Annotated in this window: 53 protein-coding genes (2 of these 53 only partly in view); 26 read left to right on the top strand and 27 right to left on the bottom strand. The window is 67.5% G+C overall.

The window, feature by feature from the left end; genetic code table 11:
* From yidC to JK358_RS02350, 7 genes are all read left to right on the top strand, one after another.
* Window positions 1–117: the end of a membrane protein insertase YidC gene (gene yidC, locus JK358_RS02380; protein WP_201942928.1), read on the top strand. Its footprint begins 951 nt before the window's first position; 117 of the gene's 1068 nt are visible here — the last part of the coding sequence; its start codon lies beyond the left edge, outside the window; the stop codon is at window positions 115–117.
* Window positions 118–177: 60 nt separating this feature from the next.
* Window positions 178–729 carry a Jag family protein gene (locus JK358_RS02375; RefSeq protein WP_232850582.1) on the top strand — a complete coding sequence of 184 codons (552 nt, stop codon included), beginning with the start codon at window positions 178–180 and terminating at the stop codon, window positions 727–729.
* Between the two features lie 140 nt (window positions 730–869).
* Window positions 870–1577 (top strand): 16S rRNA (guanine(527)-N(7))-methyltransferase RsmG, encoded by a 708-nt coding sequence (gene rsmG, locus JK358_RS02370; RefSeq protein ID WP_201942925.1) that lies wholly within the window; start codon window positions 870–872, stop codon window positions 1575–1577.
* Window positions 1578–1686: 109 nt separating this feature from the next.
* Window positions 1687–2112 carry an Ig-like domain repeat protein gene (locus tag JK358_RS02365; RefSeq protein WP_201942921.1) on the top strand — a complete coding sequence of 142 codons (426 nt, stop codon included), beginning with the start codon at window positions 1687–1689 and terminating at the stop codon, window positions 2110–2112.
* Window positions 2113–2482: 370 nt separating this feature from the next.
* Window positions 2483–3451, top strand: a complete 969-nt coding sequence (locus tag JK358_RS02360) for a ParA family protein (protein WP_232850698.1) — start codon at window positions 2483–2485, stop codon at window positions 3449–3451.
* Window positions 3452–3516: 65 nt separating this feature from the next.
* The gene (locus JK358_RS02355) at window positions 3517–4542 is read left to right on the top strand and encodes a ParB/RepB/Spo0J family partition protein (protein ID WP_201942917.1); all 1026 of its coding nucleotides are present in this window, start codon (window positions 3517–3519) and stop codon (window positions 4540–4542) included.
* Window positions 4543–4747: 205 nt separating this feature from the next.
* On the top strand, window positions 4748–5482 hold the full coding sequence (locus tag JK358_RS02350; RefSeq protein WP_201942914.1) for a GNAT family N-acetyltransferase: 735 nt from the start codon (window positions 4748–4750) through the stop codon (window positions 5480–5482).
* Between the two features lie 61 nt (window positions 5483–5543).
* Here JK358_RS02350 and JK358_RS02345 read toward each other — a convergent pair whose 3' ends face one another.
* The 8 genes from JK358_RS02345 to JK358_RS02310 all read right to left on the bottom strand — a co-directional run bounded on the left by JK358_RS02345 (window position 5544) and on the right by JK358_RS02310 (window position 17690).
* A complete protein-coding gene (locus JK358_RS02345) occupies window positions 5544–6737 on the bottom strand; it encodes an N-acetylmuramoyl-L-alanine amidase (protein WP_201942911.1) in 1194 nt (397 codons plus the stop codon).
* Between the two features lie 142 nt (window positions 6738–6879).
* Window positions 6880–7224 carry a thioredoxin gene (gene trxA, locus JK358_RS02340; RefSeq protein ID WP_201942908.1) on the bottom strand — a complete coding sequence of 115 codons (345 nt, stop codon included), beginning with the start codon at window positions 7222–7224 and terminating at the stop codon, window positions 6880–6882.
* Between the two features lie 14 nt (window positions 7225–7238).
* Window positions 7239–8219 (bottom strand): thioredoxin-disulfide reductase, encoded by a 981-nt coding sequence (gene trxB, locus JK358_RS02335; RefSeq protein WP_201942905.1) that lies wholly within the window; start codon window positions 8217–8219, stop codon window positions 7239–7241.
* 111 nt (window positions 8220–8330) lie between these two features.
* Entirely contained in the window at window positions 8331–9338 is a 1008-nt protein-coding gene (locus JK358_RS39820) for an RsmA family anti-sigma factor (RefSeq protein WP_201942901.1), read from the bottom strand.
* A gap of 47 nt (window positions 9339–9385) precedes the next feature.
* Complete coding sequence (gene sigM / locus JK358_RS02325; RefSeq protein ID WP_232850696.1) at window positions 9386–9904, bottom strand: RNA polymerase sigma factor SigM; 519 nt, start codon at window positions 9902–9904, stop codon at window positions 9386–9388.
* A gap of 270 nt (window positions 9905–10174) precedes the next feature.
* The gene (murJ, locus tag JK358_RS02320) at window positions 10175–14284 is read right to left on the bottom strand and encodes a murein biosynthesis integral membrane protein MurJ (protein ID WP_372440607.1); all 4110 of its coding nucleotides are present in this window, start codon (window positions 14282–14284) and stop codon (window positions 10175–10177) included.
* A gap of 302 nt (window positions 14285–14586) precedes the next feature.
* Window positions 14587–17088: a DUF6049 family protein gene (locus JK358_RS02315; RefSeq protein WP_307817240.1), complete on the bottom strand. Its 2502-nt coding sequence runs from the start codon at window positions 17086–17088 to the stop codon at window positions 14587–14589.
* Window positions 17089–17123: 35 nt separating this feature from the next.
* The gene (locus JK358_RS02310) at window positions 17124–17690 is read right to left on the bottom strand and encodes an NUDIX hydrolase (protein ID WP_201942897.1); all 567 of its coding nucleotides are present in this window, start codon (window positions 17688–17690) and stop codon (window positions 17124–17126) included.
* 106 nt (window positions 17691–17796) lie between these two features.
* Here JK358_RS02310 and JK358_RS02305 point away from each other — a divergent pair, with 106 nt between their 5' ends.
* Window positions 17797–19254 (top strand): CCA tRNA nucleotidyltransferase, encoded by a 1458-nt coding sequence (locus JK358_RS02305; protein ID WP_307817239.1) that lies wholly within the window; start codon window positions 17797–17799, stop codon window positions 19252–19254.
* Window positions 19255–19258: 4 nt separating this feature from the next.
* Here JK358_RS02305 and JK358_RS02300 read toward each other — a convergent pair whose 3' ends face one another.
* Window positions 19259–20086 carry a hypothetical protein gene (locus JK358_RS02300; protein ID WP_201942894.1) on the bottom strand — a complete coding sequence of 276 codons (828 nt, stop codon included), beginning with the start codon at window positions 20084–20086 and terminating at the stop codon, window positions 19259–19261.
* A 138-nt stretch (window positions 20087–20224) separates the two neighbouring features.
* Here JK358_RS02300 and JK358_RS02295 point away from each other — a divergent pair, with 138 nt between their 5' ends.
* From JK358_RS02295 to JK358_RS02285, 3 genes are all read left to right on the top strand, one after another.
* Complete coding sequence (locus tag JK358_RS02295) at window positions 20225–20977, top strand: LamB/YcsF family protein (protein WP_201942891.1); 753 nt, start codon at window positions 20225–20227, stop codon at window positions 20975–20977.
* A gap of 10 nt (window positions 20978–20987) precedes the next feature.
* Window positions 20988–21719, top strand: coding sequence for a 5-oxoprolinase subunit B family protein (locus JK358_RS02290; protein ID WP_232850581.1), 732 nt, complete (start codon window positions 20988–20990; stop codon window positions 21717–21719).
* 64 nt (window positions 21720–21783) lie between these two features.
* Window positions 21784–22650, top strand: a complete 867-nt coding sequence (locus JK358_RS02285; RefSeq protein ID WP_201942885.1) for a 5-oxoprolinase subunit C family protein — start codon at window positions 21784–21786, stop codon at window positions 22648–22650.
* A gap of 21 nt (window positions 22651–22671) precedes the next feature.
* On the opposite strand, the gene JK358_RS02280 is transcribed toward JK358_RS02285, so the two are convergent.
* From JK358_RS02280 to JK358_RS02265, 4 genes are all read right to left on the bottom strand, one after another.
* Window positions 22672–24213: a DUF4185 domain-containing protein gene (locus JK358_RS02280; RefSeq protein WP_201942882.1), complete on the bottom strand. Its 1542-nt coding sequence runs from the start codon at window positions 24211–24213 to the stop codon at window positions 22672–22674.
* A 51-nt stretch (window positions 24214–24264) separates the two neighbouring features.
* Window positions 24265–25830 carry a glycoside hydrolase family 183 protein gene (locus JK358_RS02275; protein WP_307817237.1) on the bottom strand — a complete coding sequence of 522 codons (1566 nt, stop codon included), beginning with the start codon at window positions 25828–25830 and terminating at the stop codon, window positions 24265–24267.
* Window positions 25831–26081: 251 nt separating this feature from the next.
* Window positions 26082–27440 (bottom strand): MFS transporter, encoded by a 1359-nt coding sequence (locus JK358_RS02270; RefSeq protein WP_372440584.1) that lies wholly within the window; start codon window positions 27438–27440, stop codon window positions 26082–26084.
* Window positions 27437–27907, bottom strand: a complete 471-nt coding sequence (locus tag JK358_RS02265; protein WP_201942877.1) for an NUDIX hydrolase — start codon at window positions 27905–27907, stop codon at window positions 27437–27439. Before JK358_RS02265 ends, JK358_RS02270 begins: the two co-directional genes overlap by 4 nt.
* A 256-nt stretch (window positions 27908–28163) precedes the next feature.
* On the opposite strand from JK358_RS02265, the gene JK358_RS02260 reads away from it, so the two are divergent.
* Entirely contained in the window at window positions 28164–28934 is a 771-nt protein-coding gene (locus JK358_RS02260; protein WP_201942874.1) for a pirin family protein, read from the top strand.
* Window positions 28935–29028: 94 nt separating this feature from the next.
* Complete coding sequence (locus JK358_RS02255) at window positions 29029–29547, top strand: DUF4190 domain-containing protein (protein WP_201942871.1); 519 nt, start codon at window positions 29029–29031, stop codon at window positions 29545–29547.
* A 15-nt stretch (window positions 29548–29562) separates the two neighbouring features.
* Here the strand turns inward: JK358_RS02255 and JK358_RS02250 are convergent, their stop codons facing one another.
* Window positions 29563–30030 (bottom strand): hypothetical protein, encoded by a 468-nt coding sequence (locus JK358_RS02250; protein ID WP_201942867.1) that lies wholly within the window; start codon window positions 30028–30030, stop codon window positions 29563–29565.
* 90 nt (window positions 30031–30120) lie between these two features.
* On the opposite strand from JK358_RS02250, the gene JK358_RS02245 reads away from it, so the two are divergent.
* From JK358_RS02245 to JK358_RS02235, 3 genes are read left to right on the top strand one after another with little or no spacing between them, the layout of a single operon-like run.
* Complete coding sequence (locus tag JK358_RS02245) at window positions 30121–30972, top strand: helix-turn-helix domain-containing protein (RefSeq protein WP_201942864.1); 852 nt, start codon at window positions 30121–30123, stop codon at window positions 30970–30972.
* Between the two features lie 32 nt (window positions 30973–31004).
* Entirely contained in the window at window positions 31005–31385 is a 381-nt protein-coding gene (locus JK358_RS02240) for a DUF397 domain-containing protein (protein ID WP_201942861.1), read from the top strand.
* Window positions 31386–31426: 41 nt separating this feature from the next.
* Window positions 31427–33409: a M13 family metallopeptidase gene (locus JK358_RS02235; protein ID WP_201942859.1), complete on the top strand. Its 1983-nt coding sequence runs from the start codon at window positions 31427–31429 to the stop codon at window positions 33407–33409.
* Between the two features lie 10 nt (window positions 33410–33419).
* Here JK358_RS02235 and JK358_RS02230 read toward each other — a convergent pair whose 3' ends face one another.
* The 6 genes from JK358_RS02230 to JK358_RS02205 form a co-directional block, all read right to left on the bottom strand.
* Window positions 33420–34499 carry an ABC transporter ATP-binding protein gene (locus tag JK358_RS02230; protein WP_201942856.1) on the bottom strand — a complete coding sequence of 360 codons (1080 nt, stop codon included), beginning with the start codon at window positions 34497–34499 and terminating at the stop codon, window positions 33420–33422.
* 34 nt (window positions 34500–34533) lie between these two features.
* A complete protein-coding gene (locus tag JK358_RS02225; protein ID WP_201942854.1) occupies window positions 34534–35862 on the bottom strand; it encodes an ABC transporter substrate-binding protein in 1329 nt (442 codons plus the stop codon).
* A gap of 20 nt (window positions 35863–35882) precedes the next feature.
* Entirely contained in the window at window positions 35883–36737 is an 855-nt protein-coding gene (locus tag JK358_RS02220) for a carbohydrate ABC transporter permease (protein ID WP_201942850.1), read from the bottom strand.
* Window positions 36737–37708 carry a carbohydrate ABC transporter permease gene (locus JK358_RS02215; protein ID WP_372440606.1) on the bottom strand — a complete coding sequence of 324 codons (972 nt, stop codon included), beginning with the start codon at window positions 37706–37708 and terminating at the stop codon, window positions 36737–36739. Before JK358_RS02215 ends, JK358_RS02220 begins: the two co-directional genes overlap by 1 nt.
* Before the next feature lie 244 nt (window positions 37709–37952).
* On the bottom strand, window positions 37953–38858 hold the full coding sequence (locus JK358_RS02210) for a L,D-transpeptidase (protein WP_201942844.1): 906 nt from the start codon (window positions 38856–38858) through the stop codon (window positions 37953–37955).
* A 296-nt stretch (window positions 38859–39154) separates the two neighbouring features.
* A complete protein-coding gene (locus tag JK358_RS02205) occupies window positions 39155–40525 on the bottom strand; it encodes a cytochrome P450 (RefSeq protein ID WP_201942842.1) in 1371 nt (456 codons plus the stop codon).
* A gap of 102 nt (window positions 40526–40627) precedes the next feature.
* Here JK358_RS02205 and lppU point away from each other — a divergent pair, with 102 nt between their 5' ends.
* Window positions 40628–41245 (top strand): LppU family putative lipoprotein, encoded by a 618-nt coding sequence (lppU, locus tag JK358_RS02200; protein ID WP_307817236.1) that lies wholly within the window; start codon window positions 40628–40630, stop codon window positions 41243–41245.
* 66 nt (window positions 41246–41311) lie between these two features.
* Here the strand turns inward: lppU and JK358_RS02195 are convergent, their stop codons facing one another.
* Entirely contained in the window at window positions 41312–41977 is a 666-nt protein-coding gene (locus tag JK358_RS02195) for a S1 family peptidase (RefSeq protein ID WP_201942839.1), read from the bottom strand.
* A gap of 505 nt (window positions 41978–42482) precedes the next feature.
* Here JK358_RS02195 and JK358_RS02190 point away from each other — a divergent pair.
* The 9 genes from JK358_RS02190 to JK358_RS02150 all read left to right on the top strand — a co-directional run bounded on the left by JK358_RS02190 (window position 42483) and on the right by JK358_RS02150 (window position 51990).
* Window positions 42483–43301, top strand: a complete 819-nt coding sequence (locus JK358_RS02190) for an MlaE family ABC transporter permease (protein ID WP_201943778.1) — start codon at window positions 42483–42485, stop codon at window positions 43299–43301.
* 4 nt (window positions 43302–43305) lie between these two features.
* The gene (locus JK358_RS02185; protein ID WP_201942836.1) at window positions 43306–44169 is read left to right on the top strand and encodes an ABC transporter permease; all 864 of its coding nucleotides are present in this window, start codon (window positions 43306–43308) and stop codon (window positions 44167–44169) included.
* Window positions 44170–44181: 12 nt separating this feature from the next.
* Window positions 44182–45633: an MlaD family protein gene (locus tag JK358_RS02180; RefSeq protein WP_201942834.1), complete on the top strand. Its 1452-nt coding sequence runs from the start codon at window positions 44182–44184 to the stop codon at window positions 45631–45633.
* On the top strand, window positions 45630–46661 hold the full coding sequence (locus tag JK358_RS02175; protein WP_201942831.1) for an MCE family protein: 1032 nt from the start codon (window positions 45630–45632) through the stop codon (window positions 46659–46661). The genes JK358_RS02180 and JK358_RS02175 overlap by 4 nt, the downstream gene beginning before the upstream one ends.
* Window positions 46661–47653: an MCE family protein gene (locus tag JK358_RS02170; protein ID WP_201943777.1), complete on the top strand. Its 993-nt coding sequence runs from the start codon at window positions 46661–46663 to the stop codon at window positions 47651–47653. Before JK358_RS02175 ends, JK358_RS02170 begins: the two co-directional genes overlap by 1 nt.
* A complete protein-coding gene (locus tag JK358_RS02165) occupies window positions 47653–48756 on the top strand; it encodes an MCE family protein (protein WP_232850580.1) in 1104 nt (367 codons plus the stop codon). The genes JK358_RS02170 and JK358_RS02165 overlap by 1 nt, the downstream gene beginning before the upstream one ends.
* Entirely contained in the window at window positions 48753–49862 is a 1110-nt protein-coding gene (locus JK358_RS02160) for an MCE family protein (protein WP_201942828.1), read from the top strand. Before JK358_RS02165 ends, JK358_RS02160 begins: the two co-directional genes overlap by 4 nt.
* Window positions 49859–51031 (top strand): MlaD family protein, encoded by a 1173-nt coding sequence (locus JK358_RS02155; protein WP_201942796.1) that lies wholly within the window; start codon window positions 49859–49861, stop codon window positions 51029–51031. Before JK358_RS02160 ends, JK358_RS02155 begins: the two co-directional genes overlap by 4 nt.
* A gap of 65 nt (window positions 51032–51096) precedes the next feature.
* Entirely contained in the window at window positions 51097–51990 is an 894-nt protein-coding gene (locus tag JK358_RS02150) for a hypothetical protein (protein WP_201942793.1), read from the top strand.
* 90 nt (window positions 51991–52080) lie between these two features.
* On the opposite strand, the gene JK358_RS02145 is transcribed toward JK358_RS02150, so the two are convergent.
* From JK358_RS02145 to JK358_RS02120, 6 genes are all read right to left on the bottom strand, one after another.
* Window positions 52081–52716 (bottom strand): ribonuclease H family protein, encoded by a 636-nt coding sequence (locus JK358_RS02145; protein WP_201942790.1) that lies wholly within the window; start codon window positions 52714–52716, stop codon window positions 52081–52083.
* 10 nt (window positions 52717–52726) lie between these two features.
* A complete protein-coding gene (locus JK358_RS02140; protein WP_201942787.1) occupies window positions 52727–53227 on the bottom strand; it encodes an SRPBCC family protein in 501 nt (166 codons plus the stop codon).
* 139 nt (window positions 53228–53366) lie between these two features.
* The gene (lhgD, locus tag JK358_RS02135) at window positions 53367–54551 is read right to left on the bottom strand and encodes an L-2-hydroxyglutarate dehydrogenase (RefSeq protein WP_201942785.1); all 1185 of its coding nucleotides are present in this window, start codon (window positions 54549–54551) and stop codon (window positions 53367–53369) included.
* An 11-nt stretch (window positions 54552–54562) separates the two neighbouring features.
* Window positions 54563–55240: a hypothetical protein gene (locus JK358_RS02130; RefSeq protein ID WP_201942782.1), complete on the bottom strand. Its 678-nt coding sequence runs from the start codon at window positions 55238–55240 to the stop codon at window positions 54563–54565.
* Window positions 55241–55624: 384 nt separating this feature from the next.
* Window positions 55625–56416, bottom strand: coding sequence for a TIGR03084 family metal-binding protein (locus tag JK358_RS02125; RefSeq protein WP_201943775.1), 792 nt, complete (start codon window positions 56414–56416; stop codon window positions 55625–55627).
* Window positions 56417–56628: 212 nt separating this feature from the next.
* On the bottom strand, window positions 56629–57671 hold the 3' portion of the coding sequence (locus JK358_RS02120; protein WP_201942779.1) for a DUF445 domain-containing protein. 313 nt of this gene lie beyond the right edge of the window; 1043 of the gene's 1356 nt are visible here — the last part of the coding sequence; its start codon lies off the right edge, out of view — the gene reads right to left on this strand; its stop codon occupies window positions 56629–56631.

Raw genomic sequence — 57671 nt, 5'->3', positions numbered from 1 at the left:
GATACCTCGCAGGCCGCCACCAATGGTTCGAAGCCGGTGGCCGGTGCCAAGCCGGCCGGTGGCAACAAGAAGCGGTCCGGCAACCGCGGTCGCGCGAATCAGAAGAAACGGCGCTGACCCTCGCCCGAAAAGCTTTGTGGCGCACCGCGCCGACAACTCCAGATGAAGGAAACAACCATGACTGTTGAAACCGACGGAGGGGACCCCACAGTGACGGCTGCGACGGCGGCGACGGATACCGCGGTGGTGGAGTCCGCCAACGACTCCGAGGAAGCGCTCATCGAAGAGGGCGAGATCGCCGGCGACTACCTGGAGCAGCTGCTGGACGTCCTCGACTTCGACGGCGACATCGACCTCGATGTGGAGGGCGACCGCGCGGTCGTCAGCATCGACGGCGGCAAGGATCTGACCAAGCTGGTCGGTCGTCGCGGTGAAGTCCTGGACGCGCTCCAGGAGCTCACCCGGCTGGCCGTGCAGCAGGCGACCGGCGTCCGCAGCCGGCTCATGCTGGATGTGGCGGGCTGGCGTGCCAAGCGTCGTTCGGAGTTGAGCGCGCTCGGCACCGAGGCGGCCAAGCGGGTGCTGGAAACCGGTGAGCGCGAAGCCCTCTCCCCCATGACCCCGTTCGAGCGCAAGATCGTGCACGACGCGGTCGCCGCCGTCGACGGTGTCGTCAGCGAGAGCGAGGGCGTGGAGCCGAGCCGCCGGGTGGTGGTTCTCCCCGCGTGACACGCACGCGACATTGACCGTAGGGCCCCCGGGACTCAGACCCCGGGGGCCCTACGCTTATCCATGACGCTCCCCGCCCAGCCGCTTGGGATTCGGGGGCGCAGTCCCTGAGAGCTACGAGAGTTGTGTTCATCGGAAGGATGTTTCACGTGGAACCAGGTCCCGAAGTGACCGAGCCCGTTGTCGAGCCCGCCGCCGCCGCGGTGATCTTCGGGGACCGAGTGGAGTTGGCCCGGCGCTACTACGACGTGCTCGCCACCGCGGGTGTGGAGCGTGGTCTGATCGGTCCGCGTGAGGTCCCCCGGCTGTGGGATCGGCACATCCTCAATTGCGCGGTGGTCGGTGAACTGCTCCCCCAGGGCGCGAGCATCGTCGATGTCGGCAGCGGCGCGGGCCTCCCCGGGATCCCGCTCGCCATCGCCCGGCCCGATCTTCGAATCACCTTGGTGGAGCCGCTACTTCGCCGGACCGTCTTCCTGGCCGAGTTCGTGGATGCGGCCGGACTCGACAATGTGCTCATCGTCCGTGGGCGGGCCGAGCAGCCCGGGGTGAAGAAGGAGGCGGGAGGCGCGGATGTGGTCACCTCCCGTGCGGTCGCTCCCCTGGCGAAGCTCGCGGGGTGGTCCATGCCGCTGGTCCGCGACCACGGAAAGATGATCGCCCTCAAGGGGATCAGTGCCGCGGAGGAGTTGGAGCGCGATCGCGCCGAACTGACGAAGGCGGGCGCGGGCCACGCGGAGGTGCTCGAATGCGGTGTGGGAGTGCTCGACACCCCCACGGTGGTGATCAGTGCCGAGCGGCTCCCCCGCGGTGAGCGCCGAGCGGCGGCCAAGTCCAAACGCCGCTGATCCGTTGCCGATTGATTCGAAATATCCATACTTCAAAAATGCGCGATGCCCGTCGGTACTGTCCCGTACACCCCGCATGGCTGTGGGGTAGGAGCACAGGAGCACACAGATGAGCATCACCAAGCGCGCGGGTTTCGGCACCGCGTTACTGGGCGCAATGGCCACCGCCGCACTCGTTGCGGCCCCGCAGGCCAATGCGCTCGTCACCGGACTCACCGGCCCGTCCGGCACGGTCTACGTCGGCGAGACCTACACCCTCACCGCCGACGTGACGATCACGTCCTTCCTCTTCGATGTCACCTTCAGCGACAACGGAACCGAGATCGGTAAGGCCAAGCCGAGCAGCTCCAAGGCGACCATCTCCTGGACCCCCACCACCGCCGGAACCCATCAGATCAAGGCGGTGCAGGAGATAGTCTCCAGCAAGACCATTACCGTCACTGTGACGGAGAAGCCGACGAATCCAGGTGGGGGCACCGGCTCTTCGGGTTCCAATCCCCTCGCGGGTCTGCTGAGTTCTCTCTCGGCCAAGTAGCGGTAAGTCCGAATCTCGCAGGCGCGGTGGCAGATTGCCACCGCGCCTGCCGTCGTTTCTGCGGGGTTCGGGGGCGCAGCCCCTGAGGGCCCACCCGGGAGTGGGGTCATGTTTCATGTGAAACATGGCGAAATTGCGTGTCGCGCCTCAGAGATCGTCGTTCAGCTTCCGTATTGTGTCGGGTACTGGCAAGCTATGAACGTCGAGCGTCGATCTCGCATCTCACACCCCTCTGGTGACAAAGCAGTCGCGCGCTGCCAGATGCCCGTAATCCGCTCGACCACATGTCTTGAAGTTCTCGGGGTTAGGAGCCTGTATGTCCAATCGTCCGGCGAATGTTTCACGGGAAACAACGTCCCGGGTGCCCGGCATGCTCGATGGCGGCGCCTTCGATGTAGAGGAGTTCAGCCGCACCCCGTTCGGGAACATCTCCGCCAGCGAGACGCCCATCGCGGCCGAGGCGCAGCGCGCCAGCCAGGTGCTGCAGGGCAGCACCGCGAGCCTCCCCCGCCCGCGGGAACAGCGCATCATCACCATCGCGAACCAGAAGGGCGGCGTAGGTAAGACCACCACGACCGTCAATCTGGCTGCCGCGCTCGCCCTCCAGGGAATGCGCGTCCTCGTCATCGATCTCGATCCGCAGGGCAATGCCAGCACCGCGCTCGGCATCGAGCACCACTCGGGGATCCCCTCCTCCTACGAGTTGCTCATCGGCGAGGTGTCGGTGCGGGACGCGATTCAGCAGAGCCCGCACAACGAGCGCCTGCTGTGCATCCCGGCCACTATCGACCTCGCGGGCGCGGAGATCGAACTCGTCTCGATGGTCGCCCGCGAAGGCCGGTTGAAGGCCGCCATCCAGGAGGCGAACCTCGCCGGGTACGACATCGACTACGTCATGATCGACTGCCCGCCGTCGCTCGGTCTGCTCACGGTCAACGCGCTCGTGGCAGCCAAGGAGGTGCTCATCCCGATCCAGTGCGAGTACTACGCGCTGGAGGGCGTGGGTCAGCTGCTCCGCAATATCGGTCTGGTGCAGTCGCATCTGAATCCCGAATTGCATGTCTCCACTGTCGTTCTCACCATGTACGACGGCCGCACCAAGTTGGCGGATCAGGTCGCCGAGGAGGTGCGCGGTCACTTCGGTGAGGCGGTGCTCCGGTCCGTGATCCCCCGCAGCGTGAAGGTTTCCGAGGCGCCCGGCTACGGCATGACGGTCCTCGATTACGATCCGGGTTCCCGTGGCGCGATGAGCTATCTCGACGCGGGCCGGGAAATGGCGGCGCGCGCGGCGGCGCGTCCTGCCGGGTCGGGAGCCGTTCCCGACGCAGAATCCGAATAGCGAATTTTCAAGTCCGGTGTGCAGTGGAGTCCGGTGTGGTGAACAACGAGAGGGGTCGTAGGCCGATGAGTCAGGCGAAGAAGGGTGGACTGGGACGCGGTCTCGCCGCACTGATCCCGACCGGGCCGGCGGCCACACCGGGGCTCGGTGGGGCCACGCCGGGGCTCGGCAGCGCGGCCGCGAATGTCGTCATCGGTCTGGATCCGATCGGCCCGCAGCCGGCGTCGGCCTATCTGCACCGGGTCCCCGATCCGGAGGACGGGGTGGATGCCGGTGCGGTGTACCGGGAGATCCCGCCGGAGCAGATCGAGCCGAATCCCAAGCAGCCGCGCCAGGTCTTCGAAGAAGAGGCGCTCGCCGAACTGGTGCACTCCATCAAAGAGTTCGGCCTCATGCAGCCGATCGTGGTGCGCCAGGTCGAGTCCGAGCCCGCGCCGCGCTATCAGCTCATCATGGGCGAGCGGCGGTGGCGCGCTTCGCAGGAGGCGGGCCTCGACGCGATTCCCGCGATCGTGCGCGAGACGGCCGACACCTCGATGCTCCGGGATGCGTTGCTGGAGAACATCCATCGCGTGCAGTTGAACCCGCTCGAGGAGGCGGCGGCCTACGCGCAGCTGCTCGAGGAGTTCGATGTCACCCACGAGGAACTGGCTTCGCGAATCGGCCGCTCCCGTCCGGTCGTAACGAATATGCTTCGCCTGCTGAAACTTCCGATCCCCGTGCAGCGCCGGGTGGCCGCCGGAGTGCTCTCCGCCGGACATGCTCGTGCGGTGCTGGCGCTGGAGGCGGGAGCCGAGGCACAGGAGGCTCTTGCCGCGCGCATCGTGGCGGAGGGAATGTCGGTGCGCGCCACCGAGGAAGCCGTCACACTGGCGAATCGGAATCCGGATGCGGCGACCCCTCCCCCGGCCCCGAAGCGCAAGCCGATTCAGATGCCGGGTCTGCAGGATGTGGCCGAGCGGCTGTCGGAGTCGTTCGACACTCGCGTCACGGTGAGTCTCGGCAAGCGCAAGGGCAAGATCACTGTCGAGTTCGGCTCGATCGATGATCTCGAACGAATTGTGAGCCTGATGGAGCAATCGAAGCTCTGATTCGACCCCACCCCGGGGGTCCGGGATGAAACGTCACTGTGACGGGCCAGTTTTCTCCGGAACCTCTCAGCCCCCTGTGAGCTGCCGGGCCCGGGTCCCTGAGATCATGGAAGAGGCGTATAGCTTTGATCGCTTATCCTTGCGGGCGAGCAGATGATGCGGCGTGAGTGTGGATGAATCGGACGGCTGGAGGCTGAGCAGAGCGGTGTCTACCAGCGTTACCGCACTGACCCTCGGCGGACTCGACAAACTACCGGCACATGCCAGGCGGTGTGTGTTCTGGGAGATCGATCCGGCGGTGGCGGCGGATTCCCGCGAATTCAGTGACCCGGTCTTCGAGAAGGAGGCCTGGCTCTCCACCGTCATGCTCGAATGGGGTTCGTGCGGGCAGGTGGCGCTCGTCGAGGGCCAGGCGGCGGGGTGTGCGCTGTACGCGCCGCCGAATGTGGTGCCGCGGGCGGGACTGTTCCCCACCTCCCCCGTGTCCCCGGACGCGGTCCTGCTGACCACGCTGCGGTCCGAATTCCCGTATGACGGTAACGATGTAGCCCATCAGCTGATTCAGGCCGTGGTGGCCGATCTGATGCGGCGTGGTGTCCGGGCTATCGAGGCGTTCGGATTGCGCTGGGATCCGCCGACCACGGCGATGGCCGATCGTGGTTTCAGTTCGATGATGCTGTTGGAGCGGATCGCGCCGACGCCGCAGCGGAATCCGGGCGGCGGGTCGGCGGCGGTGGGCTGCACGCCGGAGAACTGCATGATCGATGCGGACTTCCTGGAGGAGGTCGGCTTCAAAGTTGTTGCCGCGCATCATCGTTTCCCGCGGCTGCGGTTGGAGCTCGATCACGAGCACCTGTGGAAGGAGGATGTGGAGCGCGCGCTGGATCAGCTGCTCGCCGCCGCGTCCATGACCGCCCCGGGTCGCGTGCTGACGCTCTGAGCGGGTAGGCAGAACAGAAAGGCCCTGTCCATCGGACAGGGCCTTTCGAGTTCTCGCGGACCTAGATGCGGTCGGCCGCGGCCAGTTCTTCCGCCAGCAGTTCGGCGAAAGTGTATGTGCCCGTGGGCTGATCGTCCTGGCCGAGCAGGTAGAGCCGCTTGACGGAGATGAGGATCGCTTCGGCGATCACATCGCGCATGCGCGGGTTGGTGAGCACGGAGGCGTCGTAATCGCTTGTGAGGTAACCGATGTCGACCTGGACGGTCGGCATCTTGGTGAGCCGCAGCAGATCCCAGGTGCGGGCGTGCGTGCGGCAGTCCTGCAGCGAAGTGCGCGCGACGATCTCGCGCTGGATGAATCCGGCCAGCACCTGTCCGATCATGGAGGTGGAGCCGTGCGAGTTGCCGAAGTGGAAACTGGCTACGCCGCTGGCGGATTCGCTCGGATTGGCCGCGCAGCGCAGCGAGATCATGAGGTCGGCGTCGAAGGTGTTGGAGGTTTCCGCGCGTTCGGCGTCCGACGGGTTGGCTCCCCACGGCCGGGACAGGAATGTTTCCATTCCCGTTGCGGCCATGCGTCCTTCGAGCCGGCTGGCGAGGTCCCAGAGGATCTCGGATTCGTACACGTCACCGAATTCGGTGGGTACGGGCGCGCCCTTGTCCGGCCCGCCCAGGCCCGGGTCGATGACGATGCGCTTGCCGGTGAGCTGTGGCCCGGCGCGGTGCACGACTTCTTCCTCGGCGATGCGGTGCGGGTTGCCGCCGGTGACGCGCGCGCCGAGCAGGTCGAGCGAGCGCAGGGTGTCGGGTCCGCAGATGCCGTCGGAGGAGAGTCCGATCTCACGCTGGAACGAGGTCAGCGCGTCGTGGGTGTGCGGCCCGAAGTAGCCGTCCACGCGGTGGACGTAGAAGCCCAGGTCCTGCAGTCGCCGCTGCAGGGTGGCGACGTCGTCGCCGTACAGCGGTGCGGACAGCTGGTAGATGAGGGTTCGTGCGCCGAGTCGGTAGGAAGCCTCTTTGAGCGCCCGGTAGGTGGCCGGTCCGACGACGCCGTCGACCAGGAGTCCGCGGTGCTGCTGGAAGGCGCGCACCGCGGAGTCGAGGTCGTGGTCGAAGGTGGCGTCGGAGTCCTTCCAGTACTCCCCGTTGCTACCGGGTTCGGTATTGGGGTGCATGTGCAGGAATCCGAGGGATGCGAGGGTGCTCCGAACCTCTGCTACGGCTGGTCCTGTATCGCCGTGACGAAGTCGGTGCATGCGTGAGAGCCCTTTCCTTCCGCCAACCCGGGTACCCATTCGCGCGTGTGTTCACACACGCGCGACCGGGGCGTGAGCTGATTGTTTCAGACCCGGACCGAATTTCGGCAACTGTCGAGTGCAGGCATCCTACGGCGAGTCGTTAAAGAACTTCTTGCAGTTCGCGCAAGAGGGCCGCTTTACCCTTTGCGCCGACGATCCGCTTGGTTTCCTTGCCCCCTTGGAACAGGACCATGGTAGGCAACGACAGGATGCCGTACGTCTTCGAGGTCTCCGGATTGGCGTCGGCGTCCACCTTGGCGATGGTGATCTTGTCGCCGTTGGTGGCCGCGATCTCCTCCAGCACGGGGGCGACCATCTTGCACGGACCGCACCAGGCTGCCCAGAAGTCGACCAGTACGGGCTTGTCACCCGAGGCGACGAGGACGTCGTCCGCGAAGCTGGCGTCGGTGACGGTCTTCAAGGCGGAGGTCTTGGCGTCTGTCATGGTCGTGCTCCTACTCAGTTGGCAACTTCCACCGGCTGACCGGCGTGTTCGAGAGTGTTCGTGGTGATGTCGCCCTGCTCGGCGAGCCAGCGTTCGGCGTCGATGGCGGCGCGGCAGCCGGTGCCGGCGGCGGTGATGGCCTGCCGGTAGGTGTGGTCGACGAGGTCGCCCGCGGCGAAGACGCCGGGCAGCGAGGTGTAGGTGGACTGGCCTTCGACGCGCACGTAGCCTTCGCCGTCGAGTTCCACCTGGCCGCGCACGAGTTCGCTGCGCGGGTCGTGGCCGATGGCGACGAACAGTCCGGTGGCGGCGAGTTCGGAGGTCTCGCCGGTGCGGGTGTCGCGCAGGGTGAGGCTGGTGACGGCCGTATCCCCGTGTACCTCAACGACTTCCGAGTTCAGGACGAATCGGATCTTGTCGTTGTTCTTGGCGCGCTCGAGCATGATGCGGGAGGCGCGGAACTCCTCGCGGCGGTGCACGATGGTGACCGAGGACGCGAACTTGGTGAGGAAGGTGGCCTCCTCCATGGCGGAGTCGCCGCCGCCGACCACGACGATGTCCTGGCCCTTGAAGAAGAAGCCGTCGCAGGTGGCGCAGGCGCTGACGCCGCGGCCGAGGAAGTTCTGCTCACCGGGCACGTTCAGGTAGCGGGCGGCCGATCCCATGGCGAGGATCACGGCGTAGGCCTCGAAGACCTCGCCGCCGACGGTGACCTTCTTGATGGTTCCGGTGAGGTCGAGTTCCTCGACGTCCTCGGTGCGGATGTCGGTGCCGAACCGCTTGGCCTGCTCGCGCATCTCCTCCATGAGGTCGGGGCCCATGATGCCCTCGCGGAAGCCGGGGAAGTTCTCGACCTCGGTGGTGGTCATGAGGGCGCCGCCGAACTGGGTGCCTTCGAAGAGCAGCGGCTGCAGTTCCGCGCGGGCGGCGTAGACGGCAGCCGTGTAGCCGGCCGGACCGGAACCGACGATGATCAGGTCGCGAGGCGTACTCAATGGGCCCTCCGAGGCAGTTGTGAAACGAGCATGTCGGTCAACCACAGCGTAAACGCTGTCATTCCCCGGCCTTCGTGGGCTGTACCGCTGCTGTCCGGGTTGTCGTCTGCGTCACTGTATGTCGACGGTGGCGAGTACCTGCGGGTTGTCCGGAGTGCAGGCGTTGCCGAGGACGACGGCGGTGATGCCGGGCGGTGTGGCCCCGGGCAGCAGGACGAGCACGGCCTCCTGGCCGTTGAAGGTGACGCTGCGCGCGCCGAGCTGGGTGCGGTTGAGCCCGGCGGCCGTGAGGCAGCCGATGAGGGCGTCGCCCTTGGCCAGCGGCCCGCTGATCTCGTGTTTGCCCATGGCCCCGAGGATCACCGAGGACGGCATGGAGGCGTCGAGCGGGATCGCGGCGACGGGCTTGCCCTCCGGTGACACCGTGCGCCCGCGGACGGCGTCGACGGCGACCACGCCACCGGCCAGGACGGCGACGGTGGCCGCGGCGGCGGTGAGCCAGCGCATGCGGTTCGACATGCGTTCCATCGGCCGCGGCGGGGTGGGTTCGTCGTCGATCTCGGGTTCGGGGCCGGCGATGTCGCGGGGGTCGAGGCGGCCGGTGTCGAAGATGGACGGTCGCAGCGCCGGCATGGGTGCGGTGGCGGCCGGCCCGTGCTGGGCGGCCTGGTCGCGGGTGCGCAGCTGGTGCACGGTGGCCATGCGGCGGGCGTGGGCGCCGGGGTCGACGCGGTCGGTGGCTTCGACGTCGCCGGGCGGGATGCGGTGGGTGACCTCGTTCGGGTCGGTGGTGGTGAGTGCCCGGGTGGCGGGCGGGGTGGCGCGGGGGCCGACGCGTTCGGTGGAGTCGTCCTCGGCGCTGCTGACGAGGGCGTCGAGGAAGCCTTCGAGCCGGGCGAACACGTCGTCGGGCATGGCGTGCACGATGTGGTCGTCGTGGGCGAGGTCGCGTAGCCGGGTGTTCATCTCGTCGAGGGAGTCGAGGTAGCGCATGGCGTCGGGGTCGCGGCGGACCTCGGGCCACAGCTGTGCGGCCTGCTGTGCCGGGAGGTTTCCGGCGTGCAGGTCGGCGAGCAGCTCGACGGAGAACGGCGGGCGGGGCAGTGTCCCTGCGGCCATCGGTCCTCCTGTGTCGTTCATCGTCCCTCCACTCGTCAACTCTGGGCTTACGGGTGTGGTTTCTTCAAGTGTTCGAGCAACTTGCGCCGCCCGCGGGCGCAGCGGCTCTTCACGGTGCCTTCGGGGACGCCGAGCAGGGCGGCGGCGTCGGCGACGGAATAGCCTTCCATTTCGACGGCGACGAGGGCGGTGCGCTGGTCGGCGGGGAGGGTGAAGAGTGCGGCGTCGACGACGAGCGTGGTTTCGAGTTCCGCGAATTCGTCTCGGGCGTAGACGGGTTCGGCCACCGATTCGTCGGACAACGGTACCGCCTGGCGGAGTTTGTTGCGGCGGATCCGGTCCAGGCAGGCGTTGATCACGATGCGGTGCAGCCAGCTGCGGACCTCGGAGTCGCCGCGGAAGGAGGCCGCGCCGCGGTGGGCGCTGAGCAGGGCGTCCTGCAGTGAGTCGGCGGCGTCCTCGGTGCTGTAGGAGGCGCGAACGGCGGTCTGCCACAGGTGATCCCGGTGCCGGCGTAAGAGTTCGGCGAAGGCGTGCCGTTCGCCGTTCACGTGGGCGGCGAGCAGATCGCGGTCGGAGGGCTCGGGTACCGGCGGGAGGGTGCGCGTGCTCCTGGGTTGCGCGAATTGCGCTGGTGCTCCCCCATGTTCGTTCGCAGAAGACAAAATGTGCTACCCCTGGATCGGCCGAATCGGGGAGTCTCCCTGCCCGGGAGTCCGCAAGATCATAACGGGGCCGAGGATCGGGCAGCAACGTGTGACACAGAAAGTGCAAGCCGCAGTTCGCGATTCGAGGGAACCGATCGAACCGGGCATACGTCGCACCGGCGGCGGTTGCTAGGGCGCGGCCTCGAAGCGCAGTTCGGCGATGGCCGACTGGAACTGACCCCCGTTGTTGCCCAGTCCGGTGATCCAGACCAGGACGTAGCGGGCGGGCTGGTCGGCCCGCACCGAGATCTCGGTGATGCCGTCGTTCAGGGTCGCCGACCCGACCAGCTGGGTCTGGTCGAGGGTCGGCGAGGCGGTCGGTGAGGTGCGGATCTCGACCTGTGTTCCGGCGGAGGGCGATTCGATGATCACCTTGTTGACCTTGCTGGGGCTGCCCAGCGTGGCCAGCACGCCCACGCCCTTCTTCAGTGCCGGGAACTGCTGGAAGTACTGGTCGGTGCGCCAGACGGTGGCCGGGTTGTTGTCCAGCACCGCCCCGATCTGACCGACGCCGTCCGGCGTGCCCTCCGGCGAGTACACCGACGCCCCGGTCACCGGGAGCGGCACGCCGCCCGCGGTGGTGGGCGCCGGAGCCGGTTCGGGCGCACCGGGTTCGGCGGGCACGGTCTGCGAGGTGGTGAGCCCGATATTGCGCTGTTCGTTGAGCGGCGCCTCGGAGCTGCCGGGCGCGAAGACGCTGAGCAGCCACCAGATGATCACGCCGACGACGAGCGCCGCGAGCACGCCCAGACCGACCAGGATCCACATCATCCGCTGCGAGCGTTCCTTTTCGGCCGCGAGCAGTTCCGGATCCGCGAGGGTTTCGTCCGGCGCGCTCGGGGGCCGCTGGCCCAGGCGCAGCACCGGAATGAAATCGGTCTTCTGGTCGACCACCGATGCCTGTTCCAGCACATGCTGGACGGTCGCCGCGGTGCGCACGCCCTTGTTGGACTCCAGCGACCGCACCGCGACCGCGGAGATCTCGAAGGGCACCTCCGGCCGGATCTGCCGGGGTTCGATCGGCGTGCCGTCCGGCCCGAAATCGGCCAGCGGCAGTCCGCCGACGGTGGCCGCGCTGCCGGTGACGCCACCGGAGCGGATCGGCCAGTGGTCGGTGATGAGCGCGTAGAGCATGGCGCCGAGCCCGCGCACGTCCGATTGCGCGTCGGAGTCGGACAGCGTGCCCGGGAAGGCCAGCACCGCGTCACCGGTGGCGCTGATGCGCACCCGGTCGGGATGGTCGATGGACAGCGAACCGCCGCCGCGGTGCGCCATTTCGGCCGCCGCCGCGAGTGCCCGGATGGCCCGCGCCGCGCCGATGGGCGACGGGACGGTCTCGGCCATCTCCTTGAGCGAGCGGCCGGGCGTCCATTCCGCGACCACGATGCCGCCGGAGGATCCGCGCACCACGTCGAGCACGCGGGCCAGGCCCGGTGAGTTGATGCGGCCCAGGCGCAGGGTGCGGGACAGGATGGCCTGTGGGCCGTCGTGTCCGGAGTTGTCGGCGTCCTTCTGATCGGCGTCGACGAAGGTGAGAGCGACCTCGCGGTCGAGTTTCACATCCAGGGCCTGCCAGAACCGCAGCCCGCGCGCGCCGCCGTGCCCGGCGAGCAGCCGATAGCGGCCACCCGCCACGGACGCGCCGGGGATCAGCTTGGGTCCGCGCTGCACGCGCTTGGTGGTGGCCGAGCTCATGCCCATGGGTGGCATCTGCGGTGAAACGGCTTCGTACACACCGGTTTCGGGGCCAGCGGCCTCGTCTTCCGGTAGGTTCTCCGGTTCCGCGTCGTCGCCGCCCGGTGCCGGGCGTGGTGCCGATTCGGCCGTGCCGCCTGCTTTTCCGCTCTTCTCGTCCGGAGTCGGGGGGACATCCGTGGAGAGTCCGCCGCCCGCGGACACGGAAGAGTCGGCGGACGGGACGCCGCCCGCCGCGTCGTCGCTCACCCTGGTTCCTCCTTCGCCCTGGTGTGTCGAGGACCGATGTATCGGGCCCGGTTCCCCGGCGTCCGATGTGGTGCGAACGCGAGCGCCCGCGTCCCCGGGCACGCCGGATTCCGCGCTTGCGCTTCTCTGCCGAACAGGGTACGGGAACTCGCCTGTTCCGGTGATGTCAACCGCATCGGGTCGAATGGCGGGCAGCACCATGGTCTGCGCGTCCATGTACGGATCGAAGCGGTAGTAGTACGGTGCGGCCCGCATGTCCGGCCGCGGCAGCAGCGTGGTCTCGTGCAGCTCTTCGGCGGGAACGCCGTCGAGGTCGAGATCCGGTGCGGGCGGCGTGATGCCGAGCTTGCGCGAGAGGGCGACGGTGATGGCCACGATCTCCGGAATACCGGCGAGGCGCATGAGCGCGAAGGCCACCCCGAACATGACGACGGCGGTGAGGCCCACCCGCACGATGGAGCCGATGCCGCCGAAAGAGTCGGTGAGCCGGTGCAATCCGAGCACCTTGTCCACGATCAGCATGACCGCGCCGCCGGCGACCGAGGCCAGGGCGACGCGCGAGATCGTCCGCCCGACATTGGTCATGCGCAGATCGCCGAGGCTGCGGTGCAGCAGCCAGCCGCCGATCACCGCGCCCGCCACGAAGCCGAGCCCGTTGGCCGCGCCGAGCGCGACGACCACCATGTCGTCGGCGAACAGGTGCGGAGTCAGCAGGGACAGCACGATTTTCACGCCGGTGATGCCGAGGATGATCCAGGTCGGCGTCCACGCCTGCTCGCGGGCGTAGAACACGCGCAGGTGAATCAGGACCAGCGAGTACGGGATCAGCGTGAACGCGGACCAGGACACGGCCTCGCCGAGCCGGTGCGCGTCCTCCGCGCCGAAGCGTCCGTAGGACAGCAGTGCGGAGCCGATCTGCGGTCCGGCCAGCGTCAGGAACATGACGATGGGCACCAGCGCGATCATGGTGAGTCGTGTGGCGGTGCCGAGATCGTCGACCACGGCCGGTGTGTCGTCGGCGGCGGCATTGCGCGAGAGCCGCGGCATGATGGCCGTCAGCAGGGTCACGCCGAGCACGCCGTACGGCAATTGCAGCAGCAGCCAGGCGAATTGGTAGATGGCCGGGCCGGCGACGTCGACGCCGGAGGAGATGTTGGTGGCGACCATCCAGCCGACCTGGCTGATGAGCACGTACAGGATGATGGCCGCGCCCATGCCCGCGAACTGTTTGAGCCGCGCGTCGAGTCCCCACAGCGGCCGCAGGTCGATGCCTTCGCGCCGGATGGCGGGCAGCAGGCTGACGACCTGCACGATCACGCCGCAGGTGACGCCGATGCCGAGCAGCAGCAGTTTCGGCTCGCCCATCTGCACCGGGTCGAGGCTGATCTCACCGGGCAGCAGCCAGTAGAGGAACAGCACAACCAGCACCACGAGGTTGTTCAGCACCGGCGCCCAGGCGCCGGGTTTGAACACCTGGTGGGTATTGAGGATCGCCATGAGCAGCGCCGACATGCCGTACAGCAGGATGGCGGGCAGCAGCAGGTACGACAGTGCCGTGGTGAGCGGTGAGCTCACCTGCCCGTCGTCGTCGATGAGCAGTGAGGTGAGCACGGGCGCGGCCACGAGTGCCATGACCGTGCCGATGCCGAGGACGGTGAACGCGGCGGTGCACAGTCGCCGGACGAAGGCCGCGCCGCCGTCGGCATCCTCTTTCTCCGCGCGCACGAGGGTGGGCACCACGATGGCGGTGAGCACCGCGCCGAGCAGGAGTTCGGAGATCATGGCGGGCAGCGTGCTGGCGACGGTGAAGGCCGAGGCGATGGCCGGGCCGAGCACGGTGAGCAGCATGAGCTGTTTGCCGAAGCCGGTGATGCGGCTCATGAGGGTGGCGATGGCGATGGAGCCGGAGTCGCGGACGAGGCGGGCGTTGGCGCTCTCGGGTTTGGCTGTGGCGACCGCGGCGTGTTCGGCGGTGCTGGGCAGTTTCCGGGGTAGCGGCTGGGCCTGTCGCACCGGCGCCGAGGCCGGGCCACCGGCCCGGGGGTTGGAGAACGGCGGTGTGTTGTAGCGCTGGCCGCCGGTCGGGGTGGGCCGGGGTGCGGGTCCGTCGGGGCGGTTGCCGCTGCCGCCGGGGTGTCCCCAGTGGTAGCGCTCGGGGTCGCCGGCGTCGCCGCTGACGGGTCGCCGGGGTTGCTGGGGCTGACCGGTCTGTGGTGGCCCGGGGCGGCGCATCATCGGACCGGATTCGGGTCCGGCGGGATTCGCGGGTGGTCCGGCGGGTCGCCGGGGCGGCATGGATGACGGACCGGACGGTTGACCCGATTGCGGTCGTCCGGGAACCCCTTGCGGATTCCGGGGATTCGCGGGTGCGCCGGGCGGCACACCGCCGCCGGGCGGCACACCGCCGCCGCGCGGTCCCTGCGGTCCCGGCTGCGGTCCGCGCGCACCGGGCTGGGGTCCGCGTGGTCGCGGCGGCACCCCGCGTTCCCAGGGCGCGGAGGGTGCGCGGCGCGCATTCGGACCGGGCCCCTCGGGTCCACCCTCGGGGCGGCCCGCCCCGCCCTCCGGTCGGCCGGGGCGCGGCCCGCTGTACTCGCTCACCGCGTCTCCTGTCGTCGCAACTCCTGCTTCCGCGCGCGCCGGTAGCGTTTGACCCTGCGTTGTGTCCCCGGATCGAACCCCTCGTCGGCCGGATCGGACTGTCCGCGGAAGCGGTGCCACAGTCGGCGTCCGGCCAGCAGGAGCAGTAGCGCTCCAGCGCACGCGGTAATTATTGCCAACACTCGACCGTAGGCGTTGGACCGCACCTGTACCGAAACGGCATCACCGAGCGGGACGCCGTCGGGTGTGGTAAGGGCGATGGGGATCACCAGGTTCCGGCTGTCGGACACCTCGGTCGGGATCTGGAAGGACCGGGTGCCCTTGGCGGGCAGCACCTGTTCGCCGATATCGGTGATGTTCGTCTCGGCGGGCGCGTCGATGCGGAAGCGGACGCGGATGGCCACCGGCATGTCGTTGCGGGCGACCAGCAGCAGCGGACTCTGTTCGGAGGCAAGGGTGTACACGCCGCCGGGCGGCAGCACGGTGACCGATCCGAAGAGCCGGTCGAGGGTGCGGGTGGTCTGATCGAGGCGGCGTTGCGCGGCGGTGTCGGCCTGCGCGTTGCTCGCCCGCCGATCCGACAGCGTGAGGGTGCGGATCAGGTCGTCGCGCAGCGGGGTGAGGAAGGCGCGCGGGCTGAGTTCCTGCTGCGGGATCTCGACGAGCGCGTTCATCAGCTCGGTGATCCGATGTGCCTGCTGCCGTACGGGTTCGGCGAAGTGCGCGGGGACGGCCTCCTCGGCGGCCTGGGCCAGGTAGTCGAGTTCGTAGGGCTGCGGGTCGGTGGGTTCGGCCAGCAGGTCGGCGAAGGAGCGCGGGATGGCGAGGTTGTTGCGGAACAGCAGGTCGAGCTGGCCGAGCAGGGCGGTGGCCTCGTCGCGGTTGGCGCCCCAGTTCTGCGGCGGCATGAACAGCGCCGAACGGGGTTTGCCGGGTTGCGGATTCAGCGCGCTCCAGGTGAGCGCGCCGAGCGCGTCCTGCAGGCGGGCGGCGCGGGAGTCGTTGGTGACGTCGTAGCGCACCGATTCGGGCGTGAAAGGCGGTGTGGGCGGATGCGATCCGACGGCGGCGAGCGCGGTGGCCGACCAGATGTCGTAGGTAGCGGCCCGCAGTTCCGGTCCGGTGGGCGGTGCCGCGGTGTCGCCGGCGCCGGCGACGGGCCCGGTGATGCCGTCCAGCCGCACCATATCCGGGTTGTCAGTTTCGCCTGCCTCGCTGCCGGTTCGGGTGCCGGTGACGTTGGAGGTCTCGACGGCGGGGGTGATCGCGTTGTCGGCGAGCACGGCGGTGGTGAAGCCGTGCTGGGCGAGCAGCGCCCCGGCCTCGGTGTCGATGGTGCCCGCGTCGGGCAGGCTGACGCCGCGCACCGATTTCACCGACAGCACCGAGTCGATCAGGTCGGCGGGCGCGTTGAGCGCGCGGTCGGCGAGGGTGGTGTCCCCGACCGCGGCCAGCGCGACCGGATCGACCTGCGCGAAAGGCAGTGCCACCACACACATTCCGGGTGCGACGGCGCGCAGCCGGTCGAGCCAGGCCTGGGCGGCGTCGGATCCGGTGCCCGCGCGGGTGGAGCCGTCCGGGTCCGAGGGGCTGGCGAGCACCCGGTAGCCGTGGATCATGTCGGACACCGTGATGAGCAGGTCCGGGTCGACGGCCAGGCAGAGCGCGCTCGACAGGGCGCGGTCGCTGCCGGTCTCGGGTTTGATCGCGGTCTCCAGTGCGGACAGCAGCTGGTCCAGGCGGCCGCCGGTGGTGAGCGAGGCGGCCAGGTCGTCGTCGGTGAGCAGGGCTTCGCCGTCGGGTGACCCGGGCCGTCCGGCGACCAGGCGGGGCCGGTCGGCCAGCGGCCACAGCATGGTGGTGGCGACGGGCGCGGCGGGTGCGGGCGAAACCGGCGGCGCGGCGGGCTTTTTCGGGTCGGCGGGCGGTACGGCCAGCACCGGGAGCAGGAAGCGGGCGTCGTCGAGTCGCGCCTGGCTGCCGTAGGCGGGCTGCCCGTTGACATTGAGCAGCAGCGGGTACACGCCCGGGGTCTCGATGTCGACGGCCGAGACGCCGCTGGGCAATTCGGGCACGGAGTGCAGGGCGACGGTGAGGCTGAACTGTTTTCGCTGTCCCGGCTGCATGCGTTCGGCGATGTCCTGGAATTCGCCGTTCACGTCGTAGTTGATCTGGTCGAGCCGCAGCGCCGAGCGCACCCCGCTGGGTTCGGTGACGGCGGCGGCGCGCTGGATGCGCACGGCCACGTCGTCGACCACGCGGTCGCCGATATTGGTGATGGTGCCGGAGACCACGAAGTACGGGTCGCTCGTGGCGACGATGGCGGTGGGCGTCACCGAATCCAGCGACAGTTTCAGGAATTTGGGTCCGGAGGAGCCGTTGCCGGTGGGTTCGGCCGCCGCGAAGGGCGGGCAGGCCGGCAGGACGGTCAGCAGCACCGCGAACAGGGACAGCAGCCAGCGTTGCAGCGTCCGCTGTGTAGTCGTAGGTGCCGCCACGGTGTCTTTCCGAGAACGCTCAGACCCCGCACGCGTCATTGTCTGCCGTTCTCCATCCGGTCGATCAGCCGGTTCGCGACCTCGGCCAGTCGGCGTTCGTCCGCGTAGGCGAGGCGGGAGTCGAGTTCGCTCAAGGGAACCCAGGCCACCTTGGTGACCTCCACGTCGGCATCGGAGAGTTCACCGCCGATGGACCGCATCAGATAGTGGTGCACGGTTTTGTGTACCCGCCGGCCCTCGGTGACGAACCAGTAGTCGATGCTGCCCAGTTCGGCGACCACGGTGCCGTTGATGCCGGTCTCCTCGGCGACCTCGCGGATGGCGGTCTGCTCGGCGGTCTCCCCTTCTTCTATATGTCCCTTGGGCAGGGACCAGAGGAGTCTGCCGCGCCGGTCGGTGCGCCCGATGAGGGCGGCGGCCCGCTGCTCGCGCGGCCCGTCCAGACCGTCGACGACCAGCCCGCCCGCGGACGTCTCCCGCACGGTGCGCATACGGGGTTTCGCCGCCGCACCGGCTGCACCGGTGGTTTTCGCCGCACTACCGGCCGAACCACGGCGCCGGGGCTGGCGGCGTCGACTGTTCGCGCGATCGGCCGGGGACACTGGGTCAGTCTAACGGTGAAGGTCGGTCACGCCCCTTTACCGAGGTGACCTTGCCCGCTCTCCCAGGTGACCGTGTCGCGGCGAGGCTCCACTAAGCTCGGTATTCGTGGTTTCGCCGAAGTTCGAGGAAGCAAACGAGGACCGTCGTACCCGATTGCTGGCCGCGGCGGCGATCACGATAGGTCGGCTCGACGATGTCCTGACTCCGCTCGGTGAGTTGTTCGCAGCTCACGGCCATCAGCTGTATCTGGTGGGCGGCACCGTGCGCGACGCGGTGCTGGGCCGGTTGGGCACCGATCTGGACTTCACCACCGATGCCCGCCCCGAGGTCGTGCAGGAGTTGATGCGCGGCTGGGCCGACAAGCTGTGGGATACGGGCGGTCTCGCGTTCGGCACGGTCAGCGCCTCGAAATCGGGTCAGCAGCTGGAGATCACGACCTTCCGCAGCGACAACTACGACCGGGTGTCACGCAATCCCGAGGTCACTTTCGGCGACACCCTGGAAGCCGACCTGGTGCGCCGCGATTTCACGGTGAACGCCATGGCCGTCCGCATCGGCCCGCTCGGCGAACTCGAATTCGTGGACCCCCTGGACGGGATGGAGGCCCTGCTCGAGGGCGTCCTCGACACGCCCGCCCTGCCCGAGGACTCCTTCCGTGACGACCCGCTGCGCATGCTGCGCGGCGCGCGCTTCGTCTCGCAGCTCGGTTTCACCCTGGCCCCGCGCGTGCGTGACGCCATCATCGGCATGGCCGGGGAGATCGACCGCATCACCGCCGAACGCGTGCACGTGGAACTCGACAAGCTGATCGGCGGCGAGTACCCCACCGAGGGCATCGACGTCATGGTGGAAACCGGTCTGGCCGAACGCGTCATGCCGGAGATCCCCGCCATGCAGCTGGAGATCGACGAGCACCACCAGCACAAGGACGTCTACCAGCATTCGCTGACCGTGCTGCGCCAGGCCATCGACCAGGAGGAGGACGACGCGGATCTGGTGCTGCGCTGGGCCGCCCTGCTGCACGACATCGGCAAGCCGCCCACCAAGCGCAACGAGCCCGGCGGCGGCGTCAGCTTCCACCATCACGAGGTGGTGGGCGCGAAGATGGTGCGAAAGCGCATGCGCGCCTTGAAGTATCCGAAGCAGTTCACCGAGGACGTGGCCAAGCTCGTCTACCTGCACCTGCGTTTCCACGGCTACGGCAAGGGCCAGTGGACCGATTCCGCGGTGCGCCGCTACGTCACCGACGCCGGTGACCTGCTCCCCCGCCTGCACAAACTGGTGCGCGCCGACTGCACGACCCGCAACAAGCGCCGCGCCGCCACCCTGCGCGCCACCTACGACGACCTCGAGGTGCGCATCGCCCGCCTGCAGGAGCAGGAGGATCTGGACCGGGTCCGCCCGGATCTGGACGGCAACGCGATCATGGAACTGCTGGGCCTGCAACCGGGTCCGGATGTCGGCAAGGCGTGGAAGTACCTGAAGGAACTGCGCCTGGATCGCGGCCCGATGTCGCGCGACGAAGCCGAAGCGGCGCTGCTGGAGTGGTGGCAGGGCGGGTAACTCGCTAGAACACGATCAGAGTTGTGCCGGCGACGATGGCCGAGCGGATCTGCGCGAGGTCGAACGAGGCGGTCATCCCGGGTAGGTCCGCGGTGAATTCGATGTGGTCGCCCTTGCGTTCGGCGCGCAGGATGCGGAGCTGATTCGGTAGGTCCGTCAAGGGAATCGGTGCGAGCCGGGTCATGCTGCGCGGTGCGCGGATACTGCGCCAGTGCGCCGTGTGCACGCTGATGGTGAGCACATTGTTGGTGATTTCCCCGGTGGCGAGGGCGCGTATCTTCCGGCGTTTGTGCCGCGCCATGATCTGCCCGTCGGGCGCGGTCTCCAGCACCCAGTCCGGCTGCCAGGTGTTGATCCAATTCAGCAGCGCGGCAACGGATACGACCCCGGTGATATCGATCTGCGCGGCCCGGATCCTGGTGGGCACCCCGGGAATGATCCGCACCCCGTGCGCGATGGCGGTCAGTTCCTCGACCGGATGGTTGTTCCAATGCAGTTGCGTGAGCACGGTTTTGGTCTGGAAGTGCGCCCCGCGTCTTCGTACCTTGAGCGTGTGCAGCGTGGCGCGCAGATCATGGCCGAGGAAGGTGGCGTCCACCTCCTGCCCGCCGAACTGGCTGAGGATTCCCTCCGACAGCAGTGTCATGAGCACGTCGGGCATCAGGGCGGTGACCGTCCCGACCCCGAAGTCGGTGACCGGATCGAGCCAGGCGGTGGTGAAGCTGGTCCACTGGTCGACCCACGTCTGGTCGAACAGACGTTTCCCCAGGTCCATGCCCAGGTCCACCGCGCGCAGTGGTGACCAGGCCTTCGGATCGAAATACGTGGCCATGATTGCATCGAGCGTACTGGCCGAAGGTGACAGCGCCAGGGATCTCGCTGCGACCCACATCACATATGACCGTCCGGTTTCTCGAGGCCCGGCAGCTCGACGATGTGCACCACGCCGGATTTCGCGCGGTGGGAGGATATGGGGGTGGATCTGAACAGTGATCTCGGCGAGGGCTTCGGCGCGTGGCGGATGGGCGACGACGCCGCGATGCTGGATGTGGTCAGCAGCGCCAACATCGCCTGCGGCTTCCACGCCGGTGATCCGTCGATCATGCGCCGCACCTGCGCCCTGGCCGTGGAGCGGGGTGTGCGGATCGGCGCGCACGTCGGCTATCGCGACCTCGCCGGTTTCGGCCGCCGCGCGCTCGCCGTGCCCGCGTCGGAACTGCGGGACGAGACGCTGTACCAGATCGGCAGCCTGGACGCCTTCGCCCGCGCGGCCGGTGACCGGGTCCGCTACGTGAAACCCCATGGCGCGCTGTACCACGCGGCGGCCGCGGATCGGGCGTCGGCGGACGCGATCGTGGCGGCCATGCGCGAATTCGATCCGAACCTGGCCCTGCTCGGCCCGGCGGGCACCGAATTGGAGCACGCCGCCCTGGCGGTCGGAACCCCGTTCTTCGGTGAGGGTTTCGCCGATCGCGCCTACACGCCGGACGGCCTGCTGGCCCCGCGCGGCCTGCCCGGCGCGGTGCTGGGCGCGGACGACGCGGTGGCGCAGGCGCTTTCGATCGCCCGTTCCGGCAAGGCGGCGAGCGTGGCGGGCGGTACGGTGGCGGTGCGCGCGGACAGCATCTGCGTACACGGCGATTCCCCCGCCGCGGTGGAGATGGCACGGCGCATCCGCGCGACCCTGGACGAATCCGGGCTTCCGGCAAGACCTTTCACCTGATGAGCGCATGATGACTGATTTCGGACAGGGATCGGCTCGGGGCGAGATCCGGGCGGCGGGCGACCGCGCGCTGCTGGTGATCCCACCGTCGCGCGCCCTGCTGGCGGAACTGGTGGCGGCCCTGCGGGATCGCCCCGCCGGTGTCGTGGACGTGCTCCCGGCGGCCGAAACGGTCCTGCTCATCCTGTCCTCCCCCGGCGACGCGGATTCGGTCCGGCGGCAGGTGCATACGATCATGGCTCGCCTGGAATCCGAAGCGCGCGTCCCGGCCGGAGTCCGCCGCGTCCCCGGTTGGCGCCCGTCCCCCGCGGACCGCCCGGACGAGGTGGCGGGCGGCAACGGTGCGCGTTCGGATCCGGTGCTGATCCCGGTCCGCTACGACGGCGCGGATCTGGAGGCGGTGGCGGACCTGCTCGGCCTCACCCCCGCCGAGGTGATCGCTCAGCACACCGGCACCGTATGGCGTTGCGCCTTCGTGGGTTTCGCTCCGGGCTTCGGCTATCTGGAATCGCCCGACGGCCGCCTGACGGTCCCTCGCCGCACCCAGTCGCGAACCTCGATCCCGCCGGGCGCGGTGGCCTTGGCCGGCGGCTTCTCGGCGGTCTATCCCCGCCGCAGTCCCGGCGGCTGGCAGCTGATCGGCACCTCCGACCTGACCCTGTGGGACGTCGACCGCGATCCGCCCGCCCTGATCCGCTCCGGTACCCGTGTCCGTTTCACCGTGAGGGAGGGACCGGCATGAGATCGGTGCCGACGTGGGTGTGCCCCGATATCGCCTGGCGCACAGCGGGTTCCGGAGGTGCCCGATGATCCGGGTGGAGCGGGTCGGGCCGCTGGCAACCGTGCAGGATCTCGGCCGTCCCGGCTGGTTCGATTCGGGTGTGGGCGCGGCCGGGGCCGCGGATCGGGCTTCGCTCCGCCTGGCGAATCGCCTGGTCGGCAACGCCGAGGGCGCTGCCGCCATCGAGGTGCTGCTGGGCGGTGTGGAGCTGCTGGCCGAACGGCATCTCACCCTCGCGGTGACGGGCGCGGCGGCTCCCGCCACCATCGACGGCCGCCCGGTCGGTGCGGCCAGCGTGCTGGAACTCGAAGAGGGGCAACGACTTCGGCTGGGTTACGCCATGTCCGGCCTGCGCGCCTACGTGGCGGTGCGCGGCGGCATCGACCTCCCGCCGGTGCTGGGTTCGCGCAGTCGCGACACCCTGTCCGGTATCGGCCCGGAGCCGTTGTGCGCGGGCGATCTGCTCCCGATCGGCAAACCCCCGCGCGCCTACTCCCCGATCGATGTGGCCCCGGTGGCCCCACCGGCGGACGGCCTGGTCACGGTCGATGTGGTGCCGGGCCCGCGCGACGACTGGTTCACCGATGCCGCAGCGCTTTTCGAGGGCGACTGGACCGTCTCGCAGGACACCGATCGGATCGGCGCCCGCCTGGACCGTCGTTCCGGCCCCGCCCTGCGCCGTCGCGTCGCGAGCGAATTGCCCACCGAGGGAATGGCTCTGGGCTCGATCCAGGTCCCGCCGAGTGGCCGGCCGGTGGTGTTCCTGGCCGACCATCCGATCACCGGCGGCTACCCGGTGATCGGCGTGGTGGTGGATGCCGATGTGGACGCGGTCGCGCAGGCCCGCCCCGGGCAGGCCGTACGCTTCCGGCGGGTCGGCCCGCCGGCGTGATCGCCCGCACCGGAACGCTTCTCACCGCAGCGTGGCCTGCATGAGGAACACGTTGTACGCGTTCCACGTGGACACCGCGAAGTACAGTTCGTTCCCCGTCGACCACGGATGGATGAACCCGCCGTACGCCGTCGGATAGTCGTCGGTGTCGAGCAGCGCCACCGGTTCACTCCACGCGCCCTGCGGTTCGGCGGCGGTGCGCAGCACGATCTGGTGCCGCAGGGTGTCGAGGTACACCATCTGCCACCGCCCGCTCGCGGTGTCGTAGCGGATGGACAGTTCGCTGGCGGTCCCGGAAACCACCGGGGTGGCGAAGAATTCGTGCGCCGTGGCGGCGGGCTGCCACACCCCGTCGATCCAGTACTGGTAGGCGGTCTTGTTCAGCACCTGATCCTTGGGCACCCGGGCGAGTCCGATGACGCCGATGCGCCCGTTGGGTGTGCCGAACATGTAGACGTGATCCCCGTGCGGCACCATGGTGGCCACCTGGAACCGGCCCAGTCCGAACAGGTTGTCCCACTGTGCCCATTGGGATTTGGTCCAGGTGCTGCCGTTGTCGTCGGACCAGGCGATGCCGCCGTGGTTGGTCCACCACATGCCCGGGATCTTGCTCCACCGTTTCACCGACATGTAGGTGAGGTACTGCCGGTCGTCGAGGGCGAAGCCGCTGGTGGGGATGGTGGTGACCTCGTAGTTGCCGATCTTGCGGCTGCTCAGGATCTCGGCGGCGTGGCAGCGGCTGTCCTGCGCGAAGGTGTCGAGGGTGAGCCCGTCGGACAGGTCGGTGTCGGTGCTGTAGCCGATGACATTGCTGCGCCAATCCTGTTGATCGGTGCCCGCGCCGCCCGGCTGCCAGCCCTTGCCGAAGGTGTCGCCGAAGACCACGGCGACCTCGCCGGGTTTGGTCTCCCACATGAGTCCGAGGTCGGTGCCGTCCACGGACCAGCGCATATCGGTGCGGTTGGCCGAACCGGGCCCGGTCAGCTGGCCGACCACCCGCACGGATTCGAGGCCGGGCGCGCCGACCGGCGCCGCGACCGGACCGGGTGCCGCGACCTGGACGGCGGCTTCCGGCGCGGGCTGCGGTTCGGGTGGTTCGCCACCCGGCACCGGAACGGGAATGATCTCCGGTTCCGGCTTGATCGAGATCTGCGGCAGCGCAACGGATCCGCCGCCCGGCGTGTTCGGCGGCGTGGTCTTCGGGGGCGTGTCGCGGATGTCCGGGCACGGGTTGGCGCACGGGTCCTCGGGCAGCGGGTCGGCGACGATCCGGGTGTTGTCCGCTTTCGGCCCGTACATCGGCACCTGCAGGATCTGCGGCACCGGAACCGGCACGGCGATGGTGGGATTCACCGGCGGTGTGTATCCGTCGGGCGCTTTGCGGTAGAGCGGATCGAATCCTGTTTCGCCGCAACTGTTCACGGGCGGCGGCGCGTAGGGGTGCGGCCCGGCGGTGGCGGGCGCGGCGGGCAGCAGCACCGCACCCAGCGTGATCACCCCCGAAAGTGCCAGTACGGCAGGAGTTTCCGCGCGCGATGCCGCCGCGGCCCGTTGCCATCCCATTGCAGTGCTGCGTCCCCTCCGAGATCGAATCGCCTCACCGTAGCCGATATGTCAACGGCCGGAGTCGATTACCGCCCGCATGAGGAAGACGTTGTAGGCGTTCCAGGTGGACATGGCGAAGTACAGGTCGTTGCCGCTGGACCAGGGGTGGATGAAACCGCCGTAGAGGCTGGGATAGTCGTCGGCGGTCACCAGCGTCACCGGATCCGTCCAGGTCCCTTGGGGTTCGGTGGCGGTGCGCAGCACCATGCGGTTGGTGGTGACGTCCAGGTAGATCATCTGCCAGAGCCCGCTCGCCGCGTCGTAGCGGATGGCGAGTTCACTGGCGGTGCCGGAAACCAGTGGGGTGGCGAGCCATTCGCCGGGTCCGTTGGCGGGTTCCCAGGTTCCGTTGATCCAGTACTGGTAGGCGGTCTTGTTGAGGATCTGATCCTTGGGCACCCGGGCGAGCCCGATGACGCCCATGCGCCCGTTCGGCGTTCCGAACATGTAGACGTGATCCCCGTGCGGCACCATGGTGGCCACCTGGAACCGGCCGAGCCCGAACAGGTTGTGCCATTGCGCCCATTGGGATTTGGTCCAGGTGCTGCCGTTGTCGTCGGACCAGGCGAGGCCGCCCAGGTTGGTCCACCACATGCCGGGCACCTTGCTCCACCGCGCCACCGACATATAGGTGAGGTACTGCCGGTCGCCGAGGGCGAAACCGCTCGTCGGGATGGTGGTGATCTCGAAGTTGTTGATCTTGCGGCTGGCCAGGATCTCGGCGGCGTGGCAGCGGCTGTCCTGCGCGAAGGTGTCGAGGGTGAGCCCGTCGGACAGGTCGGTGTCGGTGCTGTAGCCGATGACATTGCTGCGCCAGTCCTGATCGCCGGTGCCGCCGCCGATGGGCTCCCACCCCTTGCCGAAGGTGTCGCCGAAGACCACCGCGACCTCACCGGGTTTGGTCTCCCACATGAGTCCCAGATCGGTGCCGTCCACCGACCAGCGCATATCGGTCCGGTTCTCCGAGCCGGGTCCGGTCATCTGGTCGACCACGTCCACCGATTCCACGACGGGCAGCGCAGGCGGTGCGGCGACGGGCGCGGGATCGGCGACCTGTGCGGCGGGTTCGGGCGCGGGCTGCGGTTCGGGTTCCTCGCCACCCGGCACCGGCACGGGAATGAGCTCGGTCTGGGTATTGATCTCGAGCTTCGGCCACGGGATGGCGGCGCTGCCCCCGCTGCCGCCGCCGGGTTCACCGGTCCCCGGGGCGGATTCCTCCGGATTGCCCTCCGGCGCAGGCGCTTCGGCGGCCTCCGGCGCCGGCTTGGGCCGGTCCCGGATATCCGGGCAGGGGTTGGCGCACGGGTCCTCGGGCAGCGGTTCCGCGACGATGCGCGTGTTGTCCTGCGCCGGGCCGGGTATCGGCACCTCGATGATCTCCGGCACCGGCACATCGATGCGGATCGTGTTGTCGGGCGGCGGCGGTTGGGTTCCGGGTTCGCGTTCGCGGGCGAGCGGGTCGAATCCGGTTTCGCCGCAACTGTTCACGGGCGGCGGTTGCCACGGATGCGGCGCGGAGTGCGCGGGCGCAGCCGGTAGCAGGACCGTCCCGAGGGTGAGTACCCCCGAGAACACGAGCGTGGCAGGAATATCCGATCGGATGTGCGTCTCCTCGAATCGAATCGACCTACCGTAACCGGACAAGTCGTGCACCCGGGCTCGGCGTGCCCGGTGTTCGCGGCGTTGTGACCGAGCCGATACCACCCGCCGGGGCGGGAAGACGGGCCGCCCGGACCGCACTGTCCGGCGACCCCAATGGGATTCGAACACCACCCACCCCTCGGATGTGTGTCTCTTCGTCATTCCGCGCCGGGATGACCAGGCGGCTACACCCCGGCGCCGCGCCGCGAGTTCGCCAGGATCGCCGCGATGCCGCAGCAGTACACCCCGGCCGCCGCGATCACCACGCCCGGCGAGCGCCCATCGGCCGGGATCAGCAAGGCTGTCCCCGCGATCGCCGACACGAAGGTGATGTTGAAGACCGTGTCCTGCAGGGCGAACACCTGCCCGCGGTGTGCGTCGTCGATATCGATCTGCATGGCCGCGTCTCCGGTCAGCTTGATCGTCTGCCCGGCCAGTCCGAGCAGGAACGCCGCCACCAGCAGCGCGATCTCCGCCGACCGTTCGGCCGCGCCCGTGGCCACCGTGACCGGCGTGACCAGCAGCACCTGCACCACGGTCGCGACAGCCAGCCCGGCCATCACGGTCCGGGATCGCCCGAGCCGTGGAATCAGCACCGGCGCGACCACGGCCGCGACCACCATGCCCGCTCCGGCCGCCGTGATGGCCGCGCTGAATTTCGCCATATGGGTGCCGACGCCGCCTTCGCCGCGCCGCAGCACGAGCACCATCAGCATGGTGTCCGCGCCGAACACCACCCGGTGCGCGCCGATGCCGATCATCGCTGTGGTCACCTCGCGGGACCGCCACGCCGCGGTGGCCCCCGACCGCAGTCCGGAGGCGATGGCCCGCACGGAACTCCGCGCCCGGTCCGACAGCCCGTCCGGTCCGAGCGCGCGCGCCGCGAACCCGGCCGCGGCCAGGGCGGCGATCACCGACCCGGCGGTACTGGCCGCCACGGCCACGGCCGATCCGAAGTCGCCCGCCCCGACCACCTTGATGATCGCGAAGGCGGTGCCCACCCCGGCGATGGTGAACCCGGAGGCCACCGTCGCGACGATCGAGTTCATCGGCACCAGCCGATGCTGGGCGAGCACATGCGGCAGTGACGCCGACACGCCCGCGCCGATGAACCGCGAGGTGCCGACCACCGCGAGCGCGAGGATCAGCAGCGGTGTCGCCCGCAAGCCCGAGTACAGCGCCGCGGCGGTGACGCCGATCAGCACCACCCGCAGCAGGTTCGCGACCAGCAGCACGGTCCGCCGGTCCCAGCGGTCCAGCAGCGCCCCCGCGTACGGCCCGATGATCGAGTACGGCAGCAGCAGCGCCGCGAATCCGCCCGCGATGGCAAGCGGATCGGTTTCCCGTTCCGGATTGAAGAGGATGGCCCCGGACAGCGCGCCCTGGAACATGCCGTCGCCGAACTGCCCGGCGAGCCGGATGGTGGTGAGTCGCAGCACGCCCGGACTCTCGCGCAGGACCGTGCGCAGGCTCCTGGTGAGGTCACGGGGGGAGCGCCGGGCGGGCTCGGGGCGGGCCGGTCCGGGCGGTGCGGGGGTGTTCACCGTGCCGGGTGGGTGGTCACCAGCGCGAAGACCGCGGCCCGCATGTCCTCGGCCATGGGCAGATTGTCGAGGCTGTCGGCGTCGATCCATTGGAATTGGTCGTGTTCGCCGGGTGCGAGGGATACCTCGCCGGGTTCGGTCTCCACGACGAAGCTGTATTTGCGGACCCGCGATTTGGTGCGGGTGGCGTAATCGAATCCGCCGAGGACGTCGGTGATCCGGCGGACCCGTAACCCGGTTTCCTCGTAGAGTTCGCGTTCGACGCATTCGGCGAAGGATTCCCCGGATTCCACGCCGCCACCGGGCAGTTCGTACATTCCCCCGTGCCAGTCGTCGGCGACACGCCGTACGACCAGGAGTTTGCCACCGCGGAACACCGCTACGCCCACCACGAAGTGGACGATCCCCTCGCTATCGGCCTGCTGCCGGAGTTCGCGTTCGATGCCCGCGAGTACCTCGGGTCGCATTCCTCGCTCTCCCTCCGGTTTCACTTGCGGCACATCATGATACGGTCGCCGTCGGTGTCCCGCCGACAGGACGGTTCCGGTGGTGTCGGGTCGCCGGGTATTTGCGCCGACCGGTCGCGGTGACCGAAGTGCCTGGTCGGCGGCATACAGAGCAATGCTGCTCCCACGGTAAAATTTACCCGGAGTTCAGGTGGGCGTGCCGAAGGTGCACCTACCCTGAATGTGATCGGTGCTCGCCGGTGAGAGGAGTACGGCGGTGTCCACGCTCACGACACCACACATCGATATCCATCGTGGCGGCGACCGCATGAAAACCCGTGTGGCGTGGCTGGATTCGAAGCATTCGTTTTCGTTCGGGGAACACTACGATCCGGACAACACCCATCACGGCCTGCTGCTCGTGAACAATGAGGACATCGTCGCGCCCGGGGAGGGTTTCGAAACCCATCCGCACCGGGATATGGAGATCGTCACCTGGGTGTTGAGCGGCAGCCTGGTGCACCAGGATTCGCTGGGGCACAGCGGCGTCATCTATCCGGGTCTGGCGCAGCGGATGAGCGCGGGCACCGGCATCCTGCATTCGGAGAAGAACGATTCCTGGCGGATCAGCGCCGATCCGGAGCATGACGAGCCCGTGCACTTCGTCCAGATGTGGGTGGTTCCGGACGAGCCCGGCCTGACGCCCGGGTATCAGCAGCTGGAGATCGACGACGAGCTGGCGGGCGGCCGCCTGGTGACGGTGGCGTCGGGGCTACCGCGCTATCGGGATCGCACGGCCATCGCCATCAACAGTTCGCATGCGGCCATGCATGTCGGGCGGTTGGCTCCGGCGGCGGAGGTTCGACTACCGGAGGCCCCGTACCTGCATCTGTTCGTGGCGCGCGGGGAAGTGGAGATGGAGGGTGCGGGCACCCTCTACGAGGGTGACGCGGTGCGGTTGGCCCGCAGTGGCGGTCAGCGCATCACGGCGAACCTGCCGTCCGAGATTCTGGTGTGGGAGATGCATGCCCGACTGGGTGGGCAATAGCATCTAGGTCAGCTGTTCCGGACGAACCGGGCGCGTTAACGGCTCGTCCGCGCGTGCGCGATACCGGGAGCATCACCCGACGGAAGGACGCCGCATGTCGCAATACCCGCCCCCCGGCCAGTACGGCGAGCAGTACCCCTCGCCGCCGCCCGGCGGTTATCCCCAGCAGCCCGGCGGTTATCCGCCGCCGCCGAACAGCGGCGGCCAGCAGTACTGGCAGGAGTCGCCGAAGGGCAAGGGCCTGGCCATCACCGCGCTGGTGCTGGGCATTCTCTCGCTGCCCGCGGTGTTCACCGTCATCGGCGGCGTGCTGCTGGGTCTGATCGCGGTCATCATCGGCATCGTCGCCATGTCCAAGGCGCGCAAGGGGCAGGCCGGCGGTACCGGCATGGCGGTCACCGGTCTCATCCTGGGTGCGCTGGGCCTGATCGGCTCGGTCATCTTCGGTCTGATCATCTGGGTGTTCGTGAAGGACACCGGCGTCACCGACTATGTCGACTGCGTGCAGCAGGCGGGCGGCGACCAGGCCAAGATCGAGCAGTGCGAGCGCGATTTCAATCAGCGCGTGGAGGACAAGTTCGGCGTCACCGTCACCCCCGAGCCGCCGCGCTGAGTCGTTGCCGGGCGGTCAGTGCACCCGGCATTCCCTTGTGGCACTGACCACTTCGCCCATATCGGGCCGGAAGTCGCCGTCCGGCGGGCAGATCCAGGCCCGGTAGCCGCTGTGCTCGTCCGTGGGTGAGGGCAGCACGATGTGGCTACCGGGCAGCGCGACCGCGGCGCAGTCGCGGAACAGATCCGAGAACAGGGTGGTGTCGAGGTAGGAGTCGTCGGTCGGCCCGGTGAGGAATGTCCAACGGCCCGAACGCGGATGGTTGATGACCGGCCCGCACCGCTGTTTCGACTTCAGGTGGTTGCGCACCTTCATGCCGAGGTCGGCGGGCATGGTGACGGCGCCGACCGCCCCGATCTCCAGCATGATCCGGCCCATGGCCGAATCGACGATCCCGTACAGCCCGTGTTCCTTGCGGTAGCGACGGCAGCGGGCCAGCGCTTCCTGCGTAGCGGCGTACGAGGATGGGTCCAGCGCGCTCATGGCGAACCTCCTGCTACCGACCATATTCCGGAGCAACCGGTATGACAATAGTCACACGCCAGCGAGTTCGGGGGCGTACGATCCGAACCCATGGCACCCGTCTCGCCCACTGTTGCCCGGTGGGAGCTGGTACTGCGATTACGGGAGCTGCGCGAGCAGCGCGGCTTCGATTCGGCGACGTTCGCCAAGCGGGTGGGTTTCACACCCGCCAATTGGTCGCATGTGGAGAAGGGCCGCCGGGTTCTCACCGTCAACACCATCGGTCCCGTGCTGGAACTGCTCGAGGTGGATGGTGAAGAGCGCAAGGAACTTCAGGAACTGCTCGCGGTCAGCAAGGAGCGCGGCTGGTGGGCGAAATCCTCGGCGCTGATCGGGCCGGAACTGCAGCGGTATTACGGCATGGAGTTCGGGGCCGAGAGCATTCGCAGTTATGACAGTCTGGTGATTCCCGGCCTGCTGCAGACTGAAGAGTATGCGCGGGCTCTGATCAGTGCCGATGTGATGATCCGGCCGGTTCAGGTGGAACAGCTCGTGGCCGTGCGCATGCGCCGGCAGGAGCGTTTGCGCGGTAGTGAACGCGTGGAGTTGACGGCGGTGGTCGGGGAGGCCACCCTGCTGCAGCAGATCGGCGGGCCGAAGGTGTTGCGCGGTCAGCTCGAGCACCTCGTGGAACTGCTGGAAGCACTGGATTCGGTGACCGTGCGGGTGATTCCGTTCGCGGCGACGCACGGCGCGATTCTCGGCGGCTCGAGTTTTCACCTGCTGGATTTCGCTGTGGAATCGCTGCCGACTTTCGGCTGGGTGGAAAGCTCGGTATTCGGGGGTGCCGTGGACGATCCGGATCTGGTGCGCGATCTGGCTTTTGCATTTGTGCGCGCACTCGACCAATCTCTAGGTCGCGCAGAGTCTTTGGAGATGATCAAACATTATTCGCAAGGGTAGGAGACAGGGCGAAAAACGGTAAAATGCTCCACATGGTTAACACCGCGAAATACCTCCCGGAATCCACCGGCTGGTTCACCTCGACGCGCACCAATAACGGAAATCAATGCGTCGAGGTCCGATTCGATGGTGCTGCGGTGCTCATCCGAGACAGCAAGTACCGTCGCAACCCGGCGCATCGCACCGAGGACGAGCCAGTCATCACCGTCACCGCCTCCGAGTGGATGCGGTTCCTCGACACCCTTCTCGACCGGGCCGTGATCCCGGACGACCTGACCGCTCACACCGGCCCCGACGGCCACACCACCCTGAGCCGCGGCGGCATCGACCTCGTCTACACCCCTGGCGAGTGGCAAGCTTTCCTCGCGGGTGTGCGGGACGGCGAATTCGACCGGACACCCGTTCCTTTCTGAGCTGAAAGCGCGCAGCGGCGGCGGAGCCTAATGTGGAGTCCGTGACTTCGCAGCTGAACAACCCCTCCGGTATCGACCTGTCGTTCATCGATGCGGCCGTGCGAGTGCAGGACGACCTGTTCGCGCACGTCAACGGTAAATGGCTGGACACCTACGAGATCCCGTCGGATCGGGCGGTGGACGGCGCCTTCCGCACGCTCTACGACCAGGCGGAGCGCGATGTCCAGCGCATCATCCAGGACGCCGCCGCCTCCGCCGCCGCACCGGGCAGCGAGGAACGCAAGATCGGCGACCTCTACAACAGCTTCATGGACGAGGCCGCCGTCGCCGCCGCGGGCCTGACCCCGATCGCTGAGGAGCTCGCGGCCGTCCGCGCCGTGTCCGACCGCGCCGAGTTCGCCGCGCTCATCGGCCGCCTGCAGCGCACCGGCGTGGGTGGCGCGATCGTCTTCTACGTCGACACCGACGACAAGAACTCCACCCGCTACCTGGTGCACACCTCGCAGTCCGGCATCGGCCTGCCCGACGAGTCCTACTACCACAAGGACGAATACGCGGAGATCCGCGACAAGTACGTCGCCCACGTCCGCCGCATGTTCGAACTGGCCGGCCTGGACTACGACGCCCAGCGCGTCTTCGATCTGGAGCAGAAACTGGCCGCCGGTCACTGGGACGTGGTGCGCCGCCGCGACGCCGAGAAGAGCTACAACCTCACCACTTTCGAGGCGCTGGCCGCCGAGAACCCCGAATTCGACTGGACCGCCTGGACTTCCGCCCTCGCCGAGGGCGTCGAGGCGTCCGGCCCCGAGCTTTTCGCGGAACTCATTGTCCGCCAGCCCGATTACGTCCGCACCTTCGCGCGGCTGTGGGCCGCCGAGGATCTCGACGACTGGAAGGCCTGGGCTGCCTGGCGTGTGGTGAAGGCCCGCGCCGCCTACCTCACCGACGACCTGGTGGAGGAGAACTTCGGCTTCTACGGCCGCACCCTGACCGGCGCGCCGGAGAACCGCGAGCGCTGGAAGCGCGGCGTCTCCGTCGTCCAGGACCTGCTGGGCGAAGCGGTCGGCAAACTGTATGTGGCCCGGCACTTCCCGCCGGAAGCCAAGGCCCGCATGGTCGAACTGGTGGGCAACCTCCAGGAGGCCTACCGCCGCAACATCTCCCAGCTGGAGTGGATGGGCCCCGAAACCCGCAAGGCCGCCTTGGCGAAGCTGGAGAAGTTCACCCCCAAGATCGGTTACCCGGACGAGTGGCGCGACTACTCGGCGGTCACCGTCGACCCGTCGGACCTGGTGGGCAACTACCGCCGCGGCTACGCCGCCGAACACGACCGCGATCTGAACAAGCTCGGCGGCCCCGTCGATCGCGGCGAATGGTTCATGACCCCGCAGACGGTCAATGCCTACTACAACCCCGGCATGAACGAAATCGTCTTCCCCGCAGCCATTCTCCAGCCCCCCTTCTTCGACATGAACGCCGACGACGCCGCCAACTACGGTGGCATCGGCGCGGTCATCGGTCACGAGATCGGCCACGGCTTCGACGACCAGGGCTCCAAGTACGACGGCGACGGCAATATGACCGACTGGTGGACCGAGCAGGACCGCACCGAATTCGCCAAGCGCACAACGGCTCTCATCAACCAGTACAACGCCTTCTCCCCCAAGGACCTCTCCGACGACCACAAGGTCAACGGCGAGTTCACCATCGGCGAGAACATCGGTGACCTGGGCGGCCTCTCCATCGCCCTGGAGGCGTACAAGATCTCGCTGGAGGACAAGGACTCCCCCGTCCTCGACGACCTGACCGGCCTGCAGCGGGTCTTCTTCGGCTGGGCCCAGGTGTGGCGCACCAAGGCCCGCAAGGAGGAAGCCATCCGCCGCCTCGCGGTCGACCCGCACTCCCCGCCGGAGTTCCGTTGCAATGGCGTCATCCGCAACCTCGACAGCTTCCACGAAGCCTTCGACGTCAAGCCCGGGGACGCCCTCTACCTGGATCCGGCTGAGCGCGTGAAGATCTGGTAGCGCCCGGCCGCTAGCGCAGGCGCAGCTCGGTCTCCGCGTCGAAGTAGAAGACCTCGCCCTGTTTGGGGCGGAGGTAGAGGCGGTCGCCGAGGGCCACCTGGAAGCGGCGGTCCACGCGGGCGACTATGCGGCCCGAGCGGCTGGACCACTGGTCGGTGATGCCGTGCGAGTAGAGGAAGGACTCCGCGCCCAGTTCTTCGAGGAGTTCGACCTCTACCGCCAGGGCGTTCGCCGGATCGGTGGTGACCTCCCAGGATTCCGGGCGGATGCCGATGATCACCTTGTCGCGGGAGTCCTTGCGCAGCACCGGGATTCGGAGGTCGTTGAGGACGGCCCCGTCATCGATCACCGGGGCGGTCAACAGGTTCATGGCCGGGGAGCCGATGAATCCCGCGACGAAGGCGTTGACCGGATCGTCGTACAGCTCGCGGGGCGCGGCGATCTGCTGGAGCCTGCCGTCGCGCAGGACGGCGACCCGGTGGCCCATGGTCATGGCCTCGACCTGGTCGTGGGTGACGTAAACCGTTGTGGTGCCGAGGCGTTTCTGCAGGGCGGCGATCTGGGAGCGGGTACTCACCCGGAGTTTGGCGTCCAGGTTGGACAGCGGTTCGTCCATGCAGAAGACCTGGGGGCGGCGGACGATGGCGCGGCCCATGGCCACGCGCTGGCGCTGACCGCCGGAGAGCTTCGCCGGTTTGCGGTCGAGCAGATCCTCCAGCTCCAGCATGGCCGCCGCCTCCTTGACGCGAATCAAGGTGTCCGCCTTGGACATTCCGGCATTGCGGAGCGCGAAGCCCATATTGTCGGCGACGGTCATATTGGGGTACAGGGCATAGCTCTGGAAGACCATGGCCACGTCCCGGGCGCGGGGCGGCAGGGCCGTCACGTCCTGGTCGCCGATGTGGATGCGGCCGCTGCTGACCGCTTCGAGACCCGCCAGCATGCGCAGGCTGGTGGATTTGCCGCAGCCGGACGGGCCGACCAGGACCAGGAATTCGCCGTCGGCGATCTCCAGGTTCAGGTCTTCGACCGCAGGGGCGGGGGCTCCCGGGTAGGTGAGGCTCACGCCATCGAACTGCACAGTCGCCATGCCGGCGGGTCTCCTTGATCGGTACGGTCAGCGCTTATTTGGGCAGCTTCGGCGCGATCTGCCTGTCGTAGATGTTCTGCAGCTGGCTGGTGACATCCGCGAAAGCCGCTGCGGCGTCCCGGTTCTGCAGGCCGATCTGCTCCAGGCCGGTGCCGATGATCTGGTCGGCGCCGGGCAGGAAGACGCGCGCGTAATCCTGCGACCTGGTGACGGCCAACTGGTCGATGGCGGTCTTGTTGTTCGGGTTCTTGGCCAGGAAGTCGATCTCGGTCGGATCCTGCAGCGCCGACTTGCGCACCGGCATGTACCCGGTGGCCTGCGAAAAGTACGCGGTATTGGCGGCATTCGTCACGAAGTCGATGAACTTGAGCGCGTTCTCCTTGCGCTTGTCCGAGATGCCGGACGGAATCGCCAGGCCCGCACCGCCGGTGGTGGCGCCCGCGCCGTTGGGATGCGGCAGGAAGGCGGTGCCGAATTCCAGCTTGCCCTGGGCATTGCTCTTGATGCCCTTGAGATCACCGGTGGAGGCGATGGTGGAGGCGATGATGCCGGTGCCGAAGTCCACGGCGATACCCGGTCGCACGCTCGCGTACTTCTTCTCGTTGATCATGCTGCGCAGGAAGTTCCCGGCCTCGATGGATTTGGGCTCGTTGAACTTCAGCTTCCACTGGTCGGAGTACCCGCCGCCGAAGGTCCACATCGGGCCCTGGAAGGTCCAGCCCAGGTAGTTCTTGGCGTCGCCCCAGCCGTGCGCCCACTTGTCCGCGCCCACGACGGACTGGATCCTGGGACCCCACTCGTCGAATTCCGGCCAGGACTCGGGTCCGCGGTCGGGCAGTCCGACCTTGGACCAGACGTCCTTGTTGTAGTAGAAGACCTGCGTCGACCGCGCGTACGGCAGTGCGTAATGCTTGCCGTCGAACAGGTAGTCGGCGAGCAGTGAGTCCACGTAGTCGGAGGTCTGCACGTTCGCGGATCCGAAGTGGCTGTCCAGGGGTTCGATCTTGCCGGTGAGCGCGTAGTTGAACCACCAGACATCGGACAGCACGACGACATCCGGCAGATCGCCGCCGGACAGTGCCGCGTTGAACTTCTGCGACACCTCCTCGTAGTTCTTACCGGCATCGACGAGGTCGACCTTCAGATCGGGGTACTGGGCCTGGAACCGGTTGATCAGCTCGGTTTCCTGATCCTTGGACGTCCCGGGGTGATTCGACCACCAGGTGATGGTGTTGGCGTCACCCTCCTGCTTGCCGCCGCCACCTGTGCCCGCGCACGCGGTCAGCGCGACCCCGGCCGCGGCGGCGCCGGCCAGGCCGAAGAACCCCCGTCGAGAAAGGTTGGGGAATCGTGAATCGGACACTGTGAATCTCCTTCTGGGACTCAGCCCTTGACCGCACCGGAGGTGAGGCCCTTGATCATGTGACGTTGCAATGCCAGGAAGACGATGAGGATCGGCAGCATGGTGAGCAGGGTTCCGGCCATGACCGGCCCCCAGTTGGTGACGCTCGGGTTCTCGGTGTTCTGCAGCAGTGTCAGACCCACCGGCAGCGTGGCCACCTCTTCCCCGTCGGCCATCAGGAACGGCCACAGGTACTCGTTCCACTCGTTCACCAGCGTGACCACCGCGAACGCCACCATGGTCGGCCCGGACATGGGCAGCACGACCCGGGTGAGCAGCCGCCACCACCCGGCCCCGTCCATGCGCGCCGCTTCGATGACCTCGGAGGGCAGAGACAGGAAGTGATTGCGCATGAGGAAGGTGCCGAAGGCGACGCCGCAGAGCGGAACGATGATGCCCACCAGCGTGTTTCGCCATCCCAGCTGTGAGACGAGCGCGTAGTTCGAGATCACGGTGATCTGGTTCGGCACCATGAGCGCCGCGATGATCACCAGGAACACGATGTTCTTCCCCGGAAACCGCAGGAAGACGAGCCCGTAAGCGCTGAACACCCCGAGCACGAACTTCACCCCGGACACGACCGCGGTGACGATGATCGAGTTCTGCAGGAAGGTCCAGAACGGCAGTTTGGTGGTGGCGTCCGCGTAGTTCTGCGGATGCCACGGCGCGGGCCGGTACACGGCCGGCTGCACGTAGATGTCGGGCCGCGTCTTGAACGAGGTGATGATGATCCACAGCAGCGGCACGCCGATGATGATCAGCACGCACGCCATGGCGGCGTAGCCGAAAACCTTGGCCCAGAACGCATTGTCGCCGGACGTGAAAGCCGTTCTCATCAGTCCTGCGCCCGATCCATGATGCGCACCTGCACGAGCGTCACGATCAGCAGCACCACGAACATGATGGTGGCGACGGTCGCCCCGTATCCGGCACGGAAGTTGACGAAGGATTCGCGGTAGACCTGCACCACCATGGTGGTGGTCCCGGTGCCGAGCGGCCCGCCGCGCGTCATCGTGTAGATGATGTCGAACACCTGCAGCGAGTTGAGCAGCACGGTGATGGACAGGAAGAAGGTGGTGGGCCGCAACTGCGGCAACAGGACTCGGGTGAACGTGGTCCACCGGCTCGCCCCGTCGATCTCGGCGGCCTCCATCAGATCCTGCCGGGTGCCCTGCAGCGCGGCGAGGTAGATGACGAAGGTGTACCCGAGGTTCTTCCAGAGGTAGGTGACGGTCACCATGAACAGCGCCCAGTTCGGGTCCTGGTAGAAGTCCGGCGTCTTCTCCACGCCGATCTTGTGCAGCAGATCCTGCACCAGCCCGAACCCGGGATCGAACACGAACTGGAAGGCCACGCCGATGGCCGCGCCGGAGATGACGAACGGCGCGAACACCGCGGAGCGGACCACATTGCGCCCGAACAGCTTCCGGTCCAGCAGCAGCGCGAGCGCGAGGCCGAGCACCATGCTGCCGACGACGGCCGCGAACGTGAAAATCAAGGTATTGCCGATGATTTGCCACGAATCGTCGCGGCTCCACCACTCGGTGTAGTTGTCGAAGCCGATGAAGGTGGCGTTCGTGTCGGAGATGTTCCAGTCGAAGAACGACAGCCGAATGTTGTCCACCAACGGCCGATAAACAAAGACCGACAACAGAATCAGATTGGGGACGACCAGCACCAGGAAGAGCGCGTAGTCCTGCCAGGGTCTTCCCCGCCAGCCACGCCCCGGTGGCTGCGGCAGTACTCGTTCGGGCCGTGATCGCACCCGCGCAGCCTGACGGTTGCGAGCGAATAGCCGGTAACGCAGGAACGCCGTTCTGTTGAACTGTCGGCGGGCGAGCTTCACCGATTGTTCATCGACTTCCCCCGCAGGGAGCGCGGACATGCGCCGAATAGTACGGGCGCCCAGTACCTTTCGTGGGACGAATCACACAAAGACGAATGCCCGGCTGTCGGCGTGCGGCCCAATCCCCTTCCGGAACGGGCAGACTCCCCAACTACGACGAGACCCCCGCCCGATAGGGCGGGGGTCTCGAGAGCTACGAGAGTCCTTAATTCCAATCGCCGTAGCCGTCGGAGGCGCTCAGGGTGCCGCCCTTGGTGTTGACGACGACGACCGGGTCGCCGCGCTTCACGTTCTCCTGGAACCATTTGGCGTCGGCGGTGCTGACGTTCAGGCAGCCGTGCGAGGCGTTCGAGTTGCCCTGCTGCGCAACGCTCCACGGCGCGGCGTGCACGAAGATGCCGCTGTTGGACATGCGGGTCGCGTACTCGACCTCGAGCTTGTAGCCCTCGGGAGCGGTGACCGGCACGCCGTAGGTGGAGGAATCCATGATCATCTTGCGATTGCGCTCGCTGACGATGTAGGTGCCGTTGGGCGTCTCGTGCCCGGTCTTGCCCATGGAGGTCGGCATCACCTTCACCACCTCGCCGTTGCGGGTGACGGTGATCTGGTGGGTGGTGTCGTCGGCGGTGGCGATGAACTCGTCGCCGATCTCGTAGGCGACCTCGGTGCCGCCCGCCTTCACGGTGACCTTGGATCCGGCCGGCCAGAAGTTCTCCGGCCGCCAGCGCACCTGCTTGTCGCCGAACCAGTAGAAGTGGCCGGTCACCTTGTTGCTGGAGGTGATGCGGATGGCCTTCTCGGCGGTCTCGTGATCGGCGACCGGCTCCTTGAAGGTGATGATGATCGGCTGCGCGACACCCACGACCTCGCCGTCGCCCACATTGATATTGGGGGCTTCGAAGTTGGCGGGCGGCAGCGGCGAGTTGGCGCCGGGCGCGGTGGGCAGGTCGCCGGGGACGGGCTGCGGCATGACGGCCGACGGTACGCCCGGAATCTCGGGCCCGCCCGGCCATAGCGGGGCTGCGTGTGCGGGTGCGACCACCACGGCTCCGGTCGCCGCGACAGCGGCGAGAACGGTCAATCCCGTCTTGCGGTACCGGGTACTACGCACAGCTTGGTCCTCTCGATCCTCGTTCACACGCAGATTGCGGGCACAGAGCTATCCCGCTTCAGGTCCCAACCCCGCACTCATTCCTACATTGCAATGCGAGCCGTGCCAATTGCGTTCTGCCACTTATGCATACCGACTCATTGGTGTGCGATGCGTCACATAACGGGTGCCGGTAGATCGGTCCTGCATGTATTCGCCGTTCGCCCCGGCGATTCCCCTGGAGGCCCGGTCGCGTGTCGGCAGTACCCGGGCGCGTGGTCTCAAACCAGGTTGTGATCGAAATCACTGATGGCGCTTCACGCCTCGACGACATCGAAGGTGATGGCGGTGTGCGGACCGGTCGCGATGTTGTGCGGCAGCGTATGTGGCATGCGCCCGTCCGCGAAGCGCGGCGACAATCGCAGCCCCACCGAGCGCACCACGGTGGCGAGCACGATGCGCAGCTCGTAGTCGGCCAGCCCGGCCCCGACGCAGCGCCGGTGCCCGCCGCCGTAGGGCGCGAACTCGAAGGGGCCGTAGCGCCGTTCGAGGAACCGTCCGGGCTCGAATCGCAGTGGCCGCGACCATACTTCGGCATCGGTGTGCAGGAGATGCACCGCGACGCCCATGGTGTCCCCCGCCTCGAGCGGCACCCCGCGCAGGCTGAAATCACCGGTGAGCCTGCGCAATACGATCGGAACGGGCGGATGCAACCGCAGGGTCTCCTGGCAGACCGCGTCCAGATAGGGAAGTTTCACCAATTCCGCGGGATCCGGCTCGGCTCCGGCCGCGTCCAGCTCCGCGCGCAGCAGCCGCAGCGTCCCGGGTTCCCGGTGCAGCCGGTACAGCGCCCACACCAGCGAGGTGGCCGTGGTCTCGTGGCCCGCGACCAGCAGGGTGCGCAGCTGTTCCCGCAGATCGGTGTCGGTGATGGCGGTCCCGTCGTCGTATCGGGCCTCGAGCAGCGCGCCGAGGATGTCGGTCCCGCCGCCGCCGTTCGCGCGCCGTCGCGAGATCTCGGTGTCGATGAGATCGTCGAGCCGGTCGCGGGCGGCCACGAATCGCTCCCAGCCGGACAATCCGAATATGTTGCGCCGCAGCGCCGGAACGAGCAGCAGGTGCCCGCCGAAGGAATTCAGGAATTCCGTTGTCGCCATGGTGAATTCGGCGCGCCGCTCGGGATCGTCCACGCCGAATACGGCCGCGAGAATCACGCGCAGGGTAATGGCTCGTGCCGCCGCCCGCGCATTGATCCGGACGCCGTTCCGCCAGGGCGTGCCGGTCCGGTCCCCCGCGAGCTCGGCGCGGGCGGCGTCCCGAATCACGGTGCCGTAGGCGCTGATTCGCCCGCGGTGGAAGGCGGGCGCGAGTAGCGCCCGGTCCCGCCGGTGCCGCCCGTCCCGGGACAGGATGAGCGAGGCCGGTCCCACCAGCGGCTCGATCGGGTTGGGCAGCGGCGGCTCCAGCAGTTCCATCGGGGCCCGGAACATTTCGCGCGCGCCCGCGGGTGTGCCGGTGAAGACGGCGGAACCGAACCCGGGGAACCGCACCAGGAACGGGTCGCCTTCGCGGGCCCGCCGCCACCGCAGATACCGGGCGAGGTCGACACCGGAGGCGAGGGCGTGCAGCAGCACCAGCCGCGGTTCCCGGGGCCGTCCGAGGACTTCAGATTCGGCGTCGGTGCTCATGCTTCCCTATACGAATTGACCAAGTGCCCGGTTCGAGGGAGTCGGGGGCGTGGTGTATGCATGGGCGAGCTTTGATGTTGTTCCCGAATTTTAGGACTGCTTGTGTCGCGTCAGCAGATCTTCGTCCGGATGGCCGCGCCCATGATCGCCGCCGCAGCTCTGCTGCTGTCGGGCTGTGGTTCGACCATCGACGGAACCCCGACCGCCGCCACCGATGTCGTGTCGGCGACCACGTCGGCCAAACCCACCACCACCTCGAAGTCCCCGGGCGGCAAGTCCGGCGGCTCGACCACGACGCCGCGTTCCGGCGGCCGCACCGACTTCCAGGCCAGTATCGGCGACTGCGTGAAGCTGGGCGGAACCCAGGACGACGCCACCATCGAGAAGGCCACCTGCGGGAGCGCGAACTCGAATTTCAAGGTGGTCGCGAAGGCCCGCAACAGTGACGCCTGCTCGGCGGACACCGATCAGGCGTACTACGAAACCCTCAACGGCATCGAGACCGGAGCCATCTGCCTGGAGATCGACTGGGTGGTCGGAGAGTGCATGGAGCTCGACAACATCGCGCAGCGCATCACCTGCTCGACGCCGGGCACCATCGAGGGCGTGAAGGTGCTCGAGATCCTGACCGGTTCCACGGATGTCAACGACTGCAAGAACGGTGACCGCGGCTACGTCTACGAGGAGCGTCGCAAGGTGGTCTGCGTGCAGTCGCTCTAGCGGTCCCTATATAGAGGAGTGGGGCGGTGATCCTCGGATCACCGCCCCACTCTTCGTTTCTCGCGATCAGATCGGGTAGTAGCCCGAGCCGATGCCGCCGCGCGCGTTCATGTTGTCCATGATGGTGGTCATGTTCGTCCCCACCTCGGGTCCGAAGCAGGCGATGGCCAGGTAGGCGTTCACCATGCCGACCAGCGTGGTGCCGACGACGACCGGTGCGCCCGAATCACCTTCGACCACGCACATCTGGCTCCAGGTCTCGATATTGGTGCCGAAGACGTCGCCCCAGGAGATGCCGCAGGTATTGCCGGTGGTCCGGCCCTCCTTGCAGACGATCATCGGGAATCCGGGCGGGCCGCCGATGCCGGTGATGGTGACATTGCCGATCCGGTTGACCGGGACGACCCGGGCCGGGTCGAACTGGATGACCGCGTAGTCGAGCTCGTGGTTGGAGTAGACGAACTTGCCGATCAGTCCGGTGCCGCGGGACGCTTCCGCGTAGACCTGCGCTCCCGGGTCTCCGCAGTGTCCGGCGGTCAGGCCGACGAGGCGTCCGGCGCTGTCGTGACCGATGGTGGTCACGGTGCACTCGAACATCTCGTCGATGATGATTCCGGAGCCGCCGCCGATGACGGCGGGTGCGGGGTCGGCGCTCGCGGCTCCCGCGCCTACCAGCGCGGTGCTCAGGGCTACGGCGAACGCGCCGGCCACCCCGGCAAGTTTCCTGATCATGTTCCTCCAGATGTCGGAAGCCGCTCGAAACAAGCTGTGGCACTCATCCTGTCAGTATTCGTCTCGGAGCGCGTCTTGTACTGCTACGTGTTGCCGAGCCGTGTCCTGCCGGTCTTCGCGGCGGTTACCTAGTTGGATGTAGACAGCGCGAACTCGGGCCGAAATATGCGCATCGGCTATGGATTTACAGTAGATTTATTCCTATTAATTGTTACCAGATAGATGTTCACATCTATCGGCTCAATGCCGTGATATTAGAACACGTTCTAGATATCTATCTGGTTCTTTAGGTTGTAAACCAACTCTTTGTGGCCGTTCACAACGTAAAACGAAAGTGATCCGTCTCTATGACCGGTGCCACAGGGCACTGGTGTGTTTTTCCTAACTCCGTAGTAAGGTGCGTCAAGCAAACAGTCGCCGGAGGCGGGTAACCCGGCGTCGAGAGGGGTAGTCAGTGCAGTTGACCAAGAGCCCGGGTGGGCAGGGGAGTCCACCCGAATCACGGATGAATACGGCCGTGGACTGGGCCAAGGGGTACTGGCAGGACCATCCCAAGCGGTCGCTGGAGACCGGCGGCCGGATGATGTCCATGGGCGTGTCGGCCGTCGCCGAACTTTTCATCGCGATCTTCCGAAAGCGATTCCCCTTCGGCGAGTTCATCCGGCAGTGCGCCTTCATGGCGAATGTGGCTGCCGCACCCACTCTGCTGGTCGCAATTCCGATCGGCGTCATCGTCTCCATTCAGGTGGGCTCGGTCGCCCAGCAGGTGGGTGCGACGTCGTTCATCGGCGCGGCCAACGGCCTCGGCATCATTCAGCAGGGCGCGCCGCTGGTCACCTCGCTCATGATCGCGGGCGCGGTCGGTTCGGCCATCTGCGCCGACCTCGGCTCGCGCACCATCCGCGAGGAGATCGACGCCATGAAGGTCATGGGCGTCGACCCCATGCGCCGGCTGGTCGCCCCGCGCCTCGGGGCGGCCATGCTGGTGTCCGTATTGCTGTGCGGCTTCGTGGTTTTCGTCGGCTTCCTGACCGGCTACATCTTCAACATCTTCGCGCAGGGCGGCACGCCGGGCTCCTACGTCGGCACCTTCTCCTCGTTCGCGGTCACCATGGATCTGTTCGTGGCGCTGTTGAAGTCGCTCATCTTCGGACTGTTCGCCGCCATCATCGCCTGCGACGCCGGCCTCAACGCCAAGGGCGGACCGGGTGGTGTCGCGAACGCGGTGAACACCGCGGTGGTGCTGTCGGCGGTCATGCTCTTCGGCACGAATCTGGCTCTGACCCAGATCTACAACTCCCTGTTCCCCCCACAGATGGTCTGAGGCCGTGTCAGCAACGTATGTTCCGCCGCTGCTGCGGCCCTTCCAGAAAATTCGCGGCGTGGCGTCCTCGCCACGGGACTGGCTGGCGCGCGTCGGCCATCAGGTCTTCTTCTTCCTGCGCTCGCTCGGCGGCATGCCGACGGCGGTCAAGCACTACCCCAACGAAGTGTGGCGACTGCTGCGCGACGTCACCTGGGGCAACGGCAATCTCGTCGTCGGCGGCGGCACCATCGGCGTGGTGCTGATCCTGTCCGCGTTCGGCGGCATGACCGTCGCCATCCAGGGCCACACCTCGCTCAACCTGCTCGGCCTGAGCCCGCTCACCGGCGCCATCTCGGCCTTCGCCACCACGCGTGAGCTCGGCCCCATGCTCGCCACCCTGGCCTTCGCGGCGCAGGCGGGCTGCCGGTTCACCGCGCAGCTGGGCGCCATGCGCATCTCCGAGGAGATCGACGCGCTGGAATCGGTTGCGATTCGGCCGCTTCCGTACCTGGTGAGCACCCGCATGATCGCGGCCATGATCGCCATCGTGCCGCTGTACTGCATCGCGCTGCCGCTGGCCTACATCTCCTGCTCGCTGACCATCGCCCTGATCGGCGGTACCGCGACAGGCACCTTCCAGCACTACTTCTATCAGTTCCTGGTGCCCACGGATGTGCTGTACTCACTGGCGAAGGCGATCATCTTCGTCGCGATCACCACGTTCATCCAGTGCTACTACGGGTTCTTCGCCTCGGGCGGCCCGGAGGGCGTGGGCGTCGCGGCCGGTCGCGCGATCAAGCTCTGCATCATCGCGGTGGTCTTCGCGGACCTGTTCATGACGTTGGCGATCTGGGGCGTGGACCCCGGCATCCGGATCTCGGGATAGGGGGCGCACACGATGATCATCGATCCGAGCGGGCGTGGCCCGACGATGCGGCAGCTGCTGATCGCGGGCACCGCCGGACTACTCGTGCTGGCGAGCATCCTGGCCTTCCTGATGGCGCGCTACCAGGGGTACTTCGTCGAAAAGGTCAAGGTCACAGCCAATCTCACGACCACCGGTGACGGTCTGCCCTCGAACGCGGACGTGAAGTACCGCGGCGTGCTGGTGGGCGTCGTCAAGGACGTGTCGGTGGCCGCCAAGGGCGAGCTGCAGCAGGTGCACATCGAGATGAAGCCGGAGTACGTCACCGGCGTCCCCGCGAATGTGACCGCGCGCGTGGTGCCGTCCAACCTGTTCGCCGTCACCTCCGTCGAATTGGTCTACAACGGACCGGATTCCGCGCACCTCACCGAGGGCGCGCAGATCTCGGAGGACCGTTCCAAGGGCACCATCGCGCTGCAGGACACGCTCACCACGGTGCGCGACATCCTCGGCAAGATCGACCCCATCCAGTTCGGCCGGGTGCTGGGCACCCTGTCCTACGCGCTGGACGGCAGCGGCCGCATGCCCGGCTCCACCGTCGAGCGGGTGGACCGCTGGCTGCAGGAGGTCCGCGGCGCGGTCCCGAACGTGGACGTGTTCCTCTCCGACTTCTCCAGTTCCTTCCACGCGCTGAACCAGTCCGCGCCGGAGCTGATGAACGTGCTGTCGGAGTCGGTGCAGACCGCGGCGACCATTTCCAACCGGCGCGCGGAACTGGTCTCGCTCATCGGCGGCACCTCGGCCACCGTGGACAAGATCAACGCCCTCTTCGCCCGAAACCCCAACGTGGGCAAGGAGGTCACCACCGGCACCAGCGCGCTGTTCGGCGCGATGGCCGACGACCCGAACGCCATTCCGCTCGCCATCGAGAACCTCAACAACTCGGTGCGCAAGCTGGCCACCACGTTCCACTGGGGTCCGCAGAAGCAGATGGTGTGGAACATGGGCATCACCTTCACGCCGTACAAGCCGTACACCGCCGCGGACTGCCCGCGCTACGGCGAGCTGGCCGCCCCGAGCTGTGGCACCGCGCCCGCCGTCTCCGACCCCGGCACCCTGCCGGAGTCGTTGCGGCCCAAGGCACTGCAGTCGGCCGCCGGCCTGCCGCCCGCCACCCTGCCGGAGGGCTTCAGCATTCCGGGCCTCACCGGAACCGGGGACGCCGCGCAGCAGAATCAGCAGAACCCGTTCGCGGGGACGCCGCTGCAGGGCCTGTTCCCGAGCCTCGCGGTGCCGGGCGCGTCCGCTCCCGCGGCGCAGCAGCCGGCCGGTGAGACCCCCGCGGCCGGAGCCATCTCCTACCACGGTGACGACGCCATCGTCGCACTGCTCGGACGGCGTCCGAACGCGGCCGAGTACCTGCTGCTGAGCTCGATCATGAAGGGTGGGACCTTGCAAGTCACCGAAAGCGGTGCCGGCCGATGAGCATTCGCAAACCGCTGATCGGCTTCAGCCTCTTCGCCATCGTGTCCATCCTGGTGACCGCGGTCATCTGGAACACGCTGGCGCGCACGGTGGACGGTTCCACCAACTCCTACCGCGCCACCTTCACCGACGTGCTCGGCCTGCGTGAGGGCGACGACGTCCGCATGGCCGGCGTGCGCGTCGGCAAGGTGGAGAAGATCGAGCTCGACGGCAAGAACAACGCCGAGGTGACCTTCATCGTGCAGCGCAACCAGAAGCTGTACAACGACACCAGGGCGCTGGTCCGCTACCAGAACCTGATCGGTCAGCGCTACATCGCGCTCGAGCTGGACAAGAAGGGCGGCGACCACTCCGAGCTGAAGAACAACGGCGCCATCCCCGTCGAGCGCACCGAGCCGTCCTTCGACATCTCGGGTCTGCTCAACGGATTCCAGCCGCTGTTCCAGGTGCTGCAGCCGGAACAGGTGAACAGCCTGTCCAACACCTTCATCCAGGCGCTGCAGGGTGACGGGGTCTCGTTGAGCTCCTTCATCACCCAGGCCGCGGCGGTCGCCTCCGACTTCCAGCGGCGCGACGCCATCCTGGCCGACGTGATCACCAACCTCTCGGCGGTCATGTCCGGTCTGGCCAAGCGCAGCGGTGAACTCGAGACCCTGGTGACCCAGACCCGCGCCCTCATCGGCGGGCTGTACGCGCAGGGCCAGTCGCTGCAGGCCTCGACGGTGCAGATCGCCGACGCCACCGGCTCCCTGGTCGCCATGATCGCCCAGATCCAGCCGAAACTGTCGGTGGCCCAGGCCAGTACGAGCGACGCTCTGGCCCTGCTGATCGCCAACGGCGCGAAGCTGGACCAGGCCGCCGTGGACCTGCCGGCCATCCTCGCCGACATCGGCAAGTTCACCCAGAACGGCGCCTACGCCAACGCGTACGTGTGCTCCCTGGACGTGTCCCTATACGGAATCCTCTTCCCGCGCGGTCTGTTCAACCAGATCGGCGGCAACTCCCACTCGGCGGTGTGCCGGCCATGATGGAAAAACTCAAGTCCCGCTTCGATTCCAATCGCAATCTCTGGCTCGGCGTCCTGGGCGTCATCCTGATCGGCGCCCTGCTGCTGGCGTCCACCGCGTGGCGCGCGGTGGGTGTCGGTGAGCGCACCATCAAGGCCGAGTTCGCCCAGACCGCCGGCCTCAAGGTCGGCGACAAGGTGGACGTGTCCGGCGTGCCCGTGGGCACCGTGTCGGATATGGAGCTCGAGGGCGACCACGTGCTGATCTCCATGTCGGTCAAGGACGACGTGAAGCTCGGCCCCGACGCCCGCGCCGCCATCAAGATGGCGACCCTGCTCGGCGCCCGCTTCCTGGATCTGGATCCGGGCGACGGCTCCGGCCTGCCCGGCAACCGGATCCCCAGGTCCAACACCGCGGTGCCGTACAACCTGGCGGACGTGGTGCAGGAGGGCACGCCCAAGTTCGAGGAGCTCGACACCGCCAAGCTGGCCGAATCACTGAACGTGATCAATCAGCAGCTCGGCGACACCCCGGAACTCACCGTGCAGGCGCTGGATTCCATGGGCGCGCTGGCCAAGACCATCAGCGACCGGCAGGACGCGGTGGACCAGCTGCTCAAGGACCTGGACACCGTCACCCGCATCCTCGGCGACAACCGCAACAGCGTGCTGCTGGTGATCACCCAGGGCGAGGCCATCGCCAGCCGGGTGATGGAGCGCCAGACGCTGCTGAAGTCGTTGCTGGACAACATCTCCACGCTGAGCCGTCAGCTGGAGACGATCGGCGCGGAGAACAACGGCCAGTTCGGCCCGACGCTCCAGCAGCTCAACACGATGGCCGAGGGCCTGCAGAAGAACAAGGACAACCTGGATCGGCTGCTGTCGATCATGCCGCCGTCGGTGCGGCAGTTCAACAACGCGTTCGGTAACGGCAACTACGGTGAGGTCGCCCTGCCGTGGCTGTTCCCGGACAACTGGTTGTGCTTCGCGCACGTGGCTGAGGGGTGCCAGTAATGAGCCTGATGAAGCGAATCACGCAGGGCGCCATGATCGGTGCGGCGACCTTCGCGGTGGGCAGCTGCTCCATCGTGCCGCTGGGCGTGAAGGACGCGGTCGGTCAGACCCAGCACATCACCGCGGACTTCCTCAATATCGCGGGCATGTTCGAGGGCAACCCGATCACGGTGCTCGGGCTCGAGGTCGGCAAGGTCGACAAGATCGTTCCGAAGGGGCAGTACGTCGAGGTCCACATGACCGTGGACTCCGGCATCAAGATCCCGAGAAACGTTGTCGCCGCGCTCATCTCGCCGTCCATCGTCACCGACCGGCACATCGAGCTCTCCCCGGTGTACACCGGCGGTGAGACGCTGAAGGACGGCGCGCACCTGACCACCCAGCAGACCAAGACCCCGGTCGAGCTGGACACCATGATCAAGACCATCGACACCTTCGCCGCGGCGCTGAAACCGCAGGAGGGACAGGAGGGCATCGGCCCGCTGTCGGGTCGCGTGCTCTACCCGATGATGAACGGCAACGGCGAGAAGATGCGCGAGGTGCTCAACTCGCTCTCCGGTGCGCTCAAGGTCGGCGTCGAGAACAAGGACGCCGTCTCCACCATCATCATCAAGCTGAACGAACTCACCACCATGCTGGCCGAGAACGACAGCTCGGTGCGCGGCTTCAGCGACAAGATGACCCAGATGAGCGCCCTGCTCGCCGAGCAGGCGCCCGGTCTGCAGGCCACCCTGGATCAGCTGAACGCCTTCCTGGCCAACACCTCCGGCGCGTTCGCGCAGTACCAGGATCAGCTCAACGGCACCCTCACCGGCCTCACCAACGTCACCCAGCAGCTGCGCGACAACGCGGCCGGCGTGACCGAGGTGGTCGACGTGGCGCCGCTGCTCATGCAGAACCTGGACCGCTCGGTCAACCGCACCCAGAACGGCGGCTTCATCCGCCTGCACGCCCTCCTCGGCTCCACGCTCTCCGGTGAGATCGTCAGCCTGTTCTGCGAACGCATCCAGATGCGCGCCGACGGCTGCCGCACCGGCAAGATCGAAGACTTCGGACCCGACTTCGGGCTCACCGCAGCGATGTTGGGGATGACTTCGAAATGAACCGCTTCGTGAAAGATCTCCGCAAGACCAAGCACGCCCGGCGCGCGCTGGTGGCCCTCGCGGTCACCGCCGCGCTCGGGGCCTCCGGCTGCGGTATGACCGTCGAGAGCCTGCCCCTGCCCAAGCCGGGCGCGGGCGGCGAAACCTACACCATCCAGGCCGTTTTCGAGAACGCGCTGAACCTGCCCGATCAGGCCAAGGTCAAGATCGGCGGCTCCGACGTCGGCGTCGTCACCAAGATCGAGACCAAGAACTACCAGGCCATCGTGGACCTGGCCATCCGCAAGGACATCGAACTCCCGGTCGACAGCACCGCCGAACTGCGCCAGGCCACCCCGCTCGGCGACGTGTTCGTCGCGGTGTCCAAACCGAAGTCCGAACCCGGCCAGCAGATGCTGAAAAACGGTGACACCCTGCAGAAGACGTCGGCGGGCGCGACCGTCGAGGAACTGCTGCTGTCCATCTCGCTGCTGTTCAACGGCGGCGGCATCGCCAGCCTGTCCAAGCTCACCGCCGAGATGGAATCCATCGTCGGCGGGCGCGGCGACCAGCTCGCCAGCGTGCTCAACCAGCTGACCAGCGTCATGACCGCGCTCAACAACAACAGCGCGCGCATCGACGGCGTGCTGTCCGGCTTCAGCACCCTGGCCAACACCATCGAGGCCAACCACAGCGAGCTCGGCCAGGTCGCCGACACGCTGCCGGGCATGATCGGCGCCATCGCCGAGAACAACCAGGCCATCACCGAACTGCTCGGCAAGATCTCGACAGCCAGTGCGGCCCTGGGCGATTACGCGAACACCACCTCCGAGGACCTGAGCAGCCTGCTCGACAACGTCCACAAGCTGATGGACGCGCTGGCGCGCACGGAGGCGAACCTCGGACCCGCCCTGGACGCCATGCACGAGATCCGGCCCTCGGTCGACGCCTCGTTCAAGGGCAATGTGCTCGCGGTCGCGGCCACCGCCACCATGCTCGACATCGGATTGCTGACCGATCCGGCCAACAGCAAGTTCCCGGACCTCAAGGACTTCGGCGACTTCGCGGGCAGCCTCATCCAGGTGCTGCAGATCATCCAGGGCCGGGTGCAGGGGGGCCACCGATGAACTGGTTCAAGAACCACAAGAACCTGGTGTCGAATACGGCACTGGTGCTGATCCTGCTGGTGGGCGCGAGCTACCTGGCGGTGAGCGTGATGCGGTTCAACCCGCTGCGCGAAACCTATACGGTGACGGTCAATCTGGACCGGTCCGGTGGTCTGCAGTCCGGCAACGACGTCACGCTGCGCGGCTTCCGCATCGGCAAGGTCACCGATATCGAACTCGTCGACAGCGGGTCCGCGCTGGCGGCCACCGTCGAGATCGACACCAAGTACCGCGTCCCGTCCGACACCCTGGTGTCGGTCGGCGCGCTGTCCGGCGCGGGTGAGCAGTACCTCGACTTCCGGCCGCAGACCGACCAGGGCCCGTTCCTGGGCGACGGCGCGGTCATCGCGTTCGACAAGGACAAGGTCAAGACGCCGACCCCGGTGTGGGCGGTGCTCGACAACTCCAGCGACCTGATCGCCCAGATCGATCCCGACAAGTTCAGCGTCATCCTGAACGAACTCGATATCGCGCTGTCCGGCGGACAGGATCAACTGCGCGCCCTCATCGACGGAATCAGCCTGGCCACAACCGGTTTGGACAATCTGCTGCCGCAGACCACCAACCTGCTCGCCAACCTGCGCACCATCAACGCGACCACCTCGCTGGCGCAGCCCGACCTGGCCACCCTGACCCGCAACTCGAGCGTGCTGTTCCAGCAGTTCAACGACGCCAACGCCGAACTGCAGCGCATCCTGGAGCAGGCGCCCGGTCAGATGGCCACCCTCGGCGCGGTCCTGGACCGCACCGCGGATCCGATGACCAGCCTGGCCTCCAACTTCGCGGCCATCACCAAGGCCGCGCAGCTGCGCACCCCGGCCCTGCGGGCGCTGTTCCCGTCGCTCGTGGTGGGCACCTCCGCCATGGGCGTGCCGGCGCACGACAACGAGTTCTTCACGGTGGTCGACATCTGGCCGCGCCCCTACTGTGACTACGTCACCGCCAAGGTGCGCAACGAGGCCGCGACCGAACCCACCTTCCCGAAGTGGGGTAGCTTCTGCACGAACCCGCCGGCGGATCAACAGATTCGTGGCTCGGGTAACGCACCCCGGCCGGACGTGCCCAACAACGGCGCGCTGCCGCCCGCGGGCGCCGATCCGGACGAGCGCACCCTGCCGCCCGTCAAGTGATGAGTAGTCTCGAGTCGAATCGACACGGCGCTGCCTAGCGCCGGGAAAGTGTGGGGATCGATCCAATGTCGGATGACGCCGCCCAGGACAAGACAACTGAAGATGGGGCGAAGGCTGCCGCAGCCGGAGCCGACCAGCAGGGCGGTACCGCCGACAACGACAAGGCCGAGGCGGCGGACCAGCCCGCCGCTTCGGGGGAGCCGAGCACCCCGGCCGTGGACGAGAAATCGGACGCGCCCGTGAAGCCCGAGCTCACCAAGAAGTCCGACGACTCCGAGAAGAAGGCACAGCCCGCGAAATCCGAGCAGGCCGACAAGCCCGCCAAGGATTCCGGAAAGCCCGCGGCCGCCGCGTCTTCCGGTCTCGGCGGGTCGATCAAGGTTCCGGTGATCGCCGCGATCGTGGCGGGCGTCGCGCTGGTGGCGGCCATCGCCACCGCGGGTGCCCTGGGCTGGCAGTCGCACAACCGCGGCGGCGAGCTCAGCGAACGCGACGCCGCCACCGAGGCCGCCTGCGAATTCGGCCGGGTCGTCTCCATCTACGACGACAAGACCATGGACGACTTCATCAAGCAGGTGAAGGAGCGCTCCACCGGTGAGTTCCTGACCAACTTCAACTCCACCGCGGACGCGCTCAAGGACGTCATGATCAGCGTCCAGGGCAAGTCCTCCCTCGCCGAGATCCACTGCGCCTGGCAGTCCGGCGACGCGGACAAGGCCACGGTCATCATGCTCATCTCCCAGGTTCGCCAGAACTCCCTGATGCAGCAGCCCGACCGTCTCACTCTCCCGGTCGTCGCCGAACTCGAGAAAGAGGACGGCAAGTGGATGATGGCGAACTTCGACTCCCCCGCCCTCAAGGGCATGAGCGTCGCCCCCACCGGCGGCGGCGACAACACCACCGCCCCGACCACGGGAGCCCCGGCCCCCACCACCCAGGCCCCCGCGCCCGGCAACTGATGTGAATCCAGAGATGCCCCCGACGGTGTGCACACCGTCGGGGGCATCTCGCGTATATGGGGGCGTCGCCCCCACGTCTGTTCGCTTCCCTCAGAAGAGGGTGAGCGCCTCCGCCGCAGTCGCTTTCGCTGCCGGGCGGCGGCGGGCGGGCTGCGCTGCGGTGACGGAAACCTTGGCCGCCACGACCTTCTCGGCGGGCGGAGCCACCGGGATGGGCTCGGTGACCGGTTCGACCGGCAGCGGCTCGGTGACGGGGTCGTACGGGGGTTCGGGTTGCGGGTCCGTAGCCCCGGACGCGGCGATCTTGCGGGCGGCCTGCCCGGCCAGCGCGTCGGCCTGCTCGTTGAAGTAGTTGCCGACATGCCCGCGCACCCAGCGGAACCGGACCGGCCCCGGGCGGGCGGAGATGGCGCTGTCGATCTGCTGGATGAGTTCGACGTTCTTGACCGGACCTCCGGTGGAGGTGCGCCAGCCGTTGCGCCGCCAGCCGTTGATCCATTCCGAGGCGCACTTGATCGCGTAGAGCGAATCGCTCTCGATGAGCAGGGGTTCGGAACTCGTGTGCGCGCGAATGGCTTCGAGCAGCGCGCGTAGTTCGGCGATCTGATTGGTGCCCGAGGGCGCACCGCCGCTGTCCGACGACGAGCCGGCGTGGTTCACCCAGGCCCAGCCGATGGCTCCACCCGGGTTACGCAGGCACGATCCGTCGGTGCTCACGATGATCATGCTGCCCACCCTACGCAATCCGGCCGACAAGATCCGTTCCGTGGAATTCCTCTATCTCCCTACGCAATTGCGACTCCGTCCGCTTGACCGCTGATTCTACGGCCGCGGTGAGCATCCGGTTGAGCAGGTGCCCGGTGAGCCCGCGCGGGGCCCAGTACTCGGCTTCGGAGGTCAGCACGGCCCGACCGTACCCGAGTGGATCGAAGCGCAGCTGGATCACCGCGAGAGGGGTGCAGGTCGGCGCCGGCTTCCCCGTCCGGCGCCGACGCAGTGTGTACTCGATGACCGCGTTGCGGCGGTACTCGGTGATCTCACACTCGACCGTGGGATGCCAGAATCCGATCCGCAGCGTGGTCTCGAAGACGGCGCCCTGGCCGTGGTCGAGATCCCCGATCGGTTCGAACCCCGCGACGGCGAAGGCCCAGTCCGGCACGAACTGATGGTTGTCCGTGTAGGTGAACGCGACCTCCACCGGTGCTCCGACGTCGCTCGCGTATTTGATGTGGCCCATAGGTGCTCCCTGTCCCACGGCTGCCAACAAAAGTACTACAGACGTCCTATTTATTGCACGAATACCCCGGACCCAACTTGTACGGGCATGACAATACCCGGCGAACTCGCAGCGAAATTGCGAGTTTCGCGGTAATCGGTCAATTGTCCAATTGCGCGACGATATGTTCGGCGATGGGCAGCGCCGATGTCGCCGCGGGCGACGGCGCATTGAGCACGTGCACCGATCGCGGCGTCCGCTCGATCAGGAAATCGTGCACCAGCGTGCCGTCCCGCAACACCGCCTGCGCCCGGATCCCGGCCTCGCGCGGCAGCAGATCCGCCGCCGTCAACTCCGGGCAGTAGCGCCGGCATTCGGCCAGATAACCGCGTTTGAACAGCGAATTGCGCAGCTCCCGTGCGCCGGTGCGGACATTGTTCGCGGCCACCCGGTGAAAACCGCTGTACCCCAGGATCTCCCGGGTGTCGCGCCAGTTCACGCTGCCCTTGCGATACCCCTCGCGCGCCAGCCCGAGCACGGCGTTCGGCCCGACGGTCAGCTCACCGTCGATGGTGGGGCTCAAATGCACCCCCAGGAACGGCAATTCGGGATCCGGCACGGGATAGATGAGCGTGCGCACCAGATCCCTGCGATGCGGCGGCAACCGGTAGTACTCGCCCCGGAACGGCACGATGCGCAGATCGATGTCCAGCCCCGCCAGTCGCGCCATGCGATCGGCCTGCAGCCCCGCGCACACCACCAGCCGCGCCGCCTTCCAGGACCCGCTCGGCCCGGAAACCGTTACCGCGTCCCCGGTTTCGGTGATGTCGGTGATCTCCGCTCCCAGCACGATTTCGCCGCCGCTCGCGCGCACCTGCCGCGCCAGCTCCGCGGTGACCCGCTGGTAGTCGATGATCCCGGTGCCCGGCACGAACAACGCCCCGACCCCGGTGATCCGCGGTTCCCGTCGCACCAGCTCCGCCGCGTCCAGCAGTTCCACCTCGACGCCGTTGGTCACCGACCGCTCGTACAGCGCCAGCATGCGCGCGTGTTCGGCGGCATCGGTGGCCACCAGCAGTTTCCCGCACACCTGGAACGGAATCCCCTGCGCGGCAGCGAATTCCTTGGTGAGTTCGGCTCCGCGCACGCACAGCCGCGCCTTCAGGCTGCCGGGTTCGTAGTAGATCCCGGAGTGGATGACGCCGCTGTTGTGCCCGGTCTGATGGACGGCCAGCTCCCCCGCCTTCTCGACCAGCAGCAGGCTCGCGCCCGGATGCCGGTCGAGAAGGCGGTGGGCGGTGGCCACGCCGACGATGCCGCCGCCGATCACGCAGTAGTCGTACACAGCAGGGAGTCTCACACAGCCGCGACCGCGGAGTCCTCCGGAACCGTCGCCGCGGAGTCCACCGGAACCACCTTCGTGTGCTCCTCGTCGACCCGTGCCGTGGCGGGCGCGGGATGCCGCGCCAACTGCAGCCCCAGATCGCCGATGGCCGGATCGGTGAGGGTGAGTTCGACGTCCCCGCGCCGGGTGTCCAGCTCGGTCCGCAGCTGGGTGTTGGCGCTGGGATCGGCGGTGAGGCCGAGCTGGGCGCCGAGCGGTCCGGACAGCAGCAGTGCGCTGATGGCCGCGAACACATTGGTGTCCACGGTGACGGTCAGCGAATTGAGCTGCACCGGCAGCACGTGCGCACCCACATAGGTGTCGCCGACGCGCAGCTGCCCGCCGACCGGATCGCGCACCACGACGGGCTCATCCGGACCGGCCGGTGAAACAGTCACCGGTGCACCGTGATTTGTCGTGTCGGAGTGGAAAAGAGTAGTGGCCGAGACGGTTTCGGTGACGGCGGCGACATCGGTGGACACGCCCCCGGTCCCGCTTCCGGCTCCCGGCCCGCCCGGTGTGGCGGGTGCCGCGAAGATGTTGCCGGACTTCTGCGTTCCGGCGATCTGATTGGTGATGTAGGAACCGGCGGCAACGGTCAGCCCGATGCTCGCCATGGTTGCGGTGACGACAGCGCTGTAACGGAGCACCTGTGCTGTTTTCCGGGTTGTCCGGGCAGCCTGCGTCGCCGATTGATGCGACATGATGGTGCGTTCCTTCCTCTCCCCTGGTCCCCCTGCGCCTTTTCGACGCCACGACCCGCACCATTGAAAGTCGTACGCGCGTCCAGGTTACGGTGGCGCGCGGTAACACATGTCCTCGGTGAGACGAGGATCACAGAAGCGCCATACCTCGAATCGAGAGGTTTCCAGCAGCGAAAGCCGGGGTAAATACGGAATAGCGGCGAGCGCCGACTCGACTGCCATCGAAGACCTCCGGCCAACGTCGTCCGGGTGGGCACCAGGCACGGCGCACCCACGGTAGGCGCTCGTCCGCTCCGTTCTTCAGGGTCGGAGGCCGGGTACGACGGCAGGTCAGGCGAACTGGCCTGCCGTTCGGCCGCTTCCGGGCGGACCGGCGAAAGCCTGTGCCAGCCCGAGCCATTCGAGCGCATCCGCACCCTGGACCTCCAGGGCCAGATCGTCGATGTGCCGCCGCTGGGTCACCAGCTGGCAGAAATCCAAGGCGGGGCCGGAAATTCGCTGGGCGGCGTCTTCGGGGCCCCAGGTCCACAGGCTGCCGTCCGGTGCGGTGAGCTCGACCCGGAACTCCTCCGCGGGCGCGTCCTTGCCGTGCGTCAGGTAGGCGAAATTCCTGGTGCGCACACCGATGTGGGCGACATGCCGCAAACGCGGTGTGGGCGTGCGGGTCACGCCGAGGGCGTCGGCCACATCCTGCCCGTGCGCCCAGGTCTCCATCAGGCGTGCGGTGGCCATGGAGGCGACGCTCATGGGCGGCCCGAACCACGGCAGCTTGGTGCCGGCGGGCACGCGGCGCAGTGCGTCGACCAGGGCCTTGCGATCGTTTCGCCAGTCGGCGAGCAGTTCCGGCGCGGGCGTTTTCGCGGCTTCCTCGGCGGCCTCGTCCACGAAGGTGAGCACCTTCGGCAGCGCCTCCCGCACCAGTTCCTGGAATTTCTCCGCGTCGGTGGCGGCGATGGCGGCGACCTTGTCGGTCCAGTTCAGATGCCCGATCTGATGGGCGATGGTCCACCCGGCGGCCGGGGTGTCCCGCTGCCACGCGGCGGGTTCGAGATCGGCGACCAGCAGATCGAGTTCATCGCCCTCGGCGGCCAGGTCGGCCAGCACTGCCTCGATATCCACAATTCCGCCTCTCCGCGACTTCAGCGCCCAGCTGGGAGCCGCCACCCGTCGTGTACGCGTGCCGCCGGTCGGGTGCCGAACCGCTTTCGGTCGTCCCCGGCGAGTTACCCGGACCTCGCGAAATCAGTTGTTGCGGCACGCACGACGCTGTACGTGCCGACGCGGTCAGCATCGCAGCAGCCCCGAAAAAATGCAAGCATGCGTGCTTGCTTTTACTACCAGCCGAATATGCCCAGGTGAACCGCGCCGACGACGAGTCCGAGCAGGGCTCCGTGCAGGTAGAGCAGCCAGGCGTCCTGTTCCACGGACGCGTAGAACATCTCCATGAACTCGCCGGGGGTGAGCTGCTGCAGTTTGCGCGCCGCGAATTCCTCGATCTTCTTGGCCTGCTCGGCCGCGAAGACCTCGTCCTCCACCAGACCCGGCACCAGCCCGACCGCCGCGCCCGCCGCACCGACCTTCAGATTGTCGAACTGCCGCTTGCCGAACGCCGCCCGCGCCATGGAGTGGGTGGGTCCGAGCTGCTTGTGGATCTCGTCGGCGATCAGCTTCTCCAGCATGAGCCGGGTCTTGTCGCCGTTGGGCCCCTCGAGGAGTTCGCGCGCCAGGTTCGGCAGCGTCAGCACCTGATAGGCCAGGATGGTCGCGAGGTCGGCCGCGGCCTGCGGCTGCCGCTTGGCGAGCAGCGCCTGCTTCCACAGGTACCGGTAGCGCGGCTGCGGATCACCCGGTTCGAACACCACCTTCACGGCGATCATGTTCACGATGACGCCGATGGCGGCGGCCGCGGTCAGGATGACCAGCCAGCCCGGAATCCAGCCGATGATCGGAATATCGTGGTGCACTTCCATGTACAGCGCCAGCAGCACGCCGAAGGGCGCGCCCAGCAGGCCGACGCGCACCATGAACCGCAGTTCCGGCGCGGCGATCGTGGTGGTGAGGTCCTTGAGGATCTCGGGGTTCTCGCGCAGGTACCGGATGACGAAGCTCTTGATGTCGATGAGCTGATCGACATTGTCGCCGAGCTGTTCGAAGGAGCGGCGCGCGAGCTTCGGCAGTTCGCGTTCCACCCGCTGGTAGAGCACGTTCTTCACGGCTTTCGGTGCGACGGCCCAGAGTTCGGGGTTCTCCCGCTTCATGATCTCGTCGACGATGGGCCCCACCTGTTTTCGCCCGATGTCGGCGATGTAGTCGGCGATGCCGTCGAGGTCGAGTTCGTGGATGAAGTCCTTGGGACTGCCGATTCGCATGAGTGCCT

Source organism: Nocardia acididurans (assembly GCF_016741815.1).
GTDB classification, from domain to species: Bacteria; Actinomycetota; Actinomycetes; order Mycobacteriales; family Mycobacteriaceae; genus Nocardia; species Nocardia acididurans.
This window is presented reverse-complemented; position numbering and strand designations above follow the sequence as displayed.

Coding starts and splice junctions, on each gene's coding strand:
- JK358_RS02375 (WP_232850582.1), top strand. CDS start 178: ATGACTGTTGAAACCGACGGAGGGGACCCCACAGTGACGGCTGCGACG.
- rsmG (WP_201942925.1), top strand. CDS start 870: ATGTTTCACGTGGAACCAGGTCCCGAAGTGACCGAGCCCGTTGTCGAG.
- JK358_RS02365 (WP_201942921.1), top strand. CDS start 1,687: ATGAGCATCACCAAGCGCGCGGGTTTCGGCACCGCGTTACTGGGCGCA.
- JK358_RS02360 (WP_232850698.1), top strand. CDS start 2,483: ATGCTCGATGGCGGCGCCTTCGATGTAGAGGAGTTCAGCCGCACCCCG.
- JK358_RS02355 (WP_201942917.1), top strand. CDS start 3,517: ATGAGTCAGGCGAAGAAGGGTGGACTGGGACGCGGTCTCGCCGCACTG.
- JK358_RS02345 (WP_201942911.1), bottom strand. CDS start 6,737: ATGCACCGACTTCGTCACGGCGATACAGGACCAGCCGTAGCAGAGGTT.
- trxA (WP_201942908.1), bottom strand. CDS start 7,224: ATGACAGACGCCAAGACCTCCGCCTTGAAGACCGTCACCGACGCCAGC.
- JK358_RS39820 (WP_201942901.1), bottom strand. CDS start 9,338: ATGGCCGCAGGGACACTGCCCCGCCCGCCGTTCTCCGTCGAGCTGCTC.
- murJ (WP_372440607.1), bottom strand. CDS start 14,284: ATGCCGCCCCGGCGACCCGCCGGACCACCCGCGAATCCCGCCGGACCC.
- JK358_RS02300 (WP_201942894.1), bottom strand. CDS start 20,086: ATGGCCACGTATTTCGATCCGAAGGCCTGGTCACCACTGCGCGCGGTG.
- JK358_RS02295 (WP_201942891.1), top strand. CDS start 20,225: ATGGGGGTGGATCTGAACAGTGATCTCGGCGAGGGCTTCGGCGCGTGG.
- JK358_RS02290 (WP_232850581.1), top strand. CDS start 20,988: ATGACTGATTTCGGACAGGGATCGGCTCGGGGCGAGATCCGGGCGGCG.
- JK358_RS02285 (WP_201942885.1), top strand. CDS start 21,784: ATGATCCGGGTGGAGCGGGTCGGGCCGCTGGCAACCGTGCAGGATCTC.
- JK358_RS02280 (WP_201942882.1), bottom strand. CDS start 24,213: ATGGGATGGCAACGGGCCGCGGCGGCATCGCGCGCGGAAACTCCTGCC.
- JK358_RS02265 (WP_201942877.1), bottom strand. CDS start 27,907: ATGCGACCCGAGGTACTCGCGGGCATCGAACGCGAACTCCGGCAGCAG.
- JK358_RS02255 (WP_201942871.1), top strand. CDS start 29,029: ATGTCGCAATACCCGCCCCCCGGCCAGTACGGCGAGCAGTACCCCTCG.
- JK358_RS02250 (WP_201942867.1), bottom strand. CDS start 30,030: ATGAGCGCGCTGGACCCATCCTCGTACGCCGCTACGCAGGAAGCGCTG.
- JK358_RS02245 (WP_201942864.1), top strand. CDS start 30,121: ATGGCACCCGTCTCGCCCACTGTTGCCCGGTGGGAGCTGGTACTGCGA.
- JK358_RS02240 (WP_201942861.1), top strand. CDS start 31,005: ATGGTTAACACCGCGAAATACCTCCCGGAATCCACCGGCTGGTTCACC.
- JK358_RS02230 (WP_201942856.1), bottom strand. CDS start 34,499: ATGGCGACTGTGCAGTTCGATGGCGTGAGCCTCACCTACCCGGGAGCC.
- JK358_RS02220 (WP_201942850.1), bottom strand. CDS start 36,737: ATGAGAACGGCTTTCACGTCCGGCGACAATGCGTTCTGGGCCAAGGTT.
- JK358_RS02205 (WP_201942842.1), bottom strand. CDS start 40,525: ATGAGCACCGACGCCGAATCTGAAGTCCTCGGACGGCCCCGGGAACCG.
- JK358_RS02195 (WP_201942839.1), bottom strand. CDS start 41,977: ATGATCAGGAAACTTGCCGGGGTGGCCGGCGCGTTCGCCGTAGCCCTG.
- JK358_RS02190 (WP_201943778.1), top strand. CDS start 42,483: ATGAATACGGCCGTGGACTGGGCCAAGGGGTACTGGCAGGACCATCCC.
- JK358_RS02180 (WP_201942834.1), top strand. CDS start 44,182: ATGATCATCGATCCGAGCGGGCGTGGCCCGACGATGCGGCAGCTGCTG.
- JK358_RS02175 (WP_201942831.1), top strand. CDS start 45,630: ATGAGCATTCGCAAACCGCTGATCGGCTTCAGCCTCTTCGCCATCGTG.
- JK358_RS02170 (WP_201943777.1), top strand. CDS start 46,661: ATGGAAAAACTCAAGTCCCGCTTCGATTCCAATCGCAATCTCTGGCTC.
- JK358_RS02165 (WP_232850580.1), top strand. CDS start 47,653: ATGAGCCTGATGAAGCGAATCACGCAGGGCGCCATGATCGGTGCGGCG.
- JK358_RS02160 (WP_201942828.1), top strand. CDS start 48,753: ATGAACCGCTTCGTGAAAGATCTCCGCAAGACCAAGCACGCCCGGCGC.
- JK358_RS02155 (WP_201942796.1), top strand. CDS start 49,859: ATGAACTGGTTCAAGAACCACAAGAACCTGGTGTCGAATACGGCACTG.
- JK358_RS02150 (WP_201942793.1), top strand. CDS start 51,097: ATGTCGGATGACGCCGCCCAGGACAAGACAACTGAAGATGGGGCGAAG.
- JK358_RS02145 (WP_201942790.1), bottom strand. CDS start 52,716: ATGATCATCGTGAGCACCGACGGATCGTGCCTGCGTAACCCGGGTGGA.
- JK358_RS02140 (WP_201942787.1), bottom strand. CDS start 53,227: ATGGGCCACATCAAATACGCGAGCGACGTCGGAGCACCGGTGGAGGTC.